Raw genomic sequence first — 54,733 nt, 5'->3', positions numbered from 1 at the left:
GGTCGCCGCCGCGAACCCGCACTGGCGCCGGACCAAGGCGGCGTGGGCGGCCAAGGCCGTCGAACACTTCACCGAGATCGGCCTCATCGGCGGCCCGAGCCGCCGGCTCTGGCGCCGCGCCGGCGTCCTCGACTGAACAAGGAAGGCACTCCATGTCCAAGCTCCTCGGCCTCGGCATCGCCGCGACCGGCCTCGCCCACTTCGCCGCTCCGGCGGCCTTCGAACCCGTGACGAAGATGGCCTTCGCCGACGACGTCCGCAACTGGACCTACCGCAACGGCGCCACCGAACTCGTCATCGGCCTGGCGATCGCGGCCGCACCCACGCGGAAGGCGGGCTTCGCGGGCCTGGCCGTCTACGCGGGCTGGCTGGGAAAGCGCGTCCTCACCCGGCGCTGACCGCCGTCGGTCAGCCTGGGCCGCCGCGTTGATCAAGGCGACCAGGACGCGACGGGCTCACCACCCCGGACGTATCTCGCGCGCAGGCCGAGCGCAGCTCGCCTCCCGGACGACCGACGCGACACGGCAAGTCGCCGTGATCGCCCGAAGCCGCAAAGGACAGTGAACGGGTCCGGACAGCACGAAACCCCACGTCATCGAAAACGTGGGGTTTGGGTGTGCGCCATCAGGGACTCGAACCCCGAACCCGCTGGTTGAGAGATCCGGCCTGACCCGGCCATGTCACCCACGTGGTTTGCGTTTCTTCAGTCGGTCGAAGGCCAGCCCAGCGCCAATCGCGGCGAAACCGAAGCACATGATCACTATGCGACCCTCGTCCCAGAAGTCGCCCGTTCCCGTCCCTTGAGTGAGACGTCCGATTCCGGCCAACGTGAAGACCACTGCGGCGCCGATGCCGACCATGGCCAGAAGGACATCGATAGGTGTCCGTTCCCTAGCGACTGTTGTCCGCTCCTCGGCAGCCGAGGACTCCCTCGCTGCTTGCCGCTGTTTGCGGTTCATCGGCTTCCGAAGCTGGTCGTCGGTCATATTGGATACACGTCCGTCACGCCTCTCAGGTTGCATCGACGACACGATCATCCAGCTCGTCATGGACCACGTCCGCCGACGGATCATCGGTTCCGCGTTCGAGGCGTGAACTGCTCGGCACCCCCCGCCTCAGGCGGGACTGTTCCAAGACCGGTGTTTCGGGCCCGACGGCCAAACTCATCCTTAGGAACCAGCCCGACAGCTCGGGCGCGGATCAGACCACAAAGGACAGTAAGGAGGGGAAGAAATGCGTCCACATAACACAAAGCCCCACGTCATCGAAACCGAAGCGTGGGGTTTGGGTGTGCGCCGTCAAGGACTCGAACCCCGAACCCGCTGGTTAAGAGTGGGCACTTGAGCGTGTCAGACGGTGTCGAGTGATGTCGGACGAGACCTTTTCCTCTGGTCGTGGCGCATCCGCGGTGTTGGGGTATGCCGCCTGGTGTTGGACCGTTTCGGACCTCTCGGGCGCGTCTCGGCCTCGCGGATGTCGATTTCTGCGTTTGATCGATGCCTCCTGCGGGGCGGCGAGGGCCGCGGTCGCTGTGATCCGCGGTCGGCGGTGAGCGCGACGCTGGTCTTAGGCCGAGGTCGTGATCAACCGAAGATGGTCGAATCAGTCGTCGGTGTCGAGGTATCGGTTGGAGCCGATAGTGTGGAACTCGTCGTCGTGGTCGCCTTCGTCGACGCCGGGGCGCCGGAGCGCTTGGGAGATCGGGCCGCCGCAGGCGGGTGGCCCAAGCCGTGGCCTTTATTGCAAATGTGGCATCATGATTACATGAGGGATCGCTAAGGATTCGTCGCCCGAAAGAACGGCTTCGCTACAAGCGGATGGGCGAGCCGAAAAAGTGGCGGCGTTTTCGGCTCCTAGTGCGCGTCACCGACGCACTGCTGACAGTGCTAGGAATTGTGTTCGTTTTCATTATTTCGTTAGTCGAAGCGAGCTGGCTATTTGGGTTCTCGGTAGTTCTTGCGCTTGCCCCGCAGGTAGTTTGTGGTTTTCGCTTACTTTTTGCGATAGCCTTTGAATTTCCGCGTGAGGTTCGAGCGGAACTTCGGCTTGCCTGGCAGTCATCAGCGATGATCTTCGCTGGAGGCTTCATTATTGTCCTTATGCGGAGTCAAGTGGAGTCGGCGTTGTGGACAGGCGTTGATGCGATCAATGTGGCTGTCGTGGTAGTCACGCTGGCGGCCTCGGTGCAGCACGCTGTGAAGGCTCGCTTTGTGCTTTCTGAGGCTATACGGGTCAAGCTGAGTGCCAAGAAGTCAAGGCTGCTTGGGGCTAGAAGCGCGATTGCGCTTCATCGAGCACGTTCGTCCCGGGCTGGATGAGTCTCGCTTCCTTCGAAGGAGTCGATAGATAGTGCCGTCAAAGGTTGATGTGACAGTGGTCGAGCGGCTTCGGTGGTCGTTGTAGTGTGGCCCGCCGGATACGCCTGGAACTACACCTCCGATCTTCATCTATCGGAGGTGGACCGCAGTGGGCACTGCGTTGTCGTCCCCCGGTTGAGGTGGCGGTGCTGGCTTGACTGCGGCGACCGGGCGAAGGATGGGACGCGAGTAGGTAGTCTTCGCGCATGAGCCGAACTCGGCAGACATTAACGCTCACCGCCGACCTGGTCATCCTGACCATTCGGGGCGGTGTGCTGTGCGTCCTGCTCGTGGAGCGGAAGAATGAGCCGTTCCGGGGTCGCATGGCGTTGCCTGGTGGATTCCTGCGTGGTGACGAGTCGCTGGAGGAGACCGCTGCGCGTGAGTTGGCCGAGGAGACGGGTCTCGATGCCGAGGCGTTGAAGCTGCAGCAGGTGGGCGTGTACTCCGGGCCGGATCGGGATCCCCGGCGTCCGCGGGTGGTAACTTGCGCTTACCTCGCTATCGCCCCGAACCTGCCGGTGCCGGTCGCCGGGTCAGACGCACGAGCCGCCCGCTGGTTGCCGGTTGCCGAAGCCACTGGCACGGCGCTGGCCTTCGACCATGATCGTATTCTGACCGATGCGGTGGAGCTGGCGCGTACGTTGCTGCAGTTCAGCACCATCGCCACGGCCTTCTGTGGCCCTGAGTTCACCATCGCCGACCTGCGCGAGGTCTACGAGGCCGTGTGGGGCGTCGTGCTGGACAAGCCGAACTTCCACCGCAAAGTCACGGACGCCGACGGCTTTGTCGTGCCCACCGGCGGCAAGCGGCCTTCTCTCACTGGCAGGCCCGCTGCCCTCTATCGCGCGGGTGAGGCGGCTGAGCTGGTTCCTCCGATGATGCGGTCGCGTTTCGGGGCGTGACGCAGTTTTTGTCATGTTGACTATTGGCTCTGTTTAGGGGCTTGTCTTACCCGTCGGTTCGTGTCACTCTGACAATAAGCGTGGTGGTGAGACTTCGGTCCTGCGCCGATGTCGGGCCACGTCGATCCCGTCGGACGCCTCGTGGGGGAGTCCGTTCCTGAATCACCCTGACCGTGTTGGAGTGAGAGCCAGTGAATGTGATCATGACTGCGCTGCCCGTGGAGCACGCGGCCGTCCTGGAGCACCTTGTGGACGTGCGCCCGCACCGGCACAGGTCAGGCACAGTGTTCGATGTCGGATCAGTCGTGGGTCATCCGGGACACCGCGTCGCGGTGGTGGAGACCGGCGCGGGCACCACGACCGCTGCAACGCTCACCGAGCGGGCCAATGCCGAGTTCGCCCCTGCGGCCATGGTGTTCGTCGGCGTCGCGGGAGGGCTGCGCGACTGGCTCGTGATCGGCGACGTGGTTGTGGCCACCAAGATCTACTCCTATCAGGGCGGCCGCAGCGAGGACGACGAGTTCCTGGTGCGTCCCTCCGCCTGGTCTGTCTCACACCGGCTCGACCAGGAGGCGCGGAGGCTGCCGCGTGGCGACTCTTGGCATTCGTTCCTGCCCGAGCAGGCGGACGGCGGCGCACCAATGGTCTACTTCGAAGCCATCGCAGTGGGCGACGTCGTCCTCAACTCCCGCCGCTCCGAACTGGCCCAGAGGCTGCACAAGTCGTACAACGACGCCGTAGCCGTCGATATGGAGAGCTCCGGTTTCGCGCACGCGGCTCATCTTGGCGACCAGGTCCGCGCCGTGGCGGTGCGCGGTATCAGCGATTTCGCGGACGGTGGCAAGGTCACGGCGGACCGCGAAGGGGGACAGTTACTCGCGGCTCGCAACGCGGCGGCGTTCGCGATCGCGCTGATCACCGCCCTCGAACCCGATGATGACGCTGCCGGAGGCAATGAGCCACCGACGTCTCCGGTCCCCACCATTCGTAACAAGAACATCGCGCGGGACAATGCCCGGGTAGGGCAGCAGAACGGCGTCAACTTCGGCTCCTTCCGGGAATTCCGATGAGCGGGGACACGATCGTCGAGGGCATCGAGAACGAGAATGTCGCTTCCGGCAACGCTCAGGTCGGCCAGCAGATCGGCGTGCAGAATGTAGAGAGCGTCTTCCACGACGCGACCATCTACACCGTCTCCGACGAGGACTCCGCCGAGCGCAAGCACGATGTCGCACTCGCGTATCTCACCGGCGGTTTGCCACGCCGTGCCGAAGAACTGTTCGGAGAGCTCGTCTTCAACGGTTATCAGTCGACCGACCGCATCTACTACTACGTGCTCGCCGTGCTCAGCGAGCGCAGCTTCGGAGATCTCACCGTGGAACTCGGCAGAAGAATCCGCGACGTGGGAAAGCTCTGTGCCTCCCTGCCAGAAGACGAATGGTCCAGGGCGCACCACGTTGTCCGTGGCCTCGTCGAGCTGGTCAGGCGTGCTGTCGGCGACCAGTCCTTCAAGGTCGTGAGCGCGTTCGGCAAGCTCTCCGCCGACCGGCAGGACGAGATCAGCCGGCACCTGTCGATGCTACTGACCGGCGTCCTGGATCAGCGGCTCGATGCCGAGCGAAAGCGCCAGGTCAGTACCGAGCGTCTTTCCCGAAATCGTGAGGACCGAGCCCGGAAGTTTTTCGAACCCGAACCCGTGAAGCCCGTCAGGTACCGGATACGCGTGTCCACCGCAGACAGCGATCGCCGTCGCCCCCTGTTCATCGGGGGTATGGTCGCGGTGCTCTCCTTCGCCGGGCTGTTCTTCGGCCCGCTGGACCTTCCGTTCTGGGGCGGGCTGGTCCTGCTGGTCGTGGGCGGTGTCGTGACGATCCGCTACGGCATCGAGTACACCGGGCATGTGCTGCACGTCGCCTCTTGGCGTGATGCGGCACGGCCCGCGGGCGAGCCGTCCGAGCCCAGCCAGGTCGACAAGCTTATCGAGAGGTGTTTTCATGACGCGCGCCCACCGGACGCCGACGACTGGCCTGGGTACGCGGCCGGGCACCGTTGGTACTTGCGGCGCCGATTCAACGACTGGCTGAGATACGACCAGAACTACGGTCAGAGCGTCAAGCGGCTGAAGTGGCTGTTCGATTGGCACGCGCGCCGAGCCGCCCGGCAGTGGCCGGGCTTTCAGCCGGAACCCGCGGCCCCGAGCGGCTCCCGTAACCGGCAGGTGGCCGGTTACCTGGTGATCGCGGCGGGGTTGGGTCTGCTGGGTATCACTCTTCGCTGGCAGGTCGTACCGATCGCGATGGGTGGCTGGTCCGCGTTGCCCGCCGTGATCGAGCTTTTCGCTGCCCGCAAGGCGGCTCGGCTTCTCGCGGCCGACGCGGAAGCGCTGTTCGAGCAGGAGATGGCCGAGTACGAGCGATGGCGAGACGAGCTGTCCGATCGTCCGGACGACATCGACATGGCCAGGTGGCTGGCCTTGGACAAGGCCTACATCAAAGCGGAAGCCCTGCATAGAGGGGATATCGCCGAGCGCGACCTCGTCTCGCACGTTGTCCTCAATCAACAAGCACCCGGTGCCCGGCGCGGGGCGGTCCAGCATGGCCCGCCGCGTTACGAGGCGTACCTGGTCACCGTCATCTTGCTGACTCGGCACGGTGTTCGGGAATCGCGGGTATATCTGAACTTCACCACCGGTGAGGTCAAAAACGAGGCCTGGAACGTCTTCGGCTACGACCGCATCGCTTCCGCTTCGCTGAAGGTCAAGGAGAGATGGGTCAAGAACCCGGGCGAGCCGGAGCGCAAGGTACGCAATCGGCAGTTCCGCCTTCGTCTGCTGGACGGTGTGGAGATTTTCGCCATCAGCGATCGCCCCGACGGCGAGAACGACACGGAAGTCGATGACGAGGCGGAGCTGAAGCAGCTCGCCGCAGCAACCTCCGGGATGGACGCGGCACTTCCGATCTTGGAGGCCGTGGCACACAAAGGCCGTGACTGGATCGAGTTCGAGAACGACCGCCGGACCATGTGGTCACGGAACTGGTCGGATTGACGGGGGCAAGCTGATGAGCGGAACCCAGATCGATGACACCATGCGGGACAACTCGTCCAGGGCTGTCCTGCTGGCGGAGTACGAAGCCCTCAAAGCGGAACAGACGTCACGGATCGTGTTGCGGGACCGACTGATGTACGCGGCGCTGGCCGCGCTTGCGGCGACGCTGGCCTTGGTAGTCCAACCGACCGGGCGCCAGTACCTGCTCCTGTTGCTTCCGTTGGTCTGCATGGTCCTGGGCTGGACCTACTTCGTCAACGATCAGAAGATCTCGGCGATCGGCAGGTATCTGAGGCGGCACCTGGCACCCTCGCTCGTGGCGTCCGCCCAGTGTGCGGATCAAATGCTCACTTGGGAGTCCGTCCACCGACGCGATCCACTGAGACGACTCGACAAGTCCATGCAATTGGTCGTGGACCTGCTGATGTTCGCGGTCCCGGCCCTGTTGTCGGTTGTGCTCTACTGGACGGCCGACGACGTGCGCACAGACTTGCTCGTCGTATCGATCGCTGAGGCCCTGGGTACCTTGGGGTTTGCAACCCGTGTCGTCGTCGCCGCTGATCTGTCGGTCAGGGTGCAGGGGAATTCACGCCTGTGATCTGCGTTACCGCCTCACCTCGAGACTGTCCCGACCTGGTCGAATCCGACTTTGACCTGTACCTTCAGCCGGAACTTGCGCGAGCAATCTGGACCTCGACGGTGACAGCAGGGTCTCGCATGATGAGGGCCACCGGCTGTATGCCGCTCGTCGTCGAGGTGTCATTTACAAGAGGCTGTTCCGGCCCGTGATCGACGCGCGGCACGGCGGGCCGCTCAGTCCTGGCTATGTGAGCCACACCTTCACCCGGCTGGTCGCCGAGGCGGGATTGCCGCCGATCCGGTTGCACGACCTGCGGCACGGCGCGGCAGCCTGGCGCTGGCCGCGGGCAACGACCTCAAGGTCGTGCAGGCGATGCTCGGGCGCTCCAGCATCGTGCTCACCGCCGACACCTACAGCAGCGTCCTGCCCTGTCTGGCGCATAGCGCCGCGGAAGTAACGGCGGAGCTGGTACTGGAAGCGGCCCGTAAAGCTGCGACCTCACTGCGAGGCCCGGCAGGCAAGAAACACGCTCGGCGACGGAAAGGTAGCCACAGCCGAGGCAAGAAGGCCAAGAAGTAAAAGGGGTGGCGGGTACGGCCTCATTCGGCCCCACGCCGGCCCCATCCAAGATCAAAGCCCACCGACAAGATCCTCTTGTGGAGAAATCCTGCAGGTGGGCTTCGATTTCGAACTGTGCGCCATCAGGGACTCGAACCCCGAACCCGCTGGTTAAGAGCCAGCTGCTCTGCCAATTGAGCTAATGGCGCCTGCTTGTTCCGCCGCTTTGGTGTTCCCCTCGGCGACGTGGAAAACATTAACACAGGGTTGCTGGGGCCCGTTTCAGGGGGGTCCCCTAACGACGGGCCGGGACGTATTCGGCCATCCGGCCGCGAGCGTTGCGGCCGGTCAGGCAGACTATAGCCAGACGTAGGGGTTGGTACCACGCGAAACGGGCGGTGTGCATGAGGGTCTGGGGAGCGACGGGGCGGTCGCGGGTGGCTTTGGTGGCTTTGGTGGCCGGGTTCACTCTGGCCGCGTGCACCAGTACACCGTCGGGTGAATCGCCGTCGCCGGGTGGCGCTCCCGGGGGATCACAGCAGAGCGGAGCCCCCGCGCCGGAGCCGAAGCCCGCAGTGATGACGCTGACCCCGGCGCAGGGTGCGGCGAACGTGGCGCCCGGCGAGCCGGTGACGGTCGCCGTGGCCGACGGCAAGGTGGGCGAGGTCAAGCTGACCGGCGCCGACGGCAAGGTCGTCGCGGGCAAGGCGAAGGAGGACGGTTCGGGCTGGGAGTCGGCGGAACCGCTCGGTTACGGCAAGACCTACACCGTCACCGCGGCCGCGACCGGCACCGACGGCAAGCCGGTCACCTCGACCTCGACGTTCTCCACGGCCAAGCCGGGTCGTCAGATCGGCGTCTCGATCAACCTGGTCGAAGGGGAGACGGTCGGCGTCGGCCTGCCGTTGATCTTCACCTTCACCGGCAACGTGCCGGACAAGGCGGCGACCGAGAAGGCGCTGAAGATCGTCACCGAGCCGCAGGCCGAAGGCGCGTTCCACTGGTTCGGTGAGAAGACCGTGATGTGGCGGCCCAAGGAGTACTTCAAGCCGGGTACGAAGATCTCGGTCAACGCGGCGATCTACGGCAAGAACCTCGGCAACAACACCTTCGGCCGCGAGGACAAGCCCGCCAAGGTGGTCGTCGGCGACAAGCTGGTCGCGACCGCGGACGGCGGCACGCACCAGATGAAGGTCGTGGTGAACGACCAAGAGGTCAAGCAGATGCCGATCTCGATGGGCAAGCCGTCGAGCAGCACCCCGGCCGGGACCTACACGGTGATGAGCGAGCACAACGGGTACACGATGGACTCCAGCACGTATGGCGTCCCGACGGACAGCAAGGCCGGCTACCGGACGTTCGTGAAGTACGCGGTGCGGATGTCGAACAGCGGCATTTTCTACCATTCGGCGCCGTGGTCGGTCGGGTCCCAGGGCAAGCGGAACGTGAGCCACGGGTGCATCAACCTGTCGACCGAGAACGCGAAGTGGCTGATGGACACTTCGAAGAAGGGCGACATCATCACGGTCACCAACTCGGGTCCGCAGGTGCTGGAGCCCAGCGATGGCTGGTCGGTGTGGCAGATGTCGTGGGACGACTGGAAGACCGGCGGCGACCGGAACTGATCTGTTCTTCATGAGGGTCCTGTCAGGACGGATTTCGTCCTGACAGGACCCTCATGGCGTTCCTGGCGGGTAATGCTCCGACTGCACCTCGCCGCTGGTCTTGTAGCGGCACTTCTGTGTGCCGGTGTCCCAGATCTTGTCTGGATCACGGACGCATCTCTGGTACTCGAGCTCGGCGAGATACTTCTGTGACTGGGCCTTGGTGCAGTTCGGATAGCCGGGCTCGCAGCGCCACGGTGACTTCTTGGCCGAAGAAGTGGCCGGCTTGGGTGGGGTCACCGTCACAGTCACCGGCGGCGGCACCGAAGTGGACGGCGTCGCCGTCACGGTCGTGACCGGCGTCGACGTGATCGCCGGTGCGGGCACTTGGTTCGGTGGAGACGTCGTGCAGGCTCCGGCCGCCACTAAGACTCCCAAGACCAGCCAGCGTCTCATGGCATCCTCCGCGCGAGTTCTTCCTGAACTCGCGCGAGCGCCACCCCGCGTTACCGATACCCGGAAAAAGCGAAACCCCAGCCTGCCGGAAGAACCGGCCGAACTGGGGTGATGGGGTGAGCGACGGGTTTCGAACCCGCGACCTCCTGGACCACAACCAGGTGCTCTACCAGCTGAGCTACGCCCACCATCGCCGGGCTCGGGGAACTCCCCATCACCTCGGCCGCACTATATTAGCGTGCCCGTTTCGGGGGCTCGCAACGGGTTACCCTTGGTGGCGTTCCTGCACTTCAGCGGCCGCCGCCTTGGCCTGCTCGGTGGTCGGGCCGGGCTGCGGGACGAAGGCGGCGCGACGGTAGTAGTCGAGTTCCCCGATGGATTCCTTGATGTCGGCGAGCGCGCGGTGCGCGAGGCCCTTCTCGGGCTTGGCGTAGTAGATCCGCGGGTACCAGCGCCGGACGAGTTCCTTCACCGACGAGACGTCGACCATGCGGTAGTGCAGGTGCGCGTCGAGCAGCGGCATGTCGCGCGTGATGAAGCCGCGGTCGGTGGCGATGGAGTTGCCGGCGAGCGGGGCGACGTTGGCCTCGGGCACGTGCGCGCGGACGTACTCGAGCACACGCTGCTCGGCTTCTTCCATCGTGACCGTGGAGCGCCGGACCTCTTCGGTGAGGCCGGAGCGGGCGTGCATTTCGCGGACGACCTCCGGCATGCCGTCGAGGGCTTCGTCGTCGGCGTGGATGACGATGTCGACGCCTTCGCCGAGGACGTTGAGCTCGGCGTCGGTCACCAGCGCGGCTATTTCGATCAACGCGTCCTTGCCGAGGTCGAGCCCCGTCATCTCGCAGTCGATCCAGACTAGGCGGTCGTTCACCCCGAAACCCTAACCCGACCCGGGGATTCGTGGCGCGCGACGTGCGGGTTCGGCGCGTTGCTGGCACCGTGTGCATCCTCAGGTGAGTCATGTCACAGATCGGGGAGCGACAGTGGCCGAACAGGGTCCAGCCCAGGAGATCGCGCAGGGATACGTGAGCGAGGGGGCGGCGGTGGAGCTCGGCGCCGTCGTGATCGACGGCAAGGCTGACGCAGGCGCGGCGGTCCGCCTGCCGCTGGCGACGCTGAACCGGCACGGGCTGGTCGCGGGAGCGACCGGTACCGGCAAGACGAAGACCCTGCAGCTGATCGCCGAACAGCTGTCGGCCGCGGGAGTGCCCGTGGTGCTGGCGGACGTGAAGGGCGACCTGTCCGGGCTCGCCGCCCAGGGTGAAAGCAACGACAAGATCACCAAGCGCGCCGATGAGCTGGGCGACTCCTGGGAGCCCGCCGCGTTCCCCGTGCAGTTCCTGTCGCTGGGCACGGGCGGCAAGGGGTCGCCGATCCGGGCGACGATCACGAGTTTCGGCCCGATCCTGCTGTCGAAGGTGCTGGGGCTCAACGAAACCCAGGAGTCGACGCTCGGCCTGATCTTCCATTGGGCCGATCAGCGCGGGCTGGCGCTGCTGGACACGAAGGACCTCCGCTCGGTCATCACGCACCTGACGAGTGACGAGGGCAAGGAGGACCTCAAGGGCATCGGTGGCGTCTCGGCCGCGACGGCCGGGGTGATCCTCCGGGCGCTGTCCAATCTGGAGGCCCAGGGCGGCGAGGACTTCTTCGGCGAGCCCGAGCTGGACGTTCACGATCTGATGCGCGAGGTCGACGGCAAGGCGATGGTGACCTTGCTGGAGCTGGACAACCTCCAGTCGAAGCCGGCGCTGTTCTCGACCTTCCTCATGTGGCTGCTGGCCGAGTTGTTCGAGGAGCTGCCCGAAGAGGGTGACCTCGACAAGCCGAAGCTGGTGTTCTTCTTCGACGAGGCGCACCTGCTGTTCAACGACGCGTCGAAGGCGTTCCTGGAGCGCATCGAGCAGACCGTGAAGCTGATCCGCTCCAAGGGCGTCGGCGTGTTCTTCTGCACTCAGCTCCCGACGGACATCCCGAACAACGTCCTGTCCCAGCTCGGCGCGCGCGTGCAGCACGCGTTGCGCGCGTTCACACCCGAGGACCAGGCGGCGCTGACGAAGACGGTGAAGACGTACCCGAAGACGAAGCACTACGAGCTGGACTCGGCGCTGACGTCGCTCGGTATCGGCGAAGCGATCGTCACCGTCCTTTCCGAGCGGGGCGCGCCGACGCCGGTCGCGTGGACCCGCCTTCGCGCGCCGCGTTCGAAGATGGGCTCCATCGGTGCCGAAGCCATCGCCGCGGCGACGACGTCTTCGGACCTGCACGCGAAGTACGCCGAGACGATCGACCGCGAGTCGGCCTACGAGAAGCTCGCCGCGAAGGTGGCCGCTCCGCCTGCCGGTGAGGCGCCGCCGCCCGAAGCGCCCGCTCCGAAGCCGGAGAAGCAGGAGCCGGGGATGGTCGAGCAGGCGATGAAGAACCCGGCGGTGAAGTCGTTCCTCCGCTCGGCGGCGAGCGCGCTGGGGCGGGAGATCACGCGCGGTCTGTTCGGGAACCGGCGGCGGTGAGGAATACCTGACGCGACCTGTCAGGTATCTCCGGCAGGCTCGTTGCCATGACCAACACCGCGACAGCGTCGTTCACCGTGGACGGCTGGGATCCGCAAGCCACCGAGAAGTCCGAAGGCACCGAGTTCTCGCGGGTGCTGCTGACCAAGACGTTCGCCGGCGACGTCGAAGGCACCAGTGCCGTCGAGATGCTCACGGCGGTGAACGAGACGTCGTCGGCGTACGTCGCCTTCGAGCGGCTGGCCGTCTCCGTCGGCGGGCGCAAGGGCGGCTTCGTCCTGCATCACTCGGCAGGGGAGAACGGGCATCACCTGATCGTCTTGCCGGGATCCGGCCACGGTGAGCTGACCGGCATCACCGGAACGGCGGAGATCGTCCAGGACGACGAGGGCAACCACACCTTCACCCTCACGTACGAACTCTGAACGCCGTGAAGGCCTCCTTGCGCAAGGAGGCCTTCACGGGCATTGCCTGCTGGGCCGCCCCCTGACAGCGGTCCAGACGGCGGGATCAGCCGACGATCTGCTCGACGATCTTCTTCGCGTCGTTGATGGGGATCGCGAAACCGATGCCGATGCTGCCGGTCGAGGCCGGGTTGTACAGCGCCGAGTTGATGCCGATGACGTTCCCCTGCGCGTCCACCAGCGCTCCACCCGAGTTGCCCTGGTTGATCGGGGCATCGGTCTGGATCGCGGTGTAGCTCGGTCCGGCTTCGTTCGTGGTCCTGCTGTAGGGCGAGCGCCGCTCCTGCCCACTGCTCAACTCGTCGAGCTTGCGGTTCAGCGCGCTCACGATCCCCGTGGTCACGGTGTTCTGCAGCCCGCCGGGCGAGCCGATCGCGACGACCTGCTGGCCGACGGCGAGCTTGCTGGAATCGCCCAGCGAAGCCGGGGTCAACCCGCTCGCGTTCTTCGCCTGGAGTACGGCGATGTCGGCCTTCGTGTCGGCGCCGACCACGCTCGCCTGGTACTGCTTGCCGTCGGACAGCGTGACGGTTACGTCTCCCTCGGCGTCCGCGACGACGTGCGCGTTGGTGAGGATGCGCCCGTCCGCCGTCAGGATGACGCCGGAGCCGACGGCGTCACCTTGCGCGGTGGTCACGTTCACCTGCACGACGCTCGGTGTCACCTTCGCGGCGACCCCGCTGACGTCACCCGAAGTGGTGTTCCCGACCAGTTGCCCGTTGGCGACCGCGGACGAACCCGTGCCCGACGCCGACGACGTGGAGCCGAGCCCGGCGATCGCGGCTCCACCGACGCCGCCGACGAGTGCGGCGGCGAGCGCCGTCGCACTGACGAGGACGGCGACCCGGCCGCCCTTCTTGCGCGCTGGCGGGGTGACGAGTGGATTCGGCGCGGCCTGCCAAGGGGTGTAACCGGGGTACTGCTGCTGGTGCGGCGGCTGGTGCCCACCGGTTGAGGCGGGGCCTGGCCGACTCTCGTTCTCGGTCATGGAACAAGATTCGCGCCCGTACTTGTGAACCGCCTGTGGAATCCCCCTGTGCTTTCCTGAGAAGAATTCCCTGAGAAACTCAGCCGAAGAACGACGGCACGTCCAATGCTCCGCCCGATGCCTCGAACTCCTCGTGCACGGCGGCGCGGAGTTTCGCGTCGGCCAGATAGTCGACGGCCGTCAGCGCCAGCCCCAGTGCGCCGTCGACGACCGCCCGATCTCCGTCCGGCGAACCGGCCGCGGCCGCGAACTCCTTGGTGTGCAAGGCGGTCGTCGGCCCGGCGATGGCGATCATCGGATGGATCGCGGGCATCCGGTAGGAGAGGTTGCCGAGATCCGTCGAACCGGTGAGGAATTCGGGCACGATCCCCGGCGGCAGCGGTTTGCGGCCGGCGTCGACCTGGTGCACCGACCAGCGTCCGGCGAGGGTGGTGTTGAACCGGATCGGCAGATACGCGGGCTGGGCGTCCCACTTCAGCTCGACTCCGCACCCGGTCATCTCCGCCGCGCCGCGCGCGATCGCCGAAACCCGCTCGGCGAGGTCGCGCAGCGTGTCCGGCTGCGCGGACCGGAGATAGAACAGCAGCGCCGCGCGTTCGGGGACGACGTTCGGCCGGGCGCCGCCGTCGGTGAAGACTCCGTGTACGCGGTCACTGGACGGCAGATGCTGCCGGAGCGCCGCGACTCCCTGATATGCCGCGACCGCGGCGTCGAGCGCGTTCCGTCCCATGAACGGCTGAGCCGAGGCGTGCGCGCCGACCCCGTGGAACACCATTTCCAGCTGCCGCCTGCCGAGGAACGGGTGCATGGCGATGTCGTGGCTGAACGGATGCAGCATGACCACGGCGTCGACGTCGTCGAAAACGCCGGCGCGGGCCATCGTCTCCTTGCCGCCACCGCCTTCTTCCGCCGGTGTGCCGATCAGCGAGACCCGGCCGCCGAGGCGTTCGGCGACCGCCGCTGCGCCGAGGAAACCGCCCGCGCCCGCGGTGCAGATGACGTTGTGCCCGCAGCCGTGGCCGAGCCCGGGAAGCGCGTCGTATTCGGAGAGGACCGCGATATGCGGGCCGCTGCCGGGGGTGGTCGCGACCAAGGCGGTGTCGAGCCCGCCCGCGCCGATCGTCACCTCGTGGCCGTGCCGCTCGAGCAGGTCCCCGAGCGCCCGGACCGAGCGGTGCTCGGCGAAACCCTCTTCCGGATGAGCGTGCAGGTCTTGGCTCAGCCCCACCAATTCCGCTTCCAGCGCGCGGATCTCGGCGCTGACGGCGTCTCGGGTGGCGGCGTCCGCGCCGTCGTGGGGCGAACCGAGGGGTTCGGCCGCGGCGACGGCGTCCGCGGTCGCGTCGACCAGCGAGCGGAGGTAGCCGTCGTCGGGAGGGATCGGCGAAGCGTGCTCAGAGCGGATCATTTCCGGATGTTAACTCCCCGCTCGCCTTTGACGATCTGCGTGACACCGGAGTACCGCTCGTCGACGTGGTCGAAACCGCGCCGGAACAGCTTCACCGCGATCTCGCCGCGGTCGAACATCCGCTGCCCGCTCAGCCTGCCGAGGACGGTGTCCGCCAGCCGCATCGGCTGGTCGCTGTGCCGGGCACTGGTCAGCATCACCAGCGAGCCGCCCGGTTTCAGCACCCGGGCGAACGAATCCAGGGCCGCGTCCGGATCGGCGAACATGTGCAGCGCGGCGAAACAGCAGACGCCGTCCACAGTGGAATCGTCGAGCGGCAGGTCGACGGCGTCGGCGCGCAGGTAGCTCACCGACGGGGGATTGGGCGCGGCGAGGGCCTTCTCCAGCATGGTGACCGAACCGTCGAGTCCGATGGCCAGCCCGTCCGGCCCGACCGCTTCGCCGAAAGCGCGGGTGAACCTGCCGGTGCCGCAGGCGACGTCCAGCGCGATCTGGCCGGGACGCAGGCCGAGCGCTTCGAGCGCGATCCGGACCTCGTCCGCCATGCTCGGGCCGTTCAGTCCTTTCGCGACCCTGCCCAGCGTCGGGCGCCAGTACCGCTCGTAGATCATCGGCACGGCGGAGGTGCGCATCAGCCGCTGGGCGAGCCCGGTCGGCGGCCCCGCCTGCGGTATTTCCCCCAGCAGGTCAAGGAAACCCTGGTCGGCTCCGGCGGTCGTGGTGCCTGGCCGCAACAGGTTTTCGAGACGTTCGCGATGGTCCGGCATGGCTGCTCCCTTCACGGTCCTCACCGCCAGAATCTGCCATGACCGGCCCGTTCGCGACATCCCCGCCGCCACGACCCGAAACTGTCGGTGGCCCTCTCTAACGTCGGAGGGAGTCGCCGTTCCCCAGCCGAAGGAGCCCGAAATGACCGGCTCGATCCTGCAGCACTCCGCCACCACCACGCTCCGCATCCCGGTGCGCGGCCCGTTCGACCTCGACAAGTCCATCCGTTTCCTGACCGTTTTCCCGCCCGCGTGCCGCACGGACGCGGCCACCGAGCCCGGCACCCTGCGTTTCGCCTTTCCCGCCGAAGCGGGCTGGGAGCACGTCGGTGCGGCCGTCAGACAGAGATCGCCCGGTTCGATCGAAGTGGAGGTCTTCGCCGAGGAGGGCCTCGCCGTCGAAGTCGGCGCCCAGGTCCGGCGGATCCTGTCGGTGGACGTCGACGGCGTCGGCTTCGCCAAGGTCGGCACGGCGGATCCCGTGGTGCGCCGCCTCCAGCAAGCGCACCCCGGGCTGCGGCCGGTGCTGTTCCATTCCCCCTATGAAGCGGCCTGCTGGGCGATCCTGAGCCACCGGGCGCGGATGTCCCAGGCGGCCACGGTGAAACGACGGCTCGCCGAGGAGTTCGGCAGGCCGGTGGACGTCGGCGGGAAGGTCCTCAGATCTTTCCCGGCGCCGGACGTCCTGGCCGGGCCTGAGGCCGTGCGCGCCCTGCCGGAGGTCAAGGCCGAGCGGTTGCGCGCGGTGGCCAACGCCGCCAAGGACGGTCTGCTCGACGCCGCGTACCTGCGTGCGATGCCGGTGCCGGACGCTTTGCGCTGGTTGCAGCGCTTGCCGGGGATCGGCCCGTTCTCGGCGCAGCTGATCCTGATCCGGGGCGCCGGGCATCCGGACGTCTTCCCCAGTGGCGAGCCCCGGTTGCAGGAGGCGATGCGGGCCGCGTACGACCTGCCGGAGGCGCCACCCGAGGAGCTGGAGGAGCTGTCCGCGGTGTGGCGGCCGTTCCGCAGCTGGGTGGCCTTCGCCCTGCGCAACGACGGGGAGTTTCGCACGCGGGGGATCGGAGGTTCGATGACCGCCTGACACGGGACATATCCGGCTTGTGGTGAGCTGATGAGGTGAGCTCGTCTCCCGCCGAAACGGTTTCCGACATCGCCCAGTCCACCCCTCCCGGCACGATCACCCTGGTTACCGGTGGTCTCGCGCTGCTGGTGGTGCTCTCCGGCAGGCCTTGGCGGATCGCCCGCAACCTGATCACGCTCGTCCACGAGGCGGGCCACGCGCTGGCGGCGGTGCTGGTCGGCCGTCGGCTGCAGGGCATCAAGCTGCATTCGGACACCTCCGGTGTCACGGTGTCTCGTGGCAAACCGGAGGGCCCGGGGATGGCGTTCACCGCGCTGGCCGGGTATCCGGCGGCCGCGGTGCTCGGACTGGTGTTCGCGGGCCTGCTCTCGTCCGACCTGATCACCGTCGTGCTGATCGTGATGGCCCTGATGCTGCTGGGTGTGCTGGTGATGGTGCGCAACACCTACGGCGTGTTCACCGTGGTCGCCACCTCGGTGGTGCTCGGGCTGGTCGCGCTGGTGGCGCCTTCGTGGTTCCAGGCCATCTTCGTCTACCTGCTGACCTGGTTCCTGCTGTTCGGTGGTGTCCGGCCGGTGGTCGAGCTTCAGATCAAACGGCGCCGGGGATCGGCGCGGGATTCCGACGCCGATCAGCTCGGCAGGCTCACCGGGATGCCCGCGGTGCTGTGGGTGCTGGTGATGGCCGTGCTGACGGTGAGCTGCCTCTTCGCGGGCGGGTTGTGGCTGCTGGAGCCGACCGTCGCCTGACCGGGGCGGTACGGCAGACTGGTGGCTCGTTCCGCGCGGAAGGAGTCAGCAGATGGACGAGGTCGCCAAGGCCGTCGAGGAATGCGCTCGATCGGCGAAACGGGCCGCGCCGTCGCTGGCCGTCGCCACCGCGGACGCGATCGACGCCGCGCTGAACGCCATGGCGGACAAGCTGGTCGAGCACTCGGACGTCGTGCTCGAAGCGAACGAGGCCGACATCGCCAAGGCACGCCAGGACGGGATGAGCGCTGGCCTGCTCGACAGGCTCACCATCACGCCCGAGCGGCTGACCGGCATGGCCGAACAGCTCCGTCTCCTGGCCGGCGCGCCGCATCAGGAGCGGTCCGTCGACGTGTCCACTTTGGACGGAGGCCTGCGGCTGGTGGAACGCCGCCGTCCGGTCGGCGTGATCGGCGCGAACTACGAGGCGCGCCCGAACGTCACGGTGGACGTCGCGTCGCAGCTGGTGAAGTCGCGCAACGGTGGTGTGCTCCGCACGGGTTCCGCCGCGCTCGGCTCGGCCCAGCGCCTGCGCGAGACCGTGATCGCGCCCGCGCTCTCCGAGGCGGGTATCGATCCGGACGTCATCCAGCTGGTGCCGCGCGCCGAGCGTGAAGCGGCCTCCGCGCTGGTGCGCTTCCCTGAGCTCGTGCCGCTGGTCATCCTGCGCGGCAGCGGTGACAGCACCCGGGCGCTGGCCACCGAGGCGGCCGTCCACGGCGTCCGCACGCTGGCGCACGCCGATGGCGGCGGCGTGCTGTACGTCGACGAGGCGGCCGACGCCGACAAGGTACGAGACCTGGTCTTCAGCAGCCTCGACCGGCTCGGCGTCTGCAACCGGCTGAACCTGTTGCTGATCCACGAGAGCGCGCACGATCGCGTCTGGCCCGGCATCTCCGGCGCGCTGGCCGAACGCGGCGTCACGCCCTCTCTCGCACCGCACGAGCACGCCATCGGCTACGAATGGGCGCTCGACTCGGACCGGGAAGCGACCGTCACCGTCGCGAAGGTCTCAGGCCTGCCCGAGGCGGCGGAGATCGCCAACGAGCGGACCTCGGGCTTGGCCGCCGGCATCGCGACCGAAAGCAGCGAAGCCGCCGACGCTTTCTTCGACGCGTACACCGGCACCGGTGTCTTCTGGAACGCCCCGACCCGGCTGCTCGACGGATTCAAGCTGCTCGCCGTCCCCGAGACCGGCATCAACCTGGACAAGGTCCCCGGCCCGCGCGGTCCGGTCACCTACACCGATCTCTATGTGCGGCAGTACGCCGTGCTGCCCGCATGACGGGCTCCGCTCCCTTCCCCGATGTCATGAAAGGGTCGTTCAGGACAAAAAATGTCCTGAACGACCCTTTCATGACGTCTGGGGTCGAGAACGTCCGCAGCCGTCGGAAGTGGTAGCAAAGGTCCCTTGCTCTCCCCAGCCGGGGATCAGCGCCGCCGTCGCTTCGACCGAGGCCGGGGCGGCAAGGAATCCGCGGTCGCGTCCTCGACCGCGTCCGAGGCGGGCTCCGGAGTGGCCTCGGCCAGCCCCAGCATCTCCGCGGCGAGCAGTTGCGAAGACGCGAACATACCCGCGGGCCGGTCTCGCGCCCGGCGCAGGGACGAAGGCCGCAGCCGGTTGTAGCCCCGTACCGAAACCGGTCGCCGCGTGCGGACCTCGTACTCCGGGAAGCCCGAGAGCTCGGCGGCGAGTTCCTTGTCGACGAGGATGGTGCCCGGCCGCGCGGTCGACGTGAGGCGGGCGGCGAGGTTCACGACCGAGCCGTAGACGTCGCCGAACCGGCTGAGGATCCGGCCCGAAGCCAGCCCGGCGCGCACGGAGGGCAGGGTCTCGTCGGCGTCGGCGCGTTCGGACAGGGCGAGGGCGATCTCGGCCCCGTCGACGGCGGAATCGGCGACGAACAGGACCTCGTCGCCGATCATCTTCACGATCCGCCCGTGGTGATCGGCGACCACCTCGGTGGCGACGGATTCGAACCGGTCGAGGATGTCGGTCAGCTCCTCTTCGTCGACCTGCCTGGTCAGGCGGGTGTAGCCGACCATGTCGACGAAGCCGACCACTTCGGTCCTAGCTTCGAGGTCTTCGTCCGGCAGGGCCAGCGCCCGGCCGGCGTAGGCGGCCAGGTGGCGGCGCCAGACGAATTCCTGCACCTTCTCCAGTTCGGGCAGGAGCCGTTCGACGAGCCGTCCGATCTGGCGTTCGCTGCTGCCGATCTCCTTGTTCTCGGTGATCATCGTCCACAGCATGTGGACCTGCCATTCCGCGAGTCGCGAAAGGTGCTGGCCCAGCGCGCGCGTCACGGCCAGTTCGATGCTCGGGTCGATCAGCCCCGAGTTCATCAGCTGGTCGGCCGTGCGGATCGCTTCGATGTCGGCGTCGGTGAAGACGACCTCGTCGTCGTCGACCGTCGCGAAACCCAGCGCACGCCAAAGCCGCCGAGAGCGTTCCTCGGGAACGCCTGCCTTCTCGGCGACTTCGAGCCGGGTGTACTTGCGTCTTCCGCCGAGCAGGATCCGTTCGAGGCGCTGTTGCAGCGCGTCGGGCGAGATCTCGCCGGGTTCGGGCATCAGGTGGTGTGGACGATGAGCACGTCCACCCCGGACTTCCGCGCGACCTCGGACGGCACGGAGCCCAGGATGCGGCCCGCGAGCGTGTTCAGCCCGCGGTTGCCGACCACCAGCAGATCCGCGGAGCGTTCGGCGACGACCTTGCGCAGCGAGTCGACCGGGTCGCCCACGACCGCGGCGGTCTCGATGGTCTTCGCGCCGGCCTTCGCCGCCCGGTCGCGGGCGGACAGGAGGGTGTCCTCGGCCGGCGCCGAGCCGACGACCTGGTACGCCTCGTCGCCGAGGACGTCCTGCGCCTTTTCCACGTCGCCCTTGTTGGCGGGGTAGTAGGCGCACACGATGACCAGGGTCGCTCCGGAATCCCCGGCGACACCCGCCGCCCGGTCGACCGCGGCGAACGAAGAATCCGAGCCGTCCGTGCCCACGACCACGGTCCGATATGCAGCCATCCGCAACCTCCACCGATCTGACAGCCCGCACCTGCGCGCGAGCAGCGACGATAACCGCTCGTCGGCGGCCTCGCAGGTCGCCGACGAGCACGGTCGGGTGAGAAGGTTACTCGCCAGTCGGTTTCTGCGCTGCCGCAGGTCGCGGTGAAGGCTTCGCACCGGATGTGGCCTTCGGCACATCGGCCGTCCGGATCTGCACGGTGGCTTCCGAGTCGGGCGACGGCTTCGCCTTCAGGTCCGCCGGGATCTGCGGTTCGTCGCCGAGCACGTGCGTCGCTTCGGCGAGCGCTGTCCGCGCGGAGCGGACCTGCTCGGCCAGGCTGGAGCGCACCTTGCGGAGCGCTTCCACCCGTTCGGTGGCCTGTGTGATCCGCCGGTTGGACTCCTCGGTCGCCTGCCGGACGCGGCGGCGTGCCTCGTCGGCCGCCTCGGCGAGCCGGGCGTTGGCCTCGGTGATCGAGTCCTGCTTGCGCTTGTTGGCGTCGGCGACGGACTCGCGCTGACGGCGTTCGATGTCGGCCTTGGCCGCCGTCTCCTCTTCGAGCACCTTCGCGCGGATGGCGGCGGCGTCCTCGGTGGCCTCTCGGACGCGGCGGGCGGCCTCGGCCTTGCTCGCGGCCTCCTGTTCGGCCAGCGCGTGCATGGCCTCGGTGCGTCGCGACGCCATCGCGATCTCGAAGTCCTCTTCGACCTGCGTGCGGCGCTGCTGCGATTCGGCGTCGAGCTTGTCGCGCTCAGCCTTCGCCTTGTCGATGATGTCTTTCGCCTCGGCGCGGGCCTTCTCCAGCACGCCGCGGTGCTCGGCCTCCATCTCCTTGCGACGGAGGTCGAGTTCGTTGAGCAGCTGCTCGTAGCGGGCCCGCATGGCGCTCGCGTCGGTCTCCGCCTTCGCGCGGATGTGCCCGGCTTCGGCTTCCGCGCGCGCCTTGGTGTCGGCGGCCTCGTCCTGCGCGAGCCGCAACATGCGCTGCAGCCGCTCGGAAAGGCCTTCGACGCTCGTCGGCGGCTGGGCGAGCCTGTCGACCTGCCCGCGCAGGTCCGCGATCTCGCCGCGCGCGATCTCCAGCTGCCGTGCCAGGTCGCCCGCCTGTCCGATGGCGGCATCGCGATCGGCGGTGAGCATCTTCAGATCGGCGTCCAGCCGTTCGAGATGTTCGTCGACCTGCGCACGGCTGTAACCGCGCTTCGCCACGTCGAAGCCGGCTCCCAGCGGCACTAGCTCCCGTTCCTCGCCAAGGCTCATCCTTCTACCGTAGTCGAGCTGGAGTCACGGAAGGGTGAGCACCCACGCAACGCGCGGCGAAAGCACGTTCCGGCGCGCTAAACGTTCCGGAAGGCGTTGATCCCGTCGATGTGCTTTTCGCGCAGCTCGTGGTTCCGGACACCCAGACCTTCTTCCGGGGCAAGGGCGAGCACGCCGACCTTGCCCTGATGCGCGTTGCGGTGGACGTCCAGCGCGGCCTGTCCGGTTTCCTCGAGCGCGTAGGTCTTCGACAGCGTCGGGTGGATCAGACCTTTCGCGATCAGCCGGTTCGCTTCCCACGATTCGCGGTAGTTGGCGAAGTGGCTGCCGATGATCCGCTTCAGGTTCATCCAGAGGTAGCGGTTGTCGAACTGGTGCATGTAGCCGGAAGTCGACGCGCACGTGACGATCGTGCCGCCCTTGCGCGCGGCGTAGACGGACGCGCCGAAGGTTTCGCGGCCCGGGTGCTCGAAGACGATGTCCGGGTCCTCGCCGCCGGTCAGCTCACGGATCTTCTTGCCGAACCGCTGCCACTCCTTCGGGTCCTGGTTGTGCTCGTCCTTCCAGAACTTGTAGCCCTCGGCATTGCGGTCGATGATCAGCTCAGCGCCGAGCTTCCGGCAGATCTCCGCCTTCTCGGGGCTGGAGACCACGCATACCGGGATTGCACCGCCGTTGAGCGCGTACTGCGTCGCGTAGGAGCCGAGGCCGCCCGAAGCGCCCCAGATCAGCACGACGTCGCCCTGCTTCATGTCGGCGCCGTTGCGCGAGACGAGCTGGCGGTACGCGGTGGAGTTCACCAGACCGGGGGAAGCGGCCTCCTCCCAGGTGAGGTGATCCGGCTTCGGCATCAGCTGGTTCGCCTTCACCAGCGCGATCTCCGCGAGCCCGCCGAAGTTCGTCTCGAAACCCCAGATCCGCTGCTCGGTGTCGAGCATCGTGTCGTTGTGCCCGTCCGGGCCTTCGAGCTCGACGTTGAGGCAGTGCGCGACGACCTCGTCGCCCGGCTTCCAGTTGTGCACGCCGGGGCCGGTGCGCAGCACCACGCCGGACAGGTCCGAGCCGACGACGTGATAGGGCAGGTCGTGGCGCTTCGACAGCGGCGAAAGCCGCCCGTAGCGCTCCAGGAACTTGAACGTCGAGACCGGTTCGAAGATCGAGGTCCAGACGGTGTTGTAGTTGATCGCGCTCGCCATGACCGCGACCAGCGCCTCACCGGGGCCGAGTTCCGGCGTCGGGACCTCGTCGACGTGCAGCGATTTGCGCGGGTCCTTGTCCCGGCTTTCGAGGCCTTCGAACATGCCGGCCTCGTCCTTGTGCACGGTCACCCCGCGATAGGACTCCGGCACGTCGAGCGACGCCACGGCGCCGAGGTCATCGTTCAGAATGGCCTGCTGGATCTCGCCGAGCTGCGTCATCGAAACCTCCGCGAATGGGGGGACGGCGTTTGGCGGCTTAAATTACTCATGGGTAACCGGCTCCACAACTGTACGAGACGTGGAGCACGTACACATCCCGAAGCGTTATCGACCGGTCTTGACCGGCCGGCCAACCAAGCGGACCATGGGCGGTGGAGATCTCTCCGACCTGCAGGTTCAGCCGATATTCGGAGGTGAGCACGCATGAACGAACCCACGACGCGCCCTTGGACCCGTCCCCATGACTGGGCGGAGGTGGTCATCGGTGTCGTGGTCGCGCTTTCACCCCTCTGGATGACCACGGACAACACCGCCCTGTGGACGCTCGTCGTCCTCGGCGCGCTGGTCGCCCTCGACGGTCTCGCGTCGCTTGCGATGCCTGGCATGGTCTACGGCGAAGGCATTCAGATCGTCCTGGGCGCGCTGCTGTTCATTTCGCCCTGGGTGATGGGATACGCCGACTTCATGGGCGCGTCCTGGACCGCTTGGATCGGTGGCGTCCTGACCGTGGTGGCCGGGGCGGCGGCGATGCCGATCGCCCAGGCGACGCACCGGACGGCGGGACAGCACTGACCCGGGAGGAAACGGCGTGAAAGAGGATTCGGCGAAACAGCGCATCCTGCGGGCCGCGGAGGCGCTCTTCGCCGAATCCGGTTTCGACGCCACGCCCACTTCGCGGATCGCGGAGCGGGCGGGCGTGCCGAAAGGCCTGGTGCATTACTACTTCCGGCGTAAGTCGGATCTGCTGGCCGCGCTGGTCGCCGAACTGCCCGACGCCCGGATCGAACCGGCCGTCGTGGTCGTCCCCGGCGACCTCGCGGGCAGTCTCCGCGGTCTCGTCGTCGAACTCGACAGGCGGTTCAACCGGTCCTTGGCGCTGTCACATCTGTTGTGGCGCGAGGCCGACACGCACCGCGCGGTCCGCGACGCGTTGGCCGAACGCTTCCAGCAACTCGTCCGGCAGGTGAAGGCGGTGATCGTCGCCGCGACCGGCGGCAAACTCGCGATCGCCGACGTCGATTCGGCCTCGGGGCTGCTCGCGCGGGCGGTGAGTCATCGCCACGCGACGGCGCGGCACACCGAGGACGGGGACCCCGCCGAGATCGACCGCGAAGTCCTCTTCATCGCCTCGGCGTTGACGCGGGGTCAGTGACCGTCCTTCGCGGGCTCGACCAGTTCCACCAGCACGCCGCCGGCGTCCTTGGGGTGGACGAAGTTCACCCGGCTGTTGGACGTGCCGCGTTTCGCCTCGGCGTAGAGCAGCCGGAGTCCCTGCGCGCGCAGAGCCTCGGCCGCGGCGTCCACATCGGACACTCGATACGCCAGCTGCTGCAGCCCGGGGCCGCTCTTCGCGAGGAACTTGCCGATCGCGGAATCGTCGCGCAGCGGCGCGAGGAGCTGGATCGCGGTCTCGGTCCCGGCGGTGCCCGGCGCGCGCAGCATCGCCTCGCGGACGCCCTGCTCCTCGTTGACCTCCTCGTGCGCGACCTCCAGGCCGAAATGCTCGGCGTGGAAGGCGATCGCGGCGTCGAGGTCGGGTACCGCGATGCCGACGTGGTCGATGGCGGTCACGAACGGTTTCAGCGCCTGGTTCATGCAGAGCAGGATAGGTGCGCGGGCGGGCGGACCGGCGTGCGCCGCCTCACACTGGCTCCATCAAGAGGGCCGCGACCCGGGTATGGTCGCGAAGACCCCCTTTGCCCTTGCGCCGATGCTTGGAGGACGCCGTGTCCGGTTCCGTGATCCTGGGTGCCGCCCGTACACCGATCGGGCGATTGCTCGGTTCCCTGAAGGATTTCTCGGGCGCGCAACTCGGCGGCTTCGCCATCAAGGCGGCGCTGGAGCAGGCCGGTGTTTCGCCGGACGCGGTCCAGTACACGATCATGGGCCAGGTGCTCACCGCGGGCGCGGGCCAGATCCCCGCCCGGCAGGCCGCGGTCGCCGCCGGTATCCCGATGAGCGTCCCGGCGCTGACCATCAACAAGGTCTGCCTCTCCGGTCTCGACGCCATCGCGCTGGCCGACCAGCTCATCCGCGCGGGTGAGTTCGACCTGATCGTGGCGGGCGGCCAGGAGTCGATGACGCAGTCGCCGCATCTGCTGCCGAAGTCCCGCGCCGGGTTCAAGTACGGCGACACCACGCTCGTCGACCACATGGCCTACGACGGTCTGTTCTGCGCCTTCGACCAGGTCGCGATGGGCTCTTCGACGGAGAAGTACAACAGCCGCTACGGGCTCACCCGTGAGCAGCAGGACGAGTTCTCCGCGCGGTCGCACCAGCGCGCCGCCGCCGCGATCGCCGAGGGCCGCTTCGACGCCGAGATCGCGCCGGTGTCGATCCCGCAGCGCAAGGGCGACCCGGTCGTCTTCTCACAGGACGAGGGTGTCCGCGCCGACACCACCGCCGAGGGCCTCGCGAAGCTGCGTCCCGCCTTCGCCTCCGACGGCACCATCACCGCCGGTTCGGCTTCGCAGATCTCCGACGGCGCGGCCGCGGTCATCGTCGCGAGCAAGGCCAAGGCCGAGAAGCTGGGCCTGACCCCGCTCGCCGAGATCGGCGCGCACGGCGTGGTCGCCGGTCCGGACGCCAGCCTGCACGAGCAGCCGTCGAATGCGATCCTGGCCGCGCTGGCCAAGGCGAACCTGACCGCGGACGCGCTCGACCTCGTCGAGATCAACGAGGCGTTCGCCGCCGTCGGCCTGGTCTCTGCCGACAAGCTCGGGCTCGACCCGGAGAAGGTGAACGTCGACGGCGGCGCGATCGCCCTCGGTCACCCGATCGGCGCGTCCGGCGCGCGGCTCGCCGTGCACCTGGTCCACGAACTCCGCCGTCGTGGCGGCGGTCTCGGCGCGGCCGCCCTCTGCGGTGGTGGCGGCCAGGGCGACGCGCTGCTCATCCGCGTCCCGTAAAGCTCTTGCCGGTACAGCTGGACATCGACGAACTGGTCGGTCGCGCGCGGGACGGCGTCCCCCGCGCGATCGCCCGGTTGCTGTCGCTGGTCGAGGACGCTCATCCACGGTTGCCCGAGGTCGCGGCGAAGCTGACGCCGCACACCGGCAACGCGCGGATAGTCGGCCTGACCGGGCCACCCGGTGTCGGTAAGTCGACATCGACTTCCGCGCTGCTCACGGCTTTACGGGCGAAAGGCCTGCGCGTCGGCGTACTGGCGATCGACCCGTCGTCGCCGTTCTCCGGCGGCGCGCTGCTCGGCGACCGGATCCGGATGACCGAACACGCCACCGATCCCGGCGTGTTCATCCGGTCGATGGCCACGCGCGGCCATCTCGGCGGGTTGTCGTGGGCGACGCCGCAGGCCGTCCGGGTACTCGACGCGGCCGGGTTCGACGTCGTGCTGATCGAGACCGTCGGCGTCGGTCAGTCCGAAGTGGACGTCGTGAAACTGGCCGACACCACCGTGGTCCTGCTCGCGCCCGGGATGGGCGACGGGATCCAGGCGGCCAAGGCCGGCGTGCTGGAGATCGCGGACGTGTTCGTGGTCAACAAGGCCGACCGCGAGGGCGCGGACGCGACCGTGCACGACCTCAAGCAGATGATCTCGTTGGTACGCCGGGAGATCCGCGGCCCGAGCTGGCGTCAGCCGATCGTGCGAACGGTGGCTTCGCGCGGCGAAGGCGCCGAGGACGTCGTCCGCGCGCTCGACGAACACCACGATTGGCTGGTCCGGCGCGACGAACTGCCCCGCCGTCGTGCGGCGCGGGCCCGGGACGAGGTCGAGGCGATCGCCGTGCAGCGGTTGCGCGCGGAAATCGTCGACCTGCGTTCCGGGGACCGGCTCACCGAAGTGGCCGAACGCGTGGCCGCGCGGAAACTCGACCCGTTCGCGGCGGCCGAAGTACTCATCGGAGATCTTCGCGGTTCGTGAGGTTCAGAGGATTTCGATGACGCGGACCTTCGGCGGCCGGTTCGGGAAACTGATGTCGGTCCACCGGTTGATGCGCACGTCGGCGCCATTGCTGTCGTAATACATCAGGTCGTTGTTGCCGGTGTAGATCCGGTCGATCCACCAACCGCCGAAGCTGATCCGCCCGCGGTTGGCGTAGCAGTCGACGCTGCTGCTCCCGCCGAGATGCGACCAGATCTTCAGGAAGTTCTCCCCGTCGCGGCAGGGGATGTGGTCGATGGCGAACGAGGTGCCGGTCGGGACGAGCAGGCTGAACGCGGCGGCAGCGGCGGCCGCCACGGCCAGGACGCGTTTCTTGATCGAGGGCACGGAATTCTCCTTTAGCCGTGGAAAAGGAGCCTGTGCTTCGAGCATCTCGATCACCGGTGGAGCATGTCAATTTCCCGGTACGCCGGGACAGGCAACTCTGGTCTTACGGGCAGCGGTCAGAATTCGACGTACATCTTGATGTCGCCGAAGTCGCTGTCGAGATTGTCCAAATGGGCGATCGCGTCCTCTTTCCAGACTTCGAGCTGGTTGGTCTCGCCGTACGTGAGCTGTTCGCCGTCGGCCACCTTGTGGGCGTACTTCGTGATCGTGACGGTCTGCCCCCGGCAGAACTCGACCCGCTCCAGGAACCGGTCCGCCATGTCGGGATCGAAGACGCGGCCCATCCGGACGTAGCCGTTGTTGATGTGTTCCTCGCAGTAGAAATGCGCCGCGGCCGAGGCGATCCACTCGGTCAGCGACGGTTCGCGTGGCGGCCACGTCTCCCGGACGTGCGATTTGATCTCCCTGGCGAGGCGGATGACGCGGCGCCGTTCGAGGTCGGTCAGCCCGTCCTCCTTGCGGAAGTCGAGGATCATGTCGTCGACGACCTTGGCGAGCCTGAGCATGCGCGGTTTGTCGAGTTCGGCCGGTTTCTCCGGCGGCAGCCCGGCCATGACCCGCTCGTGCACGAGGACATACTGCGTGTACGCGTACAGGAAGGTCAGGGCGTTCAGCTGCCATTGGTGTCGTTCGGCGATCTCCACGGCTTCGACCCTAACCGCGGACCTACTTCCGGACCTGTGTGAGCACCGGGGATTCACCCTATGCTCTCTTCTTCGTCCACGGCTGGGAGGCAGGAACCGTGCAGAGGATCGCGAAGGTCTTTGTGGCAGTGCTGGGAGCCGGGCTGATGCTCGCGTCCGGCACCGGAACGGCGTCGGCGGAAGGCGCGCCGCCGAAGGTCACGAAGGGGCCGTGCCAGTACACGCAGACGCCGGACGACCCGGCCGCGCGCCCGGTCCCGCTGCCGCCGGACCCCCGTCGTACGCCGGACCGGGGCAAGGTCCCGGTGCAGCTGAAGACCAATCAGGGCAAGATCGACCTGACCCTCGATCGGGCGAAGGCGCCGTGCACGGTGCAGAGCTTCCTGCACCTGGCGAAGCACCGGTTCTACGACCGCACGACGTGTCACCGGTTGACCGCGTACCCGACGTTGAAGGTGCTGCAGTGCGGTGACCCGAGCGGCACCGGCGAGGGCGGCCCCGGCTACAAGTACAAGGACGAGCTGCCCGTGGGCCTGCCGCCCGCGCCGACCGACCCGACCGGCGAGCGCAAGGTGTACGCGCGCGGTGTCCTCGCGATGGCCAACGCGGGCCCGGCGACGAACGGAAGCCAGTTCTTCGTCGTGTACGGCGACTCCGCGCTGCGCCCGAACTACACGATCTTCGGCACCGTCGGTCACGAAGGTCTCGAAACCCTCGACGACGTCGCCGCCGGCGGCATCAAGCCGACCCCGGAGAACCCCGCCCCGGTCGACGGCGCCCCGGTGCTGAAGACCGACATCCTCCGGGCCCGCGCCTGGTTCTGCTAGCTGCCCCCACGCGTTTAGTCCTCTAGATGCGGTGGTTCGCACTGCCAACTACCGCATTTAGAGGACGAAACGCGGGACCGTCACGCCGCGGAGTAACGGGATCCGGCACTCGTACGACTCGTAGGGAGCCCGCATGTTCCGGAGTGGATTGGTCGTATGAAGAAACTCGAAGCGCACGAAGTTCCACTGTCGAAAGTGTTCGCGAGTGACTACGAGTTCACGATCCCCGACTACCAGCGGCCGTACACCTGGGGAACCGAGCAGGCGACCCAGTTGTTCCACGATCTGTACGACGCGGTCGATCGCAACCCGGATGAGCCCTACTTCCTCGGCTCGGTGGTCTTGGTCAAGGAAGCGGGCGAGCCGAGAGCCGAGGTGATCGACGGTCAACAGCGGCTGACCACTCTGACGATCCTCTTATCGGTGCTTCGTGAGCTGAGCGACGACGAGAAGGACTACCTGGACAAGCTGATCTGGGAGCCTGGAGACCCCATTCAAGACCTGGCGTCACGCCCTCGGCTCAAGCTTCGGCGTCGCGACGAAGAGTTCTTTCGTAAGCATGTGCAGGACCGTGGTGGCATGGCCGTTCTGGAGAACGGCGCAGCACCGGCGAACGACGCACAGCAGCGTATCGCGGAAAATGTCAACGCGCTGCGCAGGCTCTTGGAGCAGAAGAGTCCCGAGGAACGCTTCGCGCTGGCGAAGACCATCGTTCAGAGAACGTTCTTGGTGATCGTCAGCACGCCCGACTTGGCCAGCGCCTACCGGATCTTTTCGGTGATGAACTCGCGTGGGGTGGAGCTTTCGCCGGCCGACATCTTCAAGTCCAGGGTCGTCGGCGCACTTCCCGACGCCCTGAAGGAGAAGTACGCCGGCAAGTGGGAGGACCTGGAGGTCGATCTAGGCCGAGACGCGTTCGCGGACCTGTTTTCCCACATCCGAATGGTCTACATGAGGGTGCGGGCAAGGAAGGAACTGCTTCAGGAGTTCGACGCCAGTGTGCTCAGCGGGTTCTTGCCCGACCGTCCGGCGGCGTTCGTCGACGAGGTGTTGGAACCGTACGGGCAGGCCTACCGGGACCTCCTCGCCTGCGACTACCAGTCGGCGGACGATCCGACCGGGATCAATCGCTGGCTGCGGCGTCTGCATCGGCTCGACGACTTCGATTGGCAGCCGCCCGCGCTGTGGGCGTTCACTAACCACCGTTTCGATTCTGAGTGGTTGGAGAAGTTTCTTCGTAAGCTCGACCGTCTTGGAGCGTCTATGCTGCTCCGGCGCTTCAATACCCACCAACGTGGGCAGCGTATCGGGCAGCTTCTCCGCGAACTCGACGATGGCCTAGGGCTGGACGCCCCGGCGCTCGAGCTGACGCCGGACGAATGCGCCGAGGTGGTCGACCGCCTGGGCGGCGAGATCTACAACCAGTGGATCGTGCGGAAGTACGTGCTGATCCGGCTCGACGAGCTGCTGTCAGATCCAGAGGCGCTCCGGTATGAGCCCAAGATGATCACTGTCGAACACGTTCTTCCTCAGAACCCTCAGCGCGGCAGCGACTGGACTCGGCTGTTCACCCTGACGGAGCGGGTGTTCTGGACCCACCGGTTGGCCAATCTGGTGCTGTTGAGCCGGACCAAGAACGCCCAGGCGAAGAACTACGACTTCGTCACCAAGAAGACGAAGTACTTCACCGCCAAGTCGGTTTCGAACTTCCCTCTCACGACTCAAATGCTGGCAACCGAAAGCTGGACGCCCGAGGTTTTGGAGCAGCGGCAGCAGAACCTGATCGACATCCTCAGCGAGTGCTGGGACCTGGTGCGCCAGTGATGACGCTGCCCCCACGCGTTTAGTCCTCTAAATGCGGTGGTTCGCACTGCCAACTACCGCATTTAGAGGACGAAACGCGGGGGTGAGGGTCAGGTGACCTCGAAGATGGCTTCGCGCAAGGCTTGGGTGGCGCCGCCGAAAGCGTGCTTCGCGGCGGCGCCGTACCCGATGATGAGCCCTTCGCGCTGTGGCTCGCCGATCCAGTAGCCGCTGAGGCCTTCGAGCCCGATGGCGCGGCGGCGGCAGGCGGCCAGCACCTCCATCTCCCGGGGAAGCTCGCCGGGGAACTGGAGCACCAGGTGCAGACCGGCGGAGATCCCTTGCGGCAGCACGGAATCCGGCAGAGCGGTGAGCAGCTTGTCGCGCCGGGAGCGGTACTCGATCCGGCAGCGGCGGATGTGCTGGTCGTAGGCGCCCGATTCGATCAGTTCGGCCAACGCCAGCTGGTCCAGCAGGGCCGGTCGCGCGCCGCTCTCGGCCAGCGCCGCGCGCACCGGTTCGACCAGGAACCGCGGCAGCACCATCCAGCCCAGGCGCAGCGACGGCGCGAGCGTCTTGCTCGTCGTGCCCACGTACACGACCCGTTCGGGTGCCAGCGCCTGCAACGCGCCGACCTGCTGGTGGTCGAACCGGAACTCGCCGTCGTAGTCGTCCTCGATGACGACGGCACCGGTTTCCTCCGCCCAGCGGGTGAGTTCCGCCCGTCGCTGAGGGGCGAGTGTGACACCCAACGGGTACTGGTGCGCCGGTGTGACCACCACCGCTGGACTGTCCAAAGAGGACACGGTGATCCCGTGGTCGTCGACGGGAACGCCGACCACGCGGGGACCGTTGGCGGCGGCGATGTTCCGGTAGATGTGCAGTGACGGGTTCTCGAACGCGATCTCGTCCGCGCCGCGCGCGTGCAGGACCCGCGCCAGGACCGCGATCGCGTGAGAGAACCCGGAGCACACCAGGATGCGGGCCGGGTCGGCGAGCACCCCGCGGCTGCGGGCGAGATACGCGGCGAGCGTCTCCCGAAGTTCCGCCGCACCCGACTCGGCCGTGTAGTCGAACGCCGTCATCGGCGCCTGGTGCAGCGCCCGCCGGGTCGCCGCGAGCCAGGCGGCGCGGGGGAACGCGGACAGGTTCGGCCTGCCGGGCCGCAGATCCCAACGCGGCGCCGGGTCGCGGGGGACCGGCCTCGGCGCCGACGCGGGCAGCGCGCCCGCCGTCGCGACGCGGGTCGGCGCGCCCTGCGTGGTCCGCAGGTATCCCTCGGCGGCGAGGTCGGCGTAGACCCGGGTGACCGTTCCCCTGGCCACGCCGAGGTCCTGCGCCAGCGCCCTGGTCGAGGGCACCGCGGCGCCCGCCTGCCAGCGTCCCTCCCGGATGGCCGCGCGGATCGCCGTCGCGAGCCCGGTCCGGCCGCTTTCGGGGCGCCAGTCCAGGTGGACGTCTATTCCCGAACTGGACCATGAATCTGCCATGCCACTGGACCATACTCGTGGGCCAGTCGCCGCTAGATTCGCAGTCATGACCGAGCGAATCCACGTGGGCAAACGAGTGCCCGAGATCTACCAGGCCATGGCGAAACTCCAGGCCGAAGTCGAGAAGGCCGCCGCCAACGCCGGCGTCGACCAGAAGATCCTCGAACTGGTGAAGATGCGCTCGTCGCAGATCAACCACTGCGCGTTCTGCCTCGACATGCACTCTCACGACGCGCTGCAGATGGGTGAGTCGCCGCGACGGCTGTTCGTGCTGCAAGGCTGGCGCGAGACCGAACTGTTCACCGAGCAGGAGCGTGCCGCGCTCGCGCTCACCGAGGCGATCACGAACGTCGCGACCTTGCACGACGTCCCGGACGACGTCTACGAAGAGGCCACCCGCGTCTTCACCGAGGAGCAGTACCGCGCGATCGTCTGGGAGGCCATCGCGATCAACAGTTGGAACCGGATGTGCGTCACCAGCCACGCGCCGCTGCCCGAGCGCGCCGAATGACGGCGGCCCGGCTGCGGGAACTGCACGTGGCGGGCGCTCCGCTGCTCCTGCCGAACGCGTGGGACGCGGACAGCGCACGTCTCGTGGAAGCCGCCGGGTTCCCGGTCGTGGCGACGAGTTCCTTCGCCGTGGCCAAGGTCCTCGGGTACGACGACGGGGAGGACGCGCCCGCCGACGAGATGTTCGCGGCGGCCGCGCGGATCGCGCGGGCGGTCTCGGTGCCGGTGACCGTCGACGCGGAAGGCGGGTATGGGCTCGAAGCGGGAGAACTCGCGGCGAGACTGGCCGAGGCGGGTGCCGTCGGCTGCAACTACGAGGACACCGATCACGCTTCAGGCGGGGTACGCCCGCTCGACGCGCAGGCGGAACGGGTCGCGAAGTTGCGCGAAGCCGCCGGGGACGCGCTGGTGATCAACGCCCGCGTCGACGTCTTCCTCGGCGCGCCGGACGAACGAGCGGTACTGGACGATGCGATCCTGCGGGCCAAGGCGTACTTCGACGCCGGGGCGGACTGCGTCTATCCGATCATGGTGAAGTCGCCGGAAGTGCTCGGCGAGTTCGTGCGGGCGGTCGCGCCGGGAGCGGTCAACGCCGCTCCGATGCCCGGAGGCCCCGATCTCTCCGCGCTCACCGCACTGGGGGTGGCGCGGATCTCGCTGGGTACCGGGCTGTGGAAGTCGGCCCGCGCCGATCTCCGCGCGAAGCTGGCCGAACTGACGGCGGGGAAACTGCCGTACTGAAGGGGAATGGGAACCGGGACGGTGCGGCCGGGGGCGTTGGATGCCGGCCGCACCGTCCCGGCGATCAGTGGGCGACGGCCTTTTCGGCGCCCGCTCCGGTGAGGGACCGGACCTCCATCTCGGCGTACTTCTTCTGGTTGTGCTCCTTGGACAGCACGGTCCCGAGCCAGCCGAGGAAGAACGCCACGGGGATGGAGACGAGCCCCGGGTTGTCCAGCGGGAACCAGTGGAAGTCGACACCCTGGATCATCGACGCGCTCTTGCCGGTCTTCGGGTCGACCGGCTTACCCGAGACGGCCGGTGAGAACACGATCAGCACGATGCAGACCGCGAGACCGCCGTAGATGCTCCACAGCGCGCCCTGGGTGTTGAACCGCTTCCAGAACAGCGAGTAGAGGATGGTCGGCAGGTTCGCCGACGCCGCCACCGCGAAGGCCAGCGCCACCAGGAACGCGATGTTCTGCCCGTTGGCGAGGATGCCGCCGAGGATCGCGACCGCGCCGATCACCAGCGCGGTGATCCGGGCGACCTTCACCTCCGAAGCCGGGCTCGCCTTGCCCTTCTTGATCACGTTGGCGTAGACGTCGTGCGCGAACGACGCCGACGCGGTGATCGTCAGACCCGCGACCACGGCGAGGATCGTCGCGAACGCGATCGCGGCGATCAGCCCGAGCAGGATCGGGCCGCCCAGTTCGAGCGCCAGCAGCGGGGCCGCCGAGTTCACGCCACCGGGCGCCGCCTTGATCTTGTCCGCGCCGACGAGCGCGCCGGCGCCGTAGCCCAGCACCAGGGTGAACAGGTAGAAGACGCCGATCAGGCCGATCGCCCACACCACGGAACGACGGGCTTCCTTCGCGGTCGGCACCGTGTAGAAGCGCATCAGGACGTGCGGCAGACCCGCGGTGCCCAGTACCAGGGCGATGCCCAGCGACAGGAAGTCGAGTTTGGTCGTGCCGGTCTTGCCGTACTGGTTGCCCGGCCCGAGCAGCGCCTCACCGGCCTTGCCCGCCTTGTCCACGGCGCTCTGCAGCAGCGCGGAAAGGTTGAAGCCGTACATGCCCAGCACCCACAGCGTCATCGCCAGCGCGCCGGCGATGAGCAGCGCCGCCTTGATGATCTGGACCCACGTGGTGCCCTTCATCCCGCCGATGAGCACGTAGGCGATCATGATGACGCCGACGATCACGATGATCGCGGCCTGCCCGGCCTTGCTCTCGATCCCGAGCAGCAGCGCGACCAGGCCACCGGCGCCCGCCATCTGCGCCAGCAGGTAGAAGAACGACACCGCCAGCGTGGACGTCGCCGCCGCGGCCCGGACCGGGCGCTGCTTCATCCGGAACGCCAGCACGTCGCCCATGGTGAACTTGCCGGTGTTGCGCAGCAGTTCCGCGACCAGCAGCAACGCGACCAGCCACGCGACCAGGAATCCGATGGAGTAGAGGAAACCGTCGTAGCCGTAGATGGCGATGGCGCCCGCGATCCCGAGGAACGACGCGGCAGACAGGTAGTCACCCGCGATGGCGACGCCGTTCTGCGGGCCGGTGAACGCGCGGCCGGCGGCGTAGTAGTCCGACGCCGTCTTCGTGTTGCGGCTCGCCCGGAAGACGACGAAGAGCGTGACCACCACGAACAGGCCGAAGATGGTGATGTTGAGTACGGGGCTGCTGCCCTCGACTCCGGCGGCGAGGTTCATTTGGCCTCACTCTCGATGTCCGTGCGGATCTTCTCCGCGATGGGGTCGAGTTTCTTGTTCGCGTAGCGGACGTAGAGCCCGGTGATCACGAAGGTCGAAACGAACTGCAGCAGCCCGAAGACGAGGCCGACGTTGATGTTGCCGACCAGCTTCGTGCTCATGAAGCCGTGCGCGTAGTCGGCGAGCAGCACGTAGAGCAGGTACCAGAGGAGGAACAACGCCGAGACGGGGAAGACGAACCGGCGCAGCCGAGCCCGCAGTTCCTTGAACTCCGCGCTGTCATGAGCTTTGTCCCAGTCGACGTCGGGCGGACTGGGAGTGTCCGTTTCGGTACTCATCGTGTTCTCCTCGCACCGCGAATGTGTTCCGCGACACGTTAAGGAGAGGTCAAGGAGACCGGAACCTTCAGCGGTTCAAACGTCTGCCGAGACGACGAACGGTCGACGAACGGTGGCCGGACCACGACGAAGGGGCTTCGGCTGTGCGATCGTCCAAGTGCAGCCTCAGCATCGCGGCCGTCGACCAGGCGGGAGGCCTGCCCCGCCAGGAAACCACGATCATTACTCCGAATGCCAGCGGAACCGACCAGGGCGCGGGCTGCGACACGAGGATCGCGGGCAGACCGCTCAGGCTCGGGACGAACAAGGCGACGAGGATCGAGCCCGAAGACGCGACGAGCCCGGCGAGCACACCGCTGATCGCGCCCGCGGCGGTGAGCCGGTTCCACCAGATGCCGAGCACCAGCAAGGGACAGAACGTCGACGCGGCCACGGTGAAGCCCCAGGTGACGAGGACACCGGCGTCCAATCTGGCCGACGGCAGCGCGAGCAGGACCATCACCGCCGCCGCTCCGAGCACCGACCAGCGCAGTCTCCGCAGGCCGCCGGGTGCCAGGTCGTGCGCGACCGCGCCGGAGATCACCAGCAGCAGCCCGAGCGACGTCGCCAGGAACGCGGCGAACGCGCCCGCCGTCAGCAATCCGGTGAACAACGAGCCCGCCCAGCCGTCGTCGATCTGCGCCGGCAGCGCCACGACGACCGTGTCCGTGGCGCCGGAGACGTACAGCTCGGGCACCAGCACGCGGCCGAAGACGCCGTACACCCCTGGGAACAGGTAGAAGACGCCGAGCAGGGCGACGGTGATCGCCGCGGTCCGGCGGGCGGCGCGGCCGTCCGGGCTGGTGTGGAAGCGCATCAGGACGTGCGGCAGGCCCATGGTGCCGAGCATGGTGGCGATCAGGATCGCCCACGTGCCGAGCAGCGGATAACCCTGATCGCCGAGGTCGAGCAGCGGCCGTTGCCAGTCCGGCCCGCCCAGCGGGGCGCCGCCCCGGACGGCGGGAACCGGTGCGCCCTCGGCGAATTCGAGTGTCTCGCCGCTCCTGGCCACCAGTTCACCCGGCGGCACGACACGCTTTTCCGGGGTGAGCAAGGTGGTCGGCTCGCGCAGGGTCAGCGTCACGTCGATCTCGAAGGACAGCTTCGTGTCGCGGGCGAAGTGGGTGAATTCCACCGGGTGCACCGAGGCCGACCGCTGTTCCGGGGAGACCTGGGAGACCAGCCAGATCGCGGGGACGATGAACAGCAGCAGCTTCAGCACGAACTGGAAGGCCTGGACGTAGGTCGCCGCGCGCATCCCGCCGAGCGCCAGTGTCGCGCTGACGGCGGTGCCCGCGATGACGACGCCGACCCAGTACGGCGTGCCGCCGACCGCGGTGAGCACGAGCCCCGCGGTGCGGAATTGCGGGACCAGGTAAAGGGTTCCGATCACGAGGACGACGACGGCGGCGAGCCTGCGCAGGGCGGGGGAGGCGAGCCGCGCCTCGGCGAAGTCCGGGACGGTGAGCGCGCCGGAGCGCCGCATCGGCGCGGCGACGAGCACCAGCATCGCGATGTACCCGGCGGTGAACCCGACCGGGTACCAGAGCGCGCCGATACCGTCCTTCACCACCAGCCCGGCGACACCGAGGAACGACGCCGCGGACAGGTACTCGCCGGAGACCGCGGCGGAGTTGACCAGTGGCGAGATCCGGCGCGAGGCGACGAGGAAATCCGACGTCGTGCGCATGGCCGCGACCCCGCGCAACCCGATCAGCAGGGTGACCAGCACGACGGGGGCCACCGAGAGCGCCGCGACCACTACTCGTCCTCGATCTTTTCCGCCCGGCGCAGCTGCCACCACGACAGCAGGGCCATCGCCGGGTACGGGAGGATCGCGATCATCAGCCAGGACAGCGGGATACCCAGCAGCCGCACCGAATCCAGCCCAGGGAACAGCCCGAACACCAGCGGGAGCCCGAACACCAGGCCGAACATCCCGGCCAGCGCGGGCAGTCCGCGACGACGCTGGGCCCGGTACAGCGCGTCCGCTCGCTCGGCGTCGCCCGCGGCCAGCCGGGGGACCCGCCACCGTCCGCGCGAACGGCGCCGCGAACGCGCGAGCCGCGTCTGCGGACTGGTGACGGCCACCCGTTTGACGCGGCTCACGGACGGCCGCCCCGGCCGAGTTCACCGCGTTGCGCGGCGGCGAGCAGCCGGTCCCGCAGGTCGCGCGCGTGGCGGCGGCTCACCGGCACGTCACCCGCCTCCGTATGCGCGAGCAGGCCGCCGGTGGTGTCGCTGCGCAGTTCGAGCACGGCGTCCACGGCGAGCAGGAAACCCCGGTGAACGCGGGTGAATCCCGTTCCCTCCCAATACTCTTCCAGCCGGGAGATGGGCATGCGCGTGACGTGCACGCCGGATTTCGTGTGCAGCCGGACGTAGTCGCCGTGCGCCTCGACGAACTGGACGTCGTCGCGGCGGACGTACCGGGTGCGCCCGCCGGATTCCACCGGCAGCGCGGACATCGCGTCCGGCGCGGGCTTCGGTTCGTCGGGCTGGTTGCCCGCCATCCTGACCACTTTGGACAGTGCGGCGGACAGCCGTTCCGCGCGGACCGGTTTGAGCAGGTAGTCGACGGCGCCGATACCGTACGCGGCCACGGCGTGCCCGTCGTGCGCGGTGACGAACACGATCACCGGCGGTTCGCTGAGCCGGGCCAGCAGTGAGGCGAGTTCGAGCCCGTCGAGTCCCGGCATGGAGATGTCCAGAAAGACGGCGTCGAAATGACTGCCCTGCAACAGCTTGAGCGCGTTCAGCGCGTCACCGGCGGCGATCACCTCGGCGACCTCCGGTGCCTCGCGCAGCAGGCTGCACAGCTCGTCGAGGGCGGGCGGGACGTCGTCGACCGCCAGCACCCGCAGCCCGTTCGTCACGGCAGCACCCCCGGCTGGAATCGGGGCACGCGCACCACGACCCTGGTGCCCGCGCCGGTCTCCGTCTCGACCGTCAGGCCGTACCAGGGCCCGTAGACGCTACGCAGCCTTCTGTCCACATTGGCCAGTCCGACGCCGCCGTCGTCGCCACGCCCGGCCAGGATCGCCGCCGCGCGCGCGGGGTCCATGCCGACACCGTCGTCCTCGACGCTGATCACGCAGTCGTTCCCTTCCGCCATTCCCTGAACCTGGATGAACCCCGCCTCGGCGCGTGGCTCGATCCCGTGCCGGATCGCGTTCTCCACCAGCGGTTCCAGCACGAGGTACGGCACCGCGACGGCCAGCACCTCCGGCGCGACGCGCACCTGCACCCGCAGCCGCTCGCCGAGCACGGCGCGCTGCAACGCCAGATACGTCTCGATGGCGCGAAACTCCTCGGCGACCATCGTGTACTCGCCATGCCGCGCGAGGCTGTAGCGCGTGTACTCGGCGAAATCGAGCATCAGGTCGCGGGCGCGGTCCGGATCGGAGCGGACCAGCGACGAGATCACGGTGAGCGCGTTGTAGACGAAATGCGGCGAGATCTCGGCCCGCAGCGCGCGCAACTCGGCCTCCGCGGCCTGCTCGGCGGAAGCCTCCAGCCTGCCGCGTTCGAGCGCGTGGACGACGAGCTCGACGGCCTGGCGGGCGACCGCGTTCGTGGTTTCGGTGACCAGGAGGACGCCGGCCAGTTCGTCGTGGACGTGCAGGGGCAGCGCCAGCAGCCCGGGCTCGGACACCGGCGTCTCGGAGTGGAGAACCTCGTCGAGCGCGGAGGCGACGACGTCGTCCGACGCCGGGCGACCGGACCAGACGAGCGAGCCGGACAGGTCGCCGAGACCGAGCCCGGCGACGCCGAACAGCCGCCGGAGGCCGTGCGCGGCCTGGCGGGCGCGAGGTCCCGCGAGGCCGTCCATGAGATCGTCCGCGACACGCTGGGCGGCGACGAGCACCGGCACCGGATCGACGGTCGCGGCGGCACGCCAGGGCAGACGGGTGCTCATCCGGCCTCCTCCACGACGTCGGGGCCTAGATCCTAACGTCGCTGCGTGGTTTCGCCGGTTACGCTCCGGGCATGGTCACTGGGGATGCCGTGGTGCTCCGGCTGGACGTCGTGATGCGCCGGTTCGCGTGGACGGGGTTCGTGGTGTTCGGCGTGGGCGGCCTGGTGGCCGTCGTACTGGCGCTGTTCTCCGGCTCGGTTTCCGGGGTGGTGTTCAGCCTGCTCAGCGTGGCCTTCGCGGGGTTGATCCTGCTCGCTCTCCGGAAGTCGGCGAGCTCGTTGGTGCTTTCCGCCGCGGGGTTCTCGGTGCCGGGCGTGTTCGAGGTCCGGTGGACCGAGGCGACCCGGTTGCGGGTGTACCGGGAGAAGCGGCGGGTGGGGCGGTGGATGCACTGGTGGCACTACCGGCTCGACTGGACCGGCTCGGGGCCCGGAGTGTTGCTCGAGGACGGCGAGTACAGGTACGCGCTGGGGCACCTTGGTGGGGGCGCTGTGCTGTACGCGGGTCTCACGCGCTTCGCACCCGGTGGGGTGGTCGAGTTCGCCGAGTGAGGCGCTCCGGATGTCATGAAAGGGTCGTTCAGGACGAAAAACGTCCTGAACGACCCTTTCATGACATCCGGCCGGCTCTCTCAGCGTGAGATGAAGGAGTCTTTCATCGCAAATTTCGCAATGAAAGACTCCTTCATCTCACGCTGGGGGAGCTGGTCGAGCCGCGGGAGTGCGCCGGTCCCGAACGCTATGAACGGTCCGTTCCTCGCAAATTTCGCAAGGAACGGACCGTTCATAGCGGCACCGAAGCGCGTCAGCAGCTCTGCTTGTAGAAGTACTGGGCGTTCGCGTCCATGTTCGCCTTGGTGATCGAGTGCAGCGAAGCGGTCAGGTTCCGCGTCACCGGCTTGCCCTCCAGCGCCGCGATGGCCTGCTGCACGCCCTGCTGCCCGATGGCGGCCGGGTCCTGCGCGATGAGGCCCTGGTACTCGCCCTTCTTCAGGCCCTCGATCTCCGACGGCGAGGCGTCGAAGCCGATCAGGTTGACCGCGCCGATCTTGCCCGCGTTCCGCAGGCCGGTCGCGGCGCCCTCACCGGTGTTGAGGTTGGTCGCGAAGATCCCGATCAGGTCCGGGGTGGACGCCAGCGCGGCGGTCACCTTGGACGCGGCCTGGTCGGGCTCGTTCTGGGTGAACTGCACCCCCGCCGACTTCAGGTTCGGGTGGTTCTTCAGCTCGTCCTCGAAACCCTTCGCGCGGGTGTTCGTGGTCGAGGTGCCGGCGATGGTGTCGAGCACCAGCACCGAGCCGGTCTTGCCCGCGGCCAGTTCGGCCATCGTCTTCGCGGCGAGCTTGCCGCCCTCGGCGTTGTCCGACGAGATCGAGGACTCGGCCACGCTGGTGTCCTTCAGCGCGGTGTCGACCTCGATGATCTTCGAGCCGCGGTTCTTGACCTGCTGGATCGGCGCGAGCATCGCCTGGGCGTCGGTCGGCGCGATGAGCAGCGCGGCGGGCGGGTTGGAGCCCAGCGCGTTGACGAGCTGAGTCTGCATGGCCGCGTCGAACTTCTGCGGAGCCTGCGTGGCGAGCTCGTAGCCCGCCTTCTTGGCCTCGGCCTCGGCGCCGCACTGCATCGAGATGTAGAACGGCTCGGCCTGCACGCCCGGGATGAGCGACAGCTTCTTGTTGTTGGTCTTGGCGCCGGAGTCGCCTGACGGCGCCTCGCCGACAGTACCACCACCGCACGCGGTGAGCAGGAGGGCCGCGGAGAGGGCGGCACCGGTCATGAGCAGGGTCTTCTTCATGGGGATTGCACCTCTTTGTGCGTAGGGAATCAGCGAGAATTGCGGCGACGACGGCGCCGCTGGTCGAACCAGACCGCGGCGATCAGCACCGCGCCGACCGCGATCATCTGCCAGAAGTCCTGGACCTGCGTGATGTTGAAGCCCTTCTTCAGCACGGCCGGGATGAACACGCCGATCACCGTGCCCAGCACCGAACCGACGCCGCCGAAGAGACTCGTCCCGCCCATCACCGTGGCGGCGATGGCGTTGAGGTTGTCGGTGGTGTGCGCCGAAATCGTCGTCGACGCGTAGTACGCCAGCGAGAGGAAACCGGCGACACCGGCGAGGAAACCGGTGAGCGTGTACACCTTCAGCAGGTGCGCGGTCACCCCGATGCCCGCCCGGCGCGCGCCCTCGGCGTTGGAGCCGACGGCGTAGGTGTAGCGGCCGAATTTGGTGGTGTGCAACAACCAGGCGCCGATCAACGTGATCACCACGGCCACCAGCACCAGGTTCGGCACGCCGCCGAACGACGTCCCGTAGCCGAGCGTCTTGTTGAGCTCGGTCGGCACGCTGCGCACGTCGGACCCGTTGTTCAGCAGGTACGCGGCGCCGAGCGCGGCACCCATCGTGCCGAGCGTGACGATCAGCGGCGGGATGTTCGCCACCGCGATCAGGAAACCGTTGATCAGCCCCCAGATCGTGCCCGCGACGACCGCGGCCACGAGCCCGGCGGTGATGACGCCCCAGCCCGCTTTGGTGGCGTCACCGTCGGGGCTCAGCGCCTCCATCGTCTTGCCTGCCACCATGCCCGCGAAGATCAGCACCGAACCGACCGAGAGGTCGATCCCGGAGGTGATGATCACGAACGTCATGCCGACCGAGAGCACCAGCAGCACCGACGTCTCGATGAGCAGCGTCTGGAAGGTGAACAACGTCGCGAACTCGGCGGGCGCGATCGCGGTGAACACGATGATCAGCGCCAGCAGCACCAACGCGATCCAGAACGTGTTGGCCCCGATGAGCCGTTGCCCGATCGAACGCTTGCCGAAGCCACCGTCCACTGAGGTCTGGATCTCGGGGCCGTTCTTCGTCGGAGTGGACACGGTCACGCCGCCTCCTCTTGTACGAGGGCGCCCGTCATCGCGGCGACCAGGTCTTCCAGTTTCGTGTCCGCGCCGGTGAACCGGGCGACGCGTTTGCCGAGCCGCAGCACCTCGATCCGGTCGGCCACCGACAGCACCTCGGGCATGTTGTGGCTGATCAGCACGACGGCGATGCCCTTGTCCCGCACCTTCTTGATCACGTCGAGCACGCGTTCGCGCTGCACGACGCCGAGCGCGGCCGTCGGCTCGTCCATGAACACGACCTTCGACGCCCAGACGACCGAGCGCGCGACGGCGACGCTCTGCCGCTGCCCGCCCGAAAGCGAACCGATCGGGACGTCGGTGCTCTGCAGGGTCACGCCCAGCCGCTGGAACTCCTCCACGGCCTGGCGTTTCATCTCCTTCTTGTCCAGCATCCCGAGTTTGCCGAGGATCCCCTTGCGGTGGATCTCCCTGCCGAGGAACAGGTTCGCGGCCGGGTCGAGTTCCGGGGCGACCGCGAGGTCCTGGTACACCGTCTCGATGCCCATCCGCCGTGCCGTGGTGGGGGAGTCGAGCACCACCGCCGAGCCGTCGAGCAGGATGCTGCCCGACGTCGGCTGTTCCGCGCCGGACAGGCATTTGACCAAAGTGGACTTCCCGGCGCCGTTGTCACCGATCAGCGCGGTGACCTCACCGGCGCGGGCCTGGAAGGACGCGCCGCGCAGGGCTTCCACCGAGCCGTAGCGCTTGACCAGGTTCTGTGCGTCGAGCAGGAGTTCGCTCACGATCGCTCCCTCGTCTCGGGTGCCGGCGGCCGGCAGCGGATGACCGTGACGTCACCCTCCACAGTGGATTGACCGGCGTCGTGCGGGACCACGTACGTCTCGCCCTTGCGCAGCGCGTACTCGCCGCCGTGTTCGGTGCGGAGCGTGCCCGAGCCGTCCATGACGACCAGCACCGCGAACGACGGATCGAGTGACAACGTTGTCGCCCTACCCGAAACAGCCGGACGGAGCTGGTCGGCGCGGAAGAACGCGTCACTGCCGTCGGCGAGCAAGTCCACAGTGGACGCTTCGTCACCGGCGGTCCGCTTGACGATCGAGCCGAGCCGTTCTTCGTCCCAGCCCGTGGTGTCCAGGGTTTCGATGGCGGTCTCGAAGCCGATGCCGAGGTGCGCCTTCTCCGGGTTCGCCAGGAAGTCGCGCCATTCCAGGGTCAGCGAGAAGTCGGTCGGCTGCTGGAGCTCGACGACGAACACACCTTCGCCGATCGCGTGCGGCAGGCCCGCCGGGATGTAGACCGTGTCGCCGGGGGTGACCGCGACGCTGTTCAGCGCCTCGAGCATGGCGGGCGCGTCCTGGGTGCGGGCCCATTCGTTGACGGTCCCTTTGTCGACGGTCTCCTTGAAGCCGGGGTAGACGCGCGGGTCGTCGCCGTAGGTGCCGACCACGATCCATGCCTCGGTCTTGCCGAAGTGCGAGTCGAAATGGCGTTTGGCGAACGAATCGGACGGGTGGAAGTGCACGGGCAGGCGCTGGCCCGCGTCGAGCAGCTTCACCAGCAGGCCGGTCGAATCGCCGAGCGCCTCGACATGCTTGGCGCCGAGCCACGCGGCCGGGTTCTCGCGGACGGCGTCGCGCAGCCAGACCCCGCTGGGCAGCTTGGTCAGGCCGTTGGTCTCCTGGCCGAACATCGTGGTGGCCGAGCCGACCCAGTCTTCGGGTCCGAATTTGGACTCCGACGGGGCGCCCCGCAACGCGGCGATGGCGTCCCCGCCGCGGTAGAACTGCGGCGGCTGGTTCGCCGGCAGGCGGATCGGTTCGAGGTGACCGCTCATGAAGGCGCGACCTCCCCGGAACCGCGGGCTACGAGATGCACGGGCAGAACTACCTTTCTCGGTGCGGATTGATCTCCCTGGACCCGGGCGAACAGCAGTTCCGCGGCCGCCCGGCCCAGTGCGCTCACGTCGTGCGCGATCACAGAGACCGGCGGATCCAGCAGATCCGCCAGCTCGAAGTCGTCGAAGCTGATCATCGCGGGACGCCGCTCCGCGTGCGCCAGGGCGCGCAGCAGGTGGACGGCGACCCGGTTGTTGCCCGCGATCACGGCGGTGGCCGGGTTCGGCCCGGTGAGCAGCCGTTTCACGGCGTCGCCGACGCTCTCGGCGGTCGGCGTCCGCATCATGACGAGGTGTTCGTCGAAGGGGATCCCGTTGCGGACGCAGCCTTCCCGGAACCCGCGCAGGCGTTCGCCCGCGGTGAAGATGTCCGGGCTGTCGGCGAGGAACGCGATCCGGCGGTGACCGTGTTTCGCGAGGTGGGCGACCGCTTCGACGGTGCCGCCGATGTTGTCGACCAGCACCGTGTCGGCCAGGATGTCGCCGGCCGGCCGGTCGAGGAACACCACGGGCGTACCCGCGCGCATCTCGGGGACCAGGTAGCCGTGCTGCATCCCGGCGGGGACGACGAGGATCCCGTCGACCCGGCGGGAGCAGAACTCCAGGACCAGTTCGCGTTCGCGGTCGGAGTTCTCCTCCGACGAACCGGTCAGCACCTGGCGGCCGAACGAGGTCGCGATGCGCTCCACGGCCCGGTTGAGCTCGGAGTAGAAAGGGTTTCCGACGTCCTCGACGATCAGGCCGATCGTCCCGGTCGTCGAGCCGCGCCGCAGGTTCCGCGCGCCGAGGTTGCGCCGGAACCCGAGCTGCTCGATCGCCGCCATGACGCGCTCCGCCGTGTCCGGATGGACGGCGGGCTCGTCGTTCACCACTCGCGAGACGGTTTTGATGCTCACGCCCGCGAGCCGGGCCACGTCACTCATCGTGGCCCGTCGGCCGGTGGTGCGGTGGCCGTTGTCCGGTCCGCTGGAAGACAACGTTGTCATAGTGGCCGGAATTGAACGCCAGCGACGCCGCCGTGTCAATGCCCGGTTCGTCCTGGAGGCGTCTTCCGAAGTCGAACCGTTACCCGTGCCGGGGCTGTGGCAGGGTCTTGTCCGATCGAGGGGAGTGCGGAATGCCGTATGTCGAAGCGTCGGTGCGCAGCAGGCAGTTCGTCGCCGCCGCGCGCGAGGTGATGCTGCGCGACGGCGTCACCGCGACGACCCTGCGGGCGGTCGCGGCCCAGGCCGATGTCCCGCTCGGCACGCTGCAGTACGTCTTCTCCAGCAAGGAGGCGTTGCTGCGCGCGGTGATCGAGGACGTGGTCGAGGAGATCTCGACCGTGCTGACCGGGACGGTCGAACTCGACCGCGGGCTGGCGCACGCGATCCGCCAGGGGCTCACGAGCTTCTGGTCGGAGCTGGTCGCTGATCACGTCAAGCTGCAGCTGATGCAGGGCGAACTGCTGCACTACGCGCTGCGGAAGCCGGGACAGGAGAGCATGGCGAGCTGGCAGTACCGGCGTTACGTCGCGGTGCTGACCGACTGGTGCCGGGAGGCCGCCGTCCACGCGGGCGAGACCTGCGCGCTGCCCTACGACCGGCTCGCCAGGGTGATGCTCGCCGGCGTCGACGGGCTTATCGCGCAGTACGTCTGCGAACCCGACGACGAGCGCGCACGCGCCGATCTCGACACCGTGATCGCGATGCTCGTCGCTGCGGCCGATATCCGGTCTGTCTGACGTCCGACCTGGTTCGTTGCGAGTGGTCGTCGCCTGCCCTAAGCTCAAGTCATACGACTGACTGAATTGCGGAGGATGGCGAATGGACACGACGGTCGTGGTCGTCGGCGCAGGGTTGTCCGGGCTGGTGGCGGCGCGTGTCCTGCGTCGGCGAGGCGTCGAAGTCGTCGTACTGGAGGCCGCGGACCGGATCGGCGGGCGGGTCCTGAGCGAGACGACCGCGCTGGGGTCCCGGCTCGACCTCGGCGGGCAGTGGATCGGAGCCGATCATCACCGGGTCAGGGCGCTGGCGGCCGAATTCGGCGCCACCGAATTCCCCATGCGCACCGGAGCACTTCCCGGATTGATCGAGGCGGGCAAGCGGGTGCCGCTCTGGTCGCCCGCCCTGTGGCCCGCCGGCCTCGCACTGGTCGCGGCGGGCGTGCTGAGCAAGACGGGAACGCCGAAGCGGTGGAACCGCACGACTCTCGCTTCGGTGCTGCGCGCGGTGCCAGGCCGCCGGGCTCGCGGATTGCTGGAGGCCGTCGCCGCCGTGTCGTGGACCGCCGACCTCGACCGTTTCTCCGTCGAAGCGATGACCAGGATGATCCGCGCGCAGGGCGGCTTGCGGACCATGCTCTCGACGGACGGCGGAGCCCAGGAGGCCTTGCTCGCGGAGGGCATGGGGGCGCTCGTCGACGGTCTCGCCGCCGAACTCGGCCCACGGGTACGGACCGGGGTGCCGGTCACCTCGATCGTCCGTGACGGCGACGGGGTCACCGTGCGGGCCGGGGCGGACGACTTGCGGGCGGCGAAGGCGATCGTCGCCGTACCGCCGCCGGTCGGCGCGCGGATCTCGCACGAGCCCGCCCTGCCGCGACCGCGACTCGATCTGGAGAAGGGCAGCTACATGGGGATCGTGCACAAGGCGATCGCGGTCTACGACCGGCCGTTCTGGCGGGAGCGCGCGAACGGCGAGTTCCTCGTCCTGGACGGCCTCGGGCACGCGGTGTTCGACACGACCGCTCCCGGCGGGCCGGGGCATCTGTGCGTGCTGGTCGGCGGTCCCCGGGCGCGGCGGCTCGACGGGCTGGACGCCGCGGCTCGCCGGAACGCGCTGCTGCGTCCGCTGGTCCCGCATCTCGGCTCCGCCGTGCTCGAACCCGTGGGCTGGCACGAAAAGGCTTGGCACCTCGACGAACACGCCGGCGGCGGTTACACCGCGCTTCCCGTGCCGGGCGCGACCGACGGTTTCCCGCCGCTTTCGTCCGCACCGGCCGGGCATCTGCATTGGGCCGGTTCGGAAACCGCCCGCGAGCACCCGGGCTACCTCGACGGCGCCATCGAGGCGGGTGAACGCGCGGCGCGAGAGGTGGCCGAAGCCCTCGGGTGAGCTTGTCCTGAATTGGACAGGGTTTGGCGGACCTCTTGACCAGGTGGTCTGTTCTTGTCGAAGGTGAGCAGGCAGCGACAACGTTGTCAGGAGGCGGCTTTCCCATGCCTGCACGCACTTCGACCCGCGTCGCCGGGTTCCTCACCGCGCTGGTCGTTCCCGCCGGGCTGCTCACGCCCGTCGCGGCGGCGGCGCCCGGTGGCGACCCCGTGGACGCGGTCAACACCTTCATCGGCACCAAGGACGACGGCAACACCTTCCCCGGCGCTTCGGCCCCGTTCGGGATGACGCAGGTCAGCCCGATCTCGTCGCATTACGCCGGCTACCGCTACGACGACACCGCGATCCGCGGCTTCGGGCATTTCTTCCTGTCCGGCGCGGGCTGCTGGGAGCAGGGCGGCCTCGTGTCGACCCTGCCCACCACCGGGGCGGTCGGGCCCGGCGCGGCGTTCGACACCGCGAAACCCGAGACGTTCGACCACAAGAAGTACGCCTCGCCGTACACGCACGAAGGCGAGGTCGGGAAACCCGGCTACTACAAGGTACGGCTCACCGGTTACGGCGGCGTCGACGCGGAGACCACCGCGACCACGCGGACCGGTGTCGAGCGGTACACCTTCGCGAAATCGGGCGACGCGAACGTTTTCGTGAACGTCGGCCAGGCCAACGACAAGGAACCGGTGACGGCGAGCCAGATCCGCGTCGTGGGTGACCGGACGGTCGAGGGAATGGTCGAGTCGCAGGCGTTCTGCGGTGGGAAGCCGTACAAGACCTGGTTCACCACGACGTTCGACAAGCCGTTCCAGTCCTTCGGCACCTGGTCGCCGACGGGCGGCACGCCGGGCTCGAAGGAGTCCGCCGGTGGTGAAGGGCTGCGCGGCGCGTGGCTGACCTTCGGTGGCGGGCAGGTCACCGCGACGACGGCGATCTCCCATGTGGACGCTTCCGGCGCCCGGCTCAACCTGGCGTCCGAGAAAGGCCGCTCGTTCGACGCGGTCCGCGACGGTGCCCAGCGCGCCTGGCGCAAGGAACTGTCCTCAGTGGACATCAAGGGCGGTGCGAAGGACGACCGCACGGTGTTCTACACCTCGCTCTACCACGCGCTGCTGCAGCCGTTGACCGGCAACGACGCCGACGGCCGCTACCGTGGGTTCGACGACAAGATCCACCGCGCGCTGGGCTGGACGTACTACGAGTTCTTCTCGTTGTGGGACACCTATCGCACGCAGAACCAGCTGCTCGCGCTCCTGCGGCCGTCGCGGGCGAAGGACGTCGCGAAGTCCGTGCTCGCCATCCACGACCAGGGTGGCTGGCTGCCGCGCTGGGCCTACGCGAACCAGGAGACGAACACGATGACCGGCGATCCGGTCACCCCGTTCCTGGTCGACCTGTGGCGCTTCGGTGCGCTGTCGGGTCAGGAATTCAAGGCGTACCAGGCACTCCTGCGGAATTCGCGCGAGATCCCGCCCGCGTCCTCGCCGTTCCAGGGCCGCTCGGGCAACGCGAGCTACCAGAAGGACGGGTTCGTCCAGTACGACAAGGACTTCCCGAAGAAAGGGCAGGACACCGACCCGAACCACGGCGCTTCGGCCACGCTGGAATACGCGCTCGCGGACTGCTCGCTGTCGATCATGGCCGCCGGACTCGGCCGGAAGGACGACGCGAAAGCCCTGTCCCACAAGGGACGCAGCTATCGCACGCTGTGGGATCCATCGGTGACCGATCGCGGCTTCACCGGGTTCTACCGGCCCAAGGTCGAAGGCGGCGCATGGTTCAGCCCGGCGGACAAGCCGTACACCCCGCAGAGCCCGGACGGGTTCCACGAGGGCACGTCGTGGCAGTACCAGTGGCTGACGCAGCAGGACGTGCCCGGCCTCGTCGAGCGCATGGGCGGCAAGGAGAACGTCGGCAAGCGGCTCGACGACTTCTTCGCCTACGGGGACCTGGTCGAGGACCCGGCGAAGACCGTCCGCGAGGAATGGGTCGTCGGCCCGTACAACTACTACAACCAGTTCCGCTACAACCCGAACAACGAGCCGGATCTGCACTCGCCGTGGATGTACACGCTGACCGGGCAGCCGTGGAAGACCTCGGCCGTCGTCCGCGCCGCGCACACGTTGTTCACCAACGCGCCCAACGGGGTCACCGGCAACGACGACCTCGGGACCATGTCCGCCTGGTACGTCTTCAGCGCGCTGGGGCTGTATCCGGCGGTGCCGGGCACCGGGCAGTTCCTGCTGAACGCGCCGCGGTTCGAGAAGTCCGTGGTGCACTTGGAGAACGGCCGTGACGTCACCATCAAGGCGGACGGCGCCGACGGGTCGAAGCTCCAGTACGTCCAGGGACTGGGATCCGGCTCGCAGCGGGCGTATGTCGGGTTGGAACAGTTGACGCGCGGGACCACTTTGGACTTCGAGCTCACCGGAAATGTGGCCGAGGCCACCTGGGCGACCGGCCCGGAAGGCGCGCCGAAATCGCCCTGCGCCGGGTGATCCGAGTGGTTTAGACCGGTTCGTGCCGGGGGTCGTGAGCAGCATCACGACCCCCGGTGTTCCGGTGAGGGCCGTCACGCCTCACACTGGTATTACCACGTCCGACAGCGCTGTTGACGTTCTTGGCGAGTCCGCCTTGGACAGTGCTCGTCGGACGTAGTCATGTGTGCACGCATAGTGGTGAGACCCCACAGGAGGAGAAAGTGTCCAGCAAGGCCGCTCTAGTATTCCGCGTGGCCGCGGTAGCCGAAGCCCTCTCGTGGGCCGGGCTGCTGGTCGGGATGTTCCTCAAGTACGCCGTCAAGCTCGGCGAGGGCGGCGTTCCCGTCCTCGGCATGGTGCACGGCGTCGTGTTCGTCCTCTACGTGCTGGTCTCCCTCTCCGTGGCGAAGCCGCTCGGCTGGCGCCCGAAGACCCTGATCCTCGCGCTGCTGTCCAGCATCCCGCCGCTGTTCACCTGGCTGTTCGAGGCCTGGGCGCTGCGCAACGGCAAGCTCGACGGCCCGCAGCGGCTGTCGCACGGTGGGGTCGGCCTCTTCGCCAAGACCCCCGAAACCGCCGCCGCCTGATTCTTTAGCGCGTGAAGGCCCCCTTCCCTCGGCTGAGCCGAGGGAAGGGGGCCTTCACGCGCTTCCGGGGTTATTCGGTGAAGTCGCCGGTGGCCTTGCGGACCTTGGTGAGCAGGTCGGTCAGCTGCTCGGTCTGCTTGCCGGTGAGCCCGGTCAGCCCGAAGTCGATCTCGGTGACCGCCTTCGTGGCCTCTTCGCGGCGTGCGCGGCCTTCGTCGGTGATCTCGACCAGCGTGGTCCGGCGGTCGGTCGGATGCGGCACGCGTTTGACCAGGCCGTCCTTCTCCAGCCGGTCGACGATGTTGGTGACGCTCGTCGGGTGCAGCTGCAGCCGCTCGCCCATCACGCGCATCGGCAGATGGGACGCGCGGGCGAAGGTCAGCAGGACCAGCGCTTCGTACCGGGCGAAGGTCAACCCGTGCGGTTTGAGCGCACCGTCCACCGCGGACTGGATGATCTGTTGCACGCGCATGATCCCGGTCACCGCGGCCATGGTCTCGGACGGCCCGATCCGGGCCTCCCACAGCTGCGCCGCGCGGGCGATCGGGTCGAACGGCAACGGACGGCTCATGGCGCTCGAAGTTACCAGCGGGTACCCGTGCCATGCCGCACCACCGGGTGTTATGCGTGGAAAAACCGTCTGAACGAGGAGCAGAAGATGATCGTGGCCTTCAGTGTCAGCCCGTCCGCGGCCGAGGAGGACGGCGGGGTCAGCGAGGCCGTCGCCCGCGCCGTGAAAGTGGTCCGCGAGTCCGGCCTGCCCAATTCGACCAACGCGATGTTCACGAACATCGAGGGCTCCTGGGACGAGGTGATGGACGTCGTGAAGCGGGCCGTCGAGGCGGCGGGCCAGGGCTCGTCACGGGTCGGGCTGGTGCTCAAGGCCGACATCCGCCCGGGTTACGAAGGCCAGCTGACCGCGAAGGTGGAGCGCGTCGAGAAGCATCTGAGCGGCGAGTAGTCCGCCTCCGGCGCTGCCCGGAAGTCCGTTGCCCGTCCAGGACGCCGTCGGTGTCCTGGACGGTATGAAAATCCTCAAGAGACTCTTCGCGCTCGTGGTGGCGGCGGTGGCGCTACCGGTCCTGCTGGCCGCGCCGGCGCACGCCGTCCGGATCGAAATCCGGGACGGCTTCGAGAACAACCCGCAGCGGAACTGGCGGACCATCGACTGGGGCGGCGGCCGCGCGGGCTTCGACACGGGATTCGGCCGGGGCGGCTCGAGCAACGGCTGGCTGAACGCCGGCGCGCCGGCCATGTTCGCCGCGATGGAGACCACGGTGCCCGTGAACACGCCCGAGGGCGCGCACTGCGTCTTGGACATCTACGCCTTCGCGCTGAATCCGGACACGCGGAAGCTGATGTTCATCCTCAGCAGTGACGGTCAGACGGTGCAGAACCCCACCCTGGCCATCAGTGGCGCCGGCTACGGCGCCGTCGGCTTTACGTTCGTCAACAGCGGGGCGCACACCCTCGGCCTGGCCATCTACCTGCCCGGGAACAACCGGGACCAGTGGGCCCGGCTCGACGACCTGACGATCAGCTGCTTCTGGTGACCGGTCAGGGGAGCGGCGGCGTGAAGGAGACCAGCCACAGCTTGTCCTTGACCGCGATGGCCACCGGGTAGCCGAAGGAGCTGCCGTCGCCCAGTTTTCCGCTGACGGTCGCCGAAGTCGGCGCGAGATCGTCCGGGGCGAACTTCACCGTGACGTCGTGGGCGCCGCGTTCGGCCAGGGCGTCGATATAGGACTTCGCGAAGTCGCCCGCCGACGCGGGCGGGTAATCGATGAGTTCGGAGAGGGCCTCGACGTCGTGTTCGTTGAGTGCGGCGGTGAGGCCCTCCCGGAGCTGCCCGGGACTGGCGACACCGGGATCGGGCTGATGGGCGATCAGGACCGTGATGACGCTCACCCACGTGACGGCGATGGCGATCGCGACGGCCACCGTGGCCGTCCTGCGTGTCGGAATGTCGATCACCCCCTCGTGGCGAGCCTGCCGGAACACCGGCGTCCTGCCAAGCGGGCAGCCGGGGGCATGCGGTGAAACACTCGGGGATGCGTGCCAGGATGGAACCGTGACACACCCACGCGGATCAGCATCGAAGACGGCGGCCCTCTCCGCCGCGCTTTCCGGCGCGGTCGACCTTTCCGCGCTCAAGGCGCGTGCCGAGGCGCCCCGGCAACAGCCCCCCGCCCCGCCGCGGCCCGCGGACGGCGCGGCGCCGAGCGGCCCCGCCACGGCGGCCTCGGTGATCGACGTCACCGAGGCGACGTTCCAGGCCGAGGTCGTCGAGCGCTCCCTGCAGCAGCTGGTGGTCGTCGACCTGTGGGCCGAATGGTGCGGCCCGTGCAAACAGCTCAGCCCGGTGCTGGAGCGCCTCGCCGCCGAATCCGGCGGTGCCTGGGTGCTCGCGAAGGTGGACGTCGACGCCAACCCGCGCATCGCGCAGCTCTTCGGCGCGCAGTCGATCCCGACGGTCATCGCCATCGGCGGCGGCCAGCCGGTCGACGCGTTCTCGGGCGCGCTGCCCGAACCCGAGATCCGCAAGTGGCTCGGTTCGCTGCTCGACGCGCTGCGCGACCGGCTGCCCGGGATCAAGGCCGCCGAGCAGAACGGCGGCGGTGTCGAGGTGCCCGAGGACCCGCGGTTCACCGAGGCCGAGGAGGCCTTCGAACGCGGTGACTTCGCCGCGGCGCAGGCGGCCTACGAGCGCATCCTCGACGTCGAGCCCGCGAACGAGGAGGCCAAGACCGCGCTCGCGCAGGTCAAGTTCACCGCTCGCGCCGAGGCGGCCGGCCCGGACGCGATCGCGAAGGCCGACGCCGACCCGGCCGACCTCGACGCCCAGCTCGCCGCCGCCGACCTCGAAGTCGCGGGGCAGCAGCCCGAGGCGGGCTTCGCGCGGCTGATCGCCGTCGTGCGGCGGACCGCGGGCGACGAGCGCAACAAGGTGCGGGAGCACCTGGTGGCGCTATTCGACCTGTTCGACTCGGCGGACGAGCGAGTCATGAAGGCGCGCCGGGACCTGGCGAGCGCGCTCTACTGAGGTTTCTTGCGGTACTTGGGGCGGGCGCGTCGCCGTTCGCTCTCGGTATGTCATGAAAGGGCCGTTCAGGACATATTCCGTCCTGAACGGCCCTTTCATGACATTCGGGCCGGCCGTCGCGCTCCGGTCCCGTCGGTGGAGACGGTCCGCGACCCCCGGACGCCATGAACGGGACGTTCCTTGCGAAATTCGCAAGGAACGTCCCGTTCATCTCACTTCAGGGAGCGACGACCGGACCGATCAGCCGTACTGGGTCGAGCACACCGCGGAGCTCTCCAGGTAGCCCTTCCGCAGCGCCTCGAGCCGCTCGAAACCGTTGTCCACGCGCTTGCCGTTGACGTCGGCCGAGACCAGGCTCTCCGGGCTCAGCAGGTCCGAGATGGCCTCGTCGAGGTCACCGGCCGAGAGCCGCAGCGTCGCGCCGGGCACGGTGCTGGCCTTCGCCCAAGCGCCGACCAGGCACGCGGTGCGCAGTCCCGCGTTCGCGTTGTCGATCGACGCGCCGACACCCTTCTGGATGCCCATCGCGTACCGGGACGCGATCTCCGAGAACGCGGCGAAGTCGCCCTTGCCCTCGCTGTGCCCGCTTTCCCATTCCGCCTGCTGGTCGACCGGCTGGGCGAGCTCGCGCAGCTTGGTCAGGTCGATGCTGACGGTGTTGTTCGACGGGCAGTACGACGCGGGCGGGGTGCTCGGGCCGCCGGGGCAGCTGCCGTTGCCGTCCTCGGTGATCTCCGGACCGGGGACACCGGCGCCCTGGAAGGCCTTGTCCAGGCTCTCCTTCAGGATCCCGATGATCTTCATGTCGAGCTTCGCGTCGCCCTTGCCCTTGTCACCCTTGTCGAACGGGCGCTCGGTGATCCGCGCCTTGATGTTGTCCTCGTTCATCGCCGCGCATTCCTTCGGGCCCTTCTCGAACCCGACCTGGAACGCGTACGTGCGGTCGAACGCCGTGCCGTGCGCGCCCTGTTTGGTCGCGCTGGTGCCGGCCTGGTCGCGGATCAGGAACAGCGACGCCATGACCTGGTTGAGGCCCTCGGACGTGGAGACGCGGTAGAACTTGCTCTTGTCCTCGGCGACCCAGCGGAAGTAGCCGCCGGCGAAGCAGTCGGCCTGCTGCTCCTTGACGATCGACGGCGTGTTCTTCTTGATGCTGGCCTTCTCGCCGAGCCGGTACTGCACGGCGTGCCCGAGCTCGTGCGAGAGCACGACGGCCCCGGCCATCTTCCCGAACCGTTCGCGCAGCATGGGCAGCAGCACGCCGCGGTCCCACGCCACGAGGTCACCCGGCGGGCAGTAGAACGCGTTGACGAGCTTCTTG

The 54,733-nt window shown here is 68.1% G+C and carries 57 protein-coding genes and 2 tRNA genes (2 of these 59 running past the window's edge); 30 read left to right on the top strand and 29 right to left on the bottom strand.

Annotation, left to right across the window (positions count from 1 at the left end):
• On the top strand, positions 1 to 136 hold the end of the coding sequence (locus tag ACOCEP_RS02995; RefSeq protein ID WP_482335632.1) for an AurF N-oxygenase family protein. 755 nt of this gene lie to the left of the window's left edge; only the last 136 of its 891 coding nucleotides appear in the window; its start codon lies beyond the left edge, outside the window; its stop codon occupies positions 134 to 136.
• A 16-nt stretch (positions 137 to 152) separates the two neighbouring features.
• Positions 153 to 398, top strand: coding sequence for a hypothetical protein (locus ACOCEP_RS02990; protein ID WP_482335631.1), 246 nt, complete (start codon positions 153 to 155; stop codon positions 396 to 398).
• 282 nt (positions 399 to 680) lie between these two features.
• Here the strand turns inward: ACOCEP_RS02990 and ACOCEP_RS02985 are convergent, their stop codons facing one another.
• On the bottom strand, positions 681 to 1,049 hold the full coding sequence (locus ACOCEP_RS02985; protein WP_482335630.1) for a hypothetical protein: 369 nt from the start codon (positions 1,047 to 1,049) through the stop codon (positions 681 to 683).
• Between the two features lie 768 nt (positions 1,050 to 1,817).
• Here ACOCEP_RS02985 and ACOCEP_RS02980 point away from each other — a divergent pair.
• The 5 genes from ACOCEP_RS02980 (at position 1,818) to ACOCEP_RS02960 (ending at position 6,906) form a co-directional block, all read left to right on the top strand.
• Positions 1,818 to 2,318, top strand: a complete 501-nt coding sequence (locus tag ACOCEP_RS02980; protein WP_482335629.1) for a hypothetical protein — start codon at positions 1,818 to 1,820, stop codon at positions 2,316 to 2,318.
• A 245-nt stretch (positions 2,319 to 2,563) separates the two neighbouring features.
• The gene (locus tag ACOCEP_RS02975) at positions 2,564 to 3,262 is read left to right on the top strand and encodes an NUDIX hydrolase (RefSeq protein ID WP_482335628.1); all 699 of its coding nucleotides are present in this window, start codon (positions 2,564 to 2,566) and stop codon (positions 3,260 to 3,262) included.
• Between the two features lie 203 nt (positions 3,263 to 3,465).
• Complete coding sequence (locus ACOCEP_RS02970) at positions 3,466 to 4,332, top strand: 5'-methylthioadenosine/S-adenosylhomocysteine nucleosidase family protein (protein WP_482335627.1); 867 nt, start codon at positions 3,466 to 3,468, stop codon at positions 4,330 to 4,332.
• A complete protein-coding gene (locus ACOCEP_RS02965; protein ID WP_482335626.1) occupies positions 4,329 to 6,308 on the top strand; it encodes a hypothetical protein in 1,980 nt (659 codons plus the stop codon). Before ACOCEP_RS02970 ends, ACOCEP_RS02965 begins: the two co-directional genes overlap by 4 nt.
• A gap of 13 nt (positions 6,309 to 6,321) precedes the next feature.
• Positions 6,322 to 6,906: a hypothetical protein gene (locus tag ACOCEP_RS02960; protein WP_482335625.1), complete on the top strand. Its 585-nt coding sequence runs from the start codon at positions 6,322 to 6,324 to the stop codon at positions 6,904 to 6,906.
• Between the two features lie 676 nt (positions 6,907 to 7,582).
• On the opposite strand, the gene ACOCEP_RS02955 is transcribed toward ACOCEP_RS02960, so the two are convergent.
• Positions 7,583 to 7,655, bottom strand: a tRNA-Lys gene (locus ACOCEP_RS02955).
• 195 nt (positions 7,656 to 7,850) lie between these two features.
• On the opposite strand from ACOCEP_RS02955, the gene ACOCEP_RS02950 reads away from it, so the two are divergent.
• Together ACOCEP_RS02950 and ACOCEP_RS02945 are read left to right on the top strand one after the other, a co-directional pair.
• Positions 7,851 to 9,071: a L,D-transpeptidase gene (locus tag ACOCEP_RS02950; protein WP_482335624.1), complete on the top strand. Its 1,221-nt coding sequence runs from the start codon at positions 7,851 to 7,853 to the stop codon at positions 9,069 to 9,071.
• A gap of 244 nt (positions 9,072 to 9,315) precedes the next feature.
• Positions 9,316 to 9,618 (top strand): hypothetical protein, encoded by a 303-nt coding sequence (locus ACOCEP_RS02945; RefSeq protein ID WP_482335623.1) that lies wholly within the window; start codon positions 9,316 to 9,318, stop codon positions 9,616 to 9,618.
• On the opposite strand, the gene ACOCEP_RS02940 is transcribed toward ACOCEP_RS02945, so the two are convergent.
• Positions 9,619 to 9,694 (bottom strand) — tRNA-His (locus ACOCEP_RS02940).
• A 77-nt stretch (positions 9,695 to 9,771) separates the two neighbouring features.
• Positions 9,772 to 10,380 carry an oligoribonuclease gene (orn, locus tag ACOCEP_RS02935; protein ID WP_126732813.1) on the bottom strand — a complete coding sequence of 203 codons (609 nt, stop codon included), beginning with the start codon at positions 10,378 to 10,380 and terminating at the stop codon, positions 9,772 to 9,774.
• 112 nt (positions 10,381 to 10,492) lie between these two features.
• On the opposite strand from orn, the gene ACOCEP_RS02930 reads away from it, so the two are divergent.
• Both ACOCEP_RS02930 and ACOCEP_RS02925 read left to right on the top strand, forming a co-directional pair.
• The gene (locus ACOCEP_RS02930; RefSeq protein WP_482335622.1) at positions 10,493 to 12,019 is read left to right on the top strand and encodes a helicase HerA-like domain-containing protein; all 1,527 of its coding nucleotides are present in this window, start codon (positions 10,493 to 10,495) and stop codon (positions 12,017 to 12,019) included.
• 47 nt (positions 12,020 to 12,066) lie between these two features.
• On the top strand, positions 12,067 to 12,444 hold the full coding sequence (locus ACOCEP_RS02925) for a DUF3224 domain-containing protein (protein ID WP_482335621.1): 378 nt from the start codon (positions 12,067 to 12,069) through the stop codon (positions 12,442 to 12,444).
• Positions 12,445 to 12,529: 85 nt separating this feature from the next.
• Here ACOCEP_RS02925 and ACOCEP_RS02920 read toward each other — a convergent pair whose 3' ends face one another.
• From ACOCEP_RS02920 to ACOCEP_RS02910, 3 genes are all read right to left on the bottom strand, one after another.
• Complete coding sequence (locus ACOCEP_RS02920) at positions 12,530 to 13,471, bottom strand: S1C family serine protease (RefSeq protein WP_482335620.1); 942 nt, start codon at positions 13,469 to 13,471, stop codon at positions 12,530 to 12,532.
• 79 nt (positions 13,472 to 13,550) lie between these two features.
• The gene (locus ACOCEP_RS02915) at positions 13,551 to 14,879 is read right to left on the bottom strand and encodes a M20 family metallopeptidase (RefSeq protein WP_482335619.1); all 1,329 of its coding nucleotides are present in this window, start codon (positions 14,877 to 14,879) and stop codon (positions 13,551 to 13,553) included.
• Positions 14,876 to 15,646: a class I SAM-dependent methyltransferase gene (locus ACOCEP_RS02910; protein ID WP_482335618.1), complete on the bottom strand. Its 771-nt coding sequence runs from the start codon at positions 15,644 to 15,646 to the stop codon at positions 14,876 to 14,878. Before ACOCEP_RS02910 ends, ACOCEP_RS02915 begins: the two co-directional genes overlap by 4 nt.
• Before the next feature lie 142 nt (positions 15,647 to 15,788).
• On the opposite strand from ACOCEP_RS02910, the gene ACOCEP_RS02905 reads away from it, so the two are divergent.
• From ACOCEP_RS02905 to ACOCEP_RS02895, 3 genes are read left to right on the top strand one after another with little or no spacing between them, the layout of a single operon-like run.
• Entirely contained in the window at positions 15,789 to 16,730 is a 942-nt protein-coding gene (locus ACOCEP_RS02905; protein ID WP_482335617.1) for a DNA-3-methyladenine glycosylase family protein, read from the top strand.
• 35 nt (positions 16,731 to 16,765) lie between these two features.
• Positions 16,766 to 17,479, top strand: coding sequence for a M50 family metallopeptidase (locus ACOCEP_RS02900; RefSeq protein ID WP_482335616.1), 714 nt, complete (start codon positions 16,766 to 16,768; stop codon positions 17,477 to 17,479).
• A 52-nt stretch (positions 17,480 to 17,531) separates the two neighbouring features.
• Positions 17,532 to 18,764, top strand: a complete 1,233-nt coding sequence (locus ACOCEP_RS02895) for an aldehyde dehydrogenase family protein (protein ID WP_482335615.1) — start codon at positions 17,532 to 17,534, stop codon at positions 18,762 to 18,764.
• Between the two features lie 146 nt (positions 18,765 to 18,910).
• Here ACOCEP_RS02895 and ACOCEP_RS02890 read toward each other — a convergent pair whose 3' ends face one another.
• The 4 genes from ACOCEP_RS02890 to ccrA all read right to left on the bottom strand — a co-directional run bounded on the left by ACOCEP_RS02890 (position 18,911) and on the right by ccrA (position 23,160).
• Entirely contained in the window at positions 18,911 to 20,050 is a 1,140-nt protein-coding gene (locus ACOCEP_RS02890) for an adenylate/guanylate cyclase domain-containing protein (protein ID WP_482335614.1), read from the bottom strand.
• Positions 20,050 to 20,499, bottom strand: coding sequence for a universal stress protein (locus ACOCEP_RS02885; protein ID WP_007031721.1), 450 nt, complete (start codon positions 20,497 to 20,499; stop codon positions 20,050 to 20,052). The genes ACOCEP_RS02890 and ACOCEP_RS02885 overlap by 1 nt, the downstream gene beginning before the upstream one ends.
• A gap of 106 nt (positions 20,500 to 20,605) precedes the next feature.
• Complete coding sequence (locus tag ACOCEP_RS02880; protein WP_482335613.1) at positions 20,606 to 21,742, bottom strand: chromosome segregation protein; 1,137 nt, start codon at positions 21,740 to 21,742, stop codon at positions 20,606 to 20,608.
• A gap of 77 nt (positions 21,743 to 21,819) precedes the next feature.
• A complete protein-coding gene (gene ccrA / locus ACOCEP_RS02875; RefSeq protein ID WP_482335612.1) occupies positions 21,820 to 23,160 on the bottom strand; it encodes a crotonyl-CoA carboxylase/reductase in 1,341 nt (446 codons plus the stop codon).
• Between the two features lie 204 nt (positions 23,161 to 23,364).
• On the opposite strand from ccrA, the gene ACOCEP_RS02870 reads away from it, so the two are divergent.
• Both ACOCEP_RS02870 and ACOCEP_RS02865 read left to right on the top strand, forming a co-directional pair.
• Positions 23,365 to 23,733, top strand: a complete 369-nt coding sequence (locus tag ACOCEP_RS02870) for an SPW repeat protein (protein ID WP_482335611.1) — start codon at positions 23,365 to 23,367, stop codon at positions 23,731 to 23,733.
• Positions 23,734 to 23,749: 16 nt separating this feature from the next.
• Positions 23,750 to 24,313, top strand: coding sequence for a TetR/AcrR family transcriptional regulator (locus ACOCEP_RS02865; RefSeq protein WP_037341723.1), 564 nt, complete (start codon positions 23,750 to 23,752; stop codon positions 24,311 to 24,313).
• On the opposite strand, the gene mce is transcribed toward ACOCEP_RS02865, so the two are convergent.
• A complete protein-coding gene (gene mce, locus ACOCEP_RS02860; protein WP_482335610.1) occupies positions 24,307 to 24,756 on the bottom strand; it encodes a methylmalonyl-CoA epimerase in 450 nt (149 codons plus the stop codon). The genes ACOCEP_RS02865 and mce overlap by 7 nt on opposite strands.
• Positions 24,757 to 24,887: 131 nt before the next feature.
• On the opposite strand from mce, the gene ACOCEP_RS02855 reads away from it, so the two are divergent.
• Positions 24,888 to 26,069: an acetyl-CoA C-acetyltransferase gene (locus ACOCEP_RS02855; protein WP_482335609.1), complete on the top strand. Its 1,182-nt coding sequence runs from the start codon at positions 24,888 to 24,890 to the stop codon at positions 26,067 to 26,069.
• 5 nt (positions 26,070 to 26,074) lie between these two features.
• Complete coding sequence (gene meaB / locus ACOCEP_RS02850) at positions 26,075 to 27,043, top strand: methylmalonyl Co-A mutase-associated GTPase MeaB (protein ID WP_482335608.1); 969 nt, start codon at positions 26,075 to 26,077, stop codon at positions 27,041 to 27,043.
• 3 nt (positions 27,044 to 27,046) lie between these two features.
• On the opposite strand, the gene ACOCEP_RS02845 is transcribed toward meaB, so the two are convergent.
• Positions 27,047 to 27,391 (bottom strand): beta/gamma crystallin domain-containing protein, encoded by a 345-nt coding sequence (locus ACOCEP_RS02845; RefSeq protein ID WP_482335607.1) that lies wholly within the window; start codon positions 27,389 to 27,391, stop codon positions 27,047 to 27,049.
• Between the two features lie 116 nt (positions 27,392 to 27,507).
• Positions 27,508 to 28,095, bottom strand: coding sequence for a hypothetical protein (locus tag ACOCEP_RS02840; RefSeq protein WP_482335606.1), 588 nt, complete (start codon positions 28,093 to 28,095; stop codon positions 27,508 to 27,510).
• A gap of 146 nt (positions 28,096 to 28,241) precedes the next feature.
• Here ACOCEP_RS02840 and ACOCEP_RS02835 point away from each other — a divergent pair, with 146 nt between their 5' ends.
• Complete coding sequence (locus ACOCEP_RS02835) at positions 28,242 to 28,922, top strand: peptidylprolyl isomerase (RefSeq protein WP_482339549.1); 681 nt, start codon at positions 28,242 to 28,244, stop codon at positions 28,920 to 28,922.
• A 156-nt stretch (positions 28,923 to 29,078) separates the two neighbouring features.
• Positions 29,079 to 30,746 carry a DUF262 domain-containing protein gene (locus ACOCEP_RS02830; RefSeq protein ID WP_482335605.1) on the top strand — a complete coding sequence of 556 codons (1,668 nt, stop codon included), beginning with the start codon at positions 29,079 to 29,081 and terminating at the stop codon, positions 30,744 to 30,746.
• Between the two features lie 89 nt (positions 30,747 to 30,835).
• On the opposite strand, the gene pdxR is transcribed toward ACOCEP_RS02830, so the two are convergent.
• On the bottom strand, positions 30,836 to 32,215 hold the full coding sequence (gene pdxR / locus ACOCEP_RS02825; RefSeq protein WP_482335604.1) for a MocR-like pyridoxine biosynthesis transcription factor PdxR: 1,380 nt from the start codon (positions 32,213 to 32,215) through the stop codon (positions 30,836 to 30,838).
• A 46-nt stretch (positions 32,216 to 32,261) separates the two neighbouring features.
• Here pdxR and ACOCEP_RS02820 point away from each other — a divergent pair, with 46 nt between their 5' ends.
• Both ACOCEP_RS02820 and ACOCEP_RS02815 read left to right on the top strand, forming a co-directional pair.
• Positions 32,262 to 32,726 carry a carboxymuconolactone decarboxylase family protein gene (locus ACOCEP_RS02820; RefSeq protein WP_016336647.1) on the top strand — a complete coding sequence of 155 codons (465 nt, stop codon included), beginning with the start codon at positions 32,262 to 32,264 and terminating at the stop codon, positions 32,724 to 32,726.
• Positions 32,723 to 33,466 carry an isocitrate lyase/PEP mutase family protein gene (locus ACOCEP_RS02815; RefSeq protein WP_482335603.1) on the top strand — a complete coding sequence of 248 codons (744 nt, stop codon included), beginning with the start codon at positions 32,723 to 32,725 and terminating at the stop codon, positions 33,464 to 33,466. The genes ACOCEP_RS02820 and ACOCEP_RS02815 overlap by 4 nt, the downstream gene beginning before the upstream one ends.
• A gap of 64 nt (positions 33,467 to 33,530) precedes the next feature.
• Here ACOCEP_RS02815 and ACOCEP_RS02810 read toward each other — a convergent pair whose 3' ends face one another.
• The 6 genes from ACOCEP_RS02810 to ACOCEP_RS02785 all read right to left on the bottom strand — a co-directional run bounded on the left by ACOCEP_RS02810 (position 33,531) and on the right by ACOCEP_RS02785 (position 39,455).
• The gene (locus ACOCEP_RS02810) at positions 33,531 to 35,159 is read right to left on the bottom strand and encodes a solute symporter family protein (protein WP_482335602.1); all 1,629 of its coding nucleotides are present in this window, start codon (positions 35,157 to 35,159) and stop codon (positions 33,531 to 33,533) included.
• Positions 35,156 to 35,497, bottom strand: coding sequence for a DUF485 domain-containing protein (locus tag ACOCEP_RS02805; protein ID WP_482335601.1), 342 nt, complete (start codon positions 35,495 to 35,497; stop codon positions 35,156 to 35,158). The genes ACOCEP_RS02810 and ACOCEP_RS02805 overlap by 4 nt, the downstream gene beginning before the upstream one ends.
• Before the next feature lie 67 nt (positions 35,498 to 35,564).
• Positions 35,565 to 37,298 (bottom strand): sodium/solute symporter, encoded by a 1,734-nt coding sequence (locus ACOCEP_RS02800; protein ID WP_482335600.1) that lies wholly within the window; start codon positions 37,296 to 37,298, stop codon positions 35,565 to 35,567.
• Positions 37,298 to 37,645, bottom strand: coding sequence for a hypothetical protein (locus ACOCEP_RS02795; protein WP_482335599.1), 348 nt, complete (start codon positions 37,643 to 37,645; stop codon positions 37,298 to 37,300). The genes ACOCEP_RS02800 and ACOCEP_RS02795 overlap by 1 nt, the downstream gene beginning before the upstream one ends.
• Positions 37,642 to 38,412, bottom strand: coding sequence for a LytR/AlgR family response regulator transcription factor (locus ACOCEP_RS02790; RefSeq protein WP_482335598.1), 771 nt, complete (start codon positions 38,410 to 38,412; stop codon positions 37,642 to 37,644). Before ACOCEP_RS02790 ends, ACOCEP_RS02795 begins: the two co-directional genes overlap by 4 nt.
• Positions 38,409 to 39,455 carry a sensor histidine kinase gene (locus tag ACOCEP_RS02785; protein ID WP_482335597.1) on the bottom strand — a complete coding sequence of 349 codons (1,047 nt, stop codon included), beginning with the start codon at positions 39,453 to 39,455 and terminating at the stop codon, positions 38,409 to 38,411. Before ACOCEP_RS02785 ends, ACOCEP_RS02790 begins: the two co-directional genes overlap by 4 nt.
• A 71-nt stretch (positions 39,456 to 39,526) precedes the next feature.
• Between ACOCEP_RS02785 and ACOCEP_RS02780 the strand changes: the two genes are divergently transcribed.
• On the top strand, positions 39,527 to 40,006 hold the full coding sequence (locus ACOCEP_RS02780; RefSeq protein ID WP_482335596.1) for a hypothetical protein: 480 nt from the start codon (positions 39,527 to 39,529) through the stop codon (positions 40,004 to 40,006).
• Between the two features lie 253 nt (positions 40,007 to 40,259).
• Here the strand turns inward: ACOCEP_RS02780 and ACOCEP_RS02775 are convergent, their stop codons facing one another.
• From ACOCEP_RS02775 to ACOCEP_RS02755, 5 genes are read right to left on the bottom strand one after another with little or no spacing between them, the layout of a single operon-like run.
• A complete protein-coding gene (locus ACOCEP_RS02775) occupies positions 40,260 to 41,249 on the bottom strand; it encodes an ABC transporter substrate-binding protein (RefSeq protein WP_482335595.1) in 990 nt (329 codons plus the stop codon).
• A 29-nt stretch (positions 41,250 to 41,278) separates the two neighbouring features.
• Positions 41,279 to 42,340: an ABC transporter permease gene (locus ACOCEP_RS02770; RefSeq protein ID WP_073848166.1), complete on the bottom strand. Its 1,062-nt coding sequence runs from the start codon at positions 42,338 to 42,340 to the stop codon at positions 41,279 to 41,281.
• A complete protein-coding gene (locus ACOCEP_RS02765; RefSeq protein ID WP_240600420.1) occupies positions 42,337 to 43,101 on the bottom strand; it encodes an ATP-binding cassette domain-containing protein in 765 nt (254 codons plus the stop codon). The genes ACOCEP_RS02770 and ACOCEP_RS02765 overlap by 4 nt, the downstream gene beginning before the upstream one ends.
• Entirely contained in the window at positions 43,098 to 44,153 is a 1,056-nt protein-coding gene (locus ACOCEP_RS02760; RefSeq protein WP_482335594.1) for a class I mannose-6-phosphate isomerase, read from the bottom strand. Before ACOCEP_RS02760 ends, ACOCEP_RS02765 begins: the two co-directional genes overlap by 4 nt.
• Entirely contained in the window at positions 44,150 to 45,136 is a 987-nt protein-coding gene (locus ACOCEP_RS02755; RefSeq protein WP_482335593.1) for a LacI family DNA-binding transcriptional regulator, read from the bottom strand. Before ACOCEP_RS02755 ends, ACOCEP_RS02760 begins: the two co-directional genes overlap by 4 nt.
• A gap of 194 nt (positions 45,137 to 45,330) precedes the next feature.
• On the opposite strand from ACOCEP_RS02755, the gene ACOCEP_RS02750 reads away from it, so the two are divergent.
• The 4 genes from ACOCEP_RS02750 (at position 45,331) to ACOCEP_RS02735 (ending at position 50,369) form a co-directional block, all read left to right on the top strand.
• On the top strand, positions 45,331 to 45,936 hold the full coding sequence (locus ACOCEP_RS02750; protein ID WP_482335592.1) for a TetR/AcrR family transcriptional regulator: 606 nt from the start codon (positions 45,331 to 45,333) through the stop codon (positions 45,934 to 45,936).
• A gap of 82 nt (positions 45,937 to 46,018) precedes the next feature.
• On the top strand, positions 46,019 to 47,308 hold the full coding sequence (locus tag ACOCEP_RS02745) for a flavin monoamine oxidase family protein (protein ID WP_482335591.1): 1,290 nt from the start codon (positions 46,019 to 46,021) through the stop codon (positions 47,306 to 47,308).
• A 104-nt stretch (positions 47,309 to 47,412) separates the two neighbouring features.
• A complete protein-coding gene (locus tag ACOCEP_RS02740) occupies positions 47,413 to 49,800 on the top strand; it encodes a GH92 family glycosyl hydrolase (protein WP_482335590.1) in 2,388 nt (795 codons plus the stop codon).
• A 203-nt stretch (positions 49,801 to 50,003) separates the two neighbouring features.
• A complete protein-coding gene (locus ACOCEP_RS02735) occupies positions 50,004 to 50,369 on the top strand; it encodes a DUF3817 domain-containing protein (protein ID WP_482335589.1) in 366 nt (121 codons plus the stop codon).
• A gap of 70 nt (positions 50,370 to 50,439) precedes the next feature.
• On the opposite strand, the gene ACOCEP_RS02730 is transcribed toward ACOCEP_RS02735, so the two are convergent.
• Positions 50,440 to 50,940: a MarR family winged helix-turn-helix transcriptional regulator gene (locus ACOCEP_RS02730; RefSeq protein ID WP_037341773.1), complete on the bottom strand. Its 501-nt coding sequence runs from the start codon at positions 50,938 to 50,940 to the stop codon at positions 50,440 to 50,442.
• 87 nt (positions 50,941 to 51,027) lie between these two features.
• On the opposite strand from ACOCEP_RS02730, the gene ACOCEP_RS02725 reads away from it, so the two are divergent.
• Both ACOCEP_RS02725 and ACOCEP_RS02720 read left to right on the top strand, forming a co-directional pair.
• Positions 51,028 to 51,330 carry a thiamine-binding protein gene (locus tag ACOCEP_RS02725; protein ID WP_482335588.1) on the top strand — a complete coding sequence of 101 codons (303 nt, stop codon included), beginning with the start codon at positions 51,028 to 51,030 and terminating at the stop codon, positions 51,328 to 51,330.
• A gap of 64 nt (positions 51,331 to 51,394) precedes the next feature.
• Complete coding sequence (locus ACOCEP_RS02720) at positions 51,395 to 51,922, top strand: hypothetical protein (RefSeq protein WP_482335587.1); 528 nt, start codon at positions 51,395 to 51,397, stop codon at positions 51,920 to 51,922.
• Positions 51,923 to 51,926: 4 nt separating this feature from the next.
• Here ACOCEP_RS02720 and ACOCEP_RS02715 read toward each other — a convergent pair whose 3' ends face one another.
• A complete protein-coding gene (locus ACOCEP_RS02715) occupies positions 51,927 to 52,343 on the bottom strand; it encodes a hypothetical protein (RefSeq protein WP_482335586.1) in 417 nt (138 codons plus the stop codon).
• 97 nt (positions 52,344 to 52,440) lie between these two features.
• Here ACOCEP_RS02715 and ACOCEP_RS02710 point away from each other — a divergent pair, with 97 nt between their 5' ends.
• Complete coding sequence (locus tag ACOCEP_RS02710) at positions 52,441 to 53,412, top strand: tetratricopeptide repeat protein (protein WP_482335585.1); 972 nt, start codon at positions 52,441 to 52,443, stop codon at positions 53,410 to 53,412.
• A gap of 240 nt (positions 53,413 to 53,652) precedes the next feature.
• On the opposite strand, the gene ACOCEP_RS02705 is transcribed toward ACOCEP_RS02710, so the two are convergent.
• Positions 53,653 to 54,733, bottom strand: the 3' portion of a protein-coding gene (locus ACOCEP_RS02705) for a neutral zinc metallopeptidase (RefSeq protein WP_482335584.1). It continues 389 nt past the right edge of the window; 1,081 of the gene's 1,470 nt are visible here — the last part of the coding sequence; the start codon falls outside the window, past its right edge; its stop codon occupies positions 53,653 to 53,655.

It is taken from the genome of Amycolatopsis sp. CA-211722, assembly GCF_056828465.1.
Note: the sequence above shows the minus strand (reverse complement) of the source record. Positions and strands in the feature narration are given on the sequence as shown.

Bases quoted from the DNA above. Each gene is read 5' to 3' on its own strand.
- ACOCEP_RS02745 (WP_482335591.1), top strand. From the start codon at position 46,019: ATGGACACGACGGTCGTGGTCGTCGGCGCAGGGTTGTCCGGGCTGGTG.
- ACOCEP_RS02905 (WP_482335617.1), top strand. From the start codon at position 15,789: ATGACCGGCTCGATCCTGCAGCACTCCGCCACCACCACGCTCCGCATC.
- ACOCEP_RS02830 (WP_482335605.1), top strand. From the start codon at position 29,079: ATGAAGAAACTCGAAGCGCACGAAGTTCCACTGTCGAAAGTGTTCGCG.
- ACOCEP_RS02925 (WP_482335621.1), top strand. From the start codon at position 12,067: ATGACCAACACCGCGACAGCGTCGTTCACCGTGGACGGCTGGGATCCG.
- ACOCEP_RS02785 (WP_482335597.1), bottom strand. From the start codon at position 39,455: ATGAGCACCCGTCTGCCCTGGCGTGCCGCCGCGACCGTCGATCCGGTG.
- ACOCEP_RS02890 (WP_482335614.1), bottom strand. From the start codon at position 20,050: ATGCCCGAACCCGGCGAGATCTCGCCCGACGCGCTGCAACAGCGCCTC.
- ACOCEP_RS02820 (WP_016336647.1), top strand. From the start codon at position 32,262: ATGACCGAGCGAATCCACGTGGGCAAACGAGTGCCCGAGATCTACCAG.
- ACOCEP_RS02915 (WP_482335619.1), bottom strand. From the start codon at position 14,879: ATGATCCGCTCTGAGCACGCTTCGCCGATCCCTCCCGACGACGGCTAC.
- ACOCEP_RS02725 (WP_482335588.1), top strand. From the start codon at position 51,028: ATGATCGTGGCCTTCAGTGTCAGCCCGTCCGCGGCCGAGGAGGACGGC.
- ACOCEP_RS02780 (WP_482335596.1), top strand. From the start codon at position 39,527: ATGGTCACTGGGGATGCCGTGGTGCTCCGGCTGGACGTCGTGATGCGC.
- ACOCEP_RS02740 (WP_482335590.1), top strand. From the start codon at position 47,413: ATGCCTGCACGCACTTCGACCCGCGTCGCCGGGTTCCTCACCGCGCTG.
- ACOCEP_RS02805 (WP_482335601.1), bottom strand. From the start codon at position 35,497: ATGAGTACCGAAACGGACACTCCCAGTCCGCCCGACGTCGACTGGGAC.
- ACOCEP_RS02885 (WP_007031721.1), bottom strand. From the start codon at position 20,499: ATGGCTGCATATCGGACCGTGGTCGTGGGCACGGACGGCTCGGATTCT.
- ACOCEP_RS02965 (WP_482335626.1), top strand. From the start codon at position 4,329: ATGAGCGGGGACACGATCGTCGAGGGCATCGAGAACGAGAATGTCGCT.
- ACOCEP_RS02870 (WP_482335611.1), top strand. From the start codon at position 23,365: ATGAACGAACCCACGACGCGCCCTTGGACCCGTCCCCATGACTGGGCG.
- ACOCEP_RS02730 (WP_037341773.1), bottom strand. From the start codon at position 50,940: ATGAGCCGTCCGTTGCCGTTCGACCCGATCGCCCGCGCGGCGCAGCTG.
- ACOCEP_RS02990 (WP_482335631.1), top strand. From the start codon at position 153: ATGTCCAAGCTCCTCGGCCTCGGCATCGCCGCGACCGGCCTCGCCCAC.
- ACOCEP_RS02950 (WP_482335624.1), top strand. From the start codon at position 7,851: ATGAGGGTCTGGGGAGCGACGGGGCGGTCGCGGGTGGCTTTGGTGGCT.
- ACOCEP_RS02775 (WP_482335595.1), bottom strand. From the start codon at position 41,249: ATGAAGAAGACCCTGCTCATGACCGGTGCCGCCCTCTCCGCGGCCCTC.
- ACOCEP_RS02810 (WP_482335602.1), bottom strand. From the start codon at position 35,159: ATGAACCTCGCCGCCGGAGTCGAGGGCAGCAGCCCCGTACTCAACATC.
- ACOCEP_RS02760 (WP_482335594.1), bottom strand. From the start codon at position 44,153: ATGAGCGGTCACCTCGAACCGATCCGCCTGCCGGCGAACCAGCCGCCG.
- mce (WP_482335610.1), bottom strand. From the start codon at position 24,756: ATGAACCAGGCGCTGAAACCGTTCGTGACCGCCATCGACCACGTCGGC.
- ACOCEP_RS02980 (WP_482335629.1), top strand. From the start codon at position 1,818: ATGGGCGAGCCGAAAAAGTGGCGGCGTTTTCGGCTCCTAGTGCGCGTC.
- ACOCEP_RS02985 (WP_482335630.1), bottom strand. From the start codon at position 1,049: ATGACGAGCTGGATGATCGTGTCGTCGATGCAACCTGAGAGGCGTGAC.
- ACOCEP_RS02970 (WP_482335627.1), top strand. From the start codon at position 3,466: ATGACTGCGCTGCCCGTGGAGCACGCGGCCGTCCTGGAGCACCTTGTG.
- ACOCEP_RS02880 (WP_482335613.1), bottom strand. From the start codon at position 21,742: ATGAGCCTTGGCGAGGAACGGGAGCTAGTGCCGCTGGGAGCCGGCTTC.
- ACOCEP_RS02920 (WP_482335620.1), bottom strand. From the start codon at position 13,471: ATGACCGAGAACGAGAGTCGGCCAGGCCCCGCCTCAACCGGTGGGCAC.
- ACOCEP_RS02750 (WP_482335592.1), top strand. From the start codon at position 45,331: ATGCCGTATGTCGAAGCGTCGGTGCGCAGCAGGCAGTTCGTCGCCGCC.
- ACOCEP_RS02895 (WP_482335615.1), top strand. From the start codon at position 17,532: ATGGACGAGGTCGCCAAGGCCGTCGAGGAATGCGCTCGATCGGCGAAA.
- ACOCEP_RS02910 (WP_482335618.1), bottom strand. From the start codon at position 15,646: ATGCCGGACCATCGCGAACGTCTCGAAAACCTGTTGCGGCCAGGCACC.
- ACOCEP_RS02720 (WP_482335587.1), top strand. From the start codon at position 51,395: ATGAAAATCCTCAAGAGACTCTTCGCGCTCGTGGTGGCGGCGGTGGCG.
- ACOCEP_RS02755 (WP_482335593.1), bottom strand. From the start codon at position 45,136: ATGAGTGACGTGGCCCGGCTCGCGGGCGTGAGCATCAAAACCGTCTCG.
- pdxR (WP_482335604.1), bottom strand. From the start codon at position 32,215: ATGGCAGATTCATGGTCCAGTTCGGGAATAGACGTCCACCTGGACTGG.
- ACOCEP_RS02835 (WP_482339549.1), top strand. From the start codon at position 28,242: ATGCTCGCGTCCGGCACCGGAACGGCGTCGGCGGAAGGCGCGCCGCCG.
- ACOCEP_RS02815 (WP_482335603.1), top strand. From the start codon at position 32,723: ATGACGGCGGCCCGGCTGCGGGAACTGCACGTGGCGGGCGCTCCGCTG.
- ACOCEP_RS02960 (WP_482335625.1), top strand. From the start codon at position 6,322: ATGAGCGGAACCCAGATCGATGACACCATGCGGGACAACTCGTCCAGG.
- ccrA (WP_482335612.1), bottom strand. From the start codon at position 23,160: ATGACGCAGCTCGGCGAGATCCAGCAGGCCATTCTGAACGATGACCTC.
- ACOCEP_RS02975 (WP_482335628.1), top strand. From the start codon at position 2,564: ATGAGCCGAACTCGGCAGACATTAACGCTCACCGCCGACCTGGTCATC.